Origin of the sequence: Methanimicrococcus hacksteinii (assembly GCF_032714515.1) — an archaeon.
Taxonomy (GTDB): Archaea; Halobacteriota; Methanosarcinia; order Methanosarcinales; family Methanosarcinaceae; genus Methanimicrococcus; species Methanimicrococcus hacksteinii.
This window is the reverse complement of sequence record NZ_JAWDKC010000030.1, coordinates 1-41711: the sequence shown is the minus strand read 5'-3', so window position 1 is coordinate 41711 and position 41711 is coordinate 1. Positions and strand designations below refer to the sequence as shown.

General features: G+C 43.5%; 49 protein-coding genes and 4 tRNA genes. 36 read left to right on the top strand and 17 right to left on the bottom strand.

Features of this window, described 5'->3' with window-relative positions:
- The coding region (locus MmiAt1_RS08675; RefSeq protein ID WP_318786486.1) for a hypothetical protein at positions 1-205 on the bottom strand (205 nt) is incomplete at its 3' end.
- Between the two features lie 158 nt (positions 206-363).
- Between MmiAt1_RS08675 and MmiAt1_RS08670 the strand changes: the two genes are divergently transcribed.
- The 5 genes from MmiAt1_RS08670 (at position 364) to MmiAt1_RS08650 (ending at position 4353) form a co-directional block, all read left to right on the top strand.
- Positions 364-846 carry a metal-dependent transcriptional regulator gene (locus MmiAt1_RS08670; RefSeq protein ID WP_318786485.1) on the top strand — a complete coding sequence of 161 codons (483 nt, stop codon included), beginning with the start codon at positions 364-366 and terminating at the stop codon, positions 844-846.
- A gap of 312 nt (positions 847-1158) precedes the next feature.
- Positions 1159-2112 carry a metal ABC transporter solute-binding protein, Zn/Mn family gene (locus tag MmiAt1_RS08665; RefSeq protein ID WP_318786484.1) on the top strand — a complete coding sequence of 318 codons (954 nt, stop codon included), beginning with the start codon at positions 1159-1161 and terminating at the stop codon, positions 2110-2112.
- Between the two features lie 179 nt (positions 2113-2291).
- Positions 2292-2468, top strand: coding sequence for a hypothetical protein (locus MmiAt1_RS08660; RefSeq protein WP_318786483.1), 177 nt, complete (start codon positions 2292-2294; stop codon positions 2466-2468).
- Positions 2468-3505 (top strand): metal ABC transporter ATP-binding protein, encoded by a 1038-nt coding sequence (locus MmiAt1_RS08655; RefSeq protein WP_318786482.1) that lies wholly within the window; start codon positions 2468-2470, stop codon positions 3503-3505. Before MmiAt1_RS08660 ends, MmiAt1_RS08655 begins: the two co-directional genes overlap by 1 nt.
- Positions 3505-4353, top strand: a complete 849-nt coding sequence (locus MmiAt1_RS08650) for a metal ABC transporter permease (protein WP_318786481.1) — start codon at positions 3505-3507, stop codon at positions 4351-4353. The genes MmiAt1_RS08655 and MmiAt1_RS08650 overlap by 1 nt, the downstream gene beginning before the upstream one ends.
- A 209-nt stretch (positions 4354-4562) precedes the next feature.
- Here MmiAt1_RS08650 and MmiAt1_RS08645 read toward each other — a convergent pair whose 3' ends face one another.
- Positions 4563-4886, bottom strand: coding sequence for a rhodanese-like domain-containing protein (locus MmiAt1_RS08645; RefSeq protein ID WP_318786480.1), 324 nt, complete (start codon positions 4884-4886; stop codon positions 4563-4565).
- A gap of 217 nt (positions 4887-5103) precedes the next feature.
- On the opposite strand from MmiAt1_RS08645, the gene MmiAt1_RS08640 reads away from it, so the two are divergent.
- The 5 genes from MmiAt1_RS08640 (at position 5104) to MmiAt1_RS08620 (ending at position 8869) form a co-directional block, all read left to right on the top strand.
- Complete coding sequence (locus tag MmiAt1_RS08640; RefSeq protein ID WP_318786479.1) at positions 5104-5943, top strand: DUF2238 domain-containing protein; 840 nt, start codon at positions 5104-5106, stop codon at positions 5941-5943.
- Between the two features lie 224 nt (positions 5944-6167).
- Positions 6168-7469 carry a hemolysin family protein gene (locus MmiAt1_RS08635; RefSeq protein WP_318786478.1) on the top strand — a complete coding sequence of 434 codons (1302 nt, stop codon included), beginning with the start codon at positions 6168-6170 and terminating at the stop codon, positions 7467-7469.
- 106 nt (positions 7470-7575) lie between these two features.
- Entirely contained in the window at positions 7576-7998 is a 423-nt protein-coding gene (locus MmiAt1_RS08630) for a hypothetical protein (RefSeq protein ID WP_318786477.1), read from the top strand.
- Between the two features lie 181 nt (positions 7999-8179).
- A complete protein-coding gene (locus MmiAt1_RS08625) occupies positions 8180-8353 on the top strand; it encodes a 4Fe-4S binding protein (RefSeq protein ID WP_318786476.1) in 174 nt (57 codons plus the stop codon).
- Positions 8354-8692: 339 nt separating this feature from the next.
- Positions 8693-8869, top strand: coding sequence for a 4Fe-4S binding protein (locus MmiAt1_RS08620; RefSeq protein ID WP_318786475.1), 177 nt, complete (start codon positions 8693-8695; stop codon positions 8867-8869).
- A 29-nt stretch (positions 8870-8898) separates the two neighbouring features.
- Here MmiAt1_RS08620 and MmiAt1_RS08615 read toward each other — a convergent pair whose 3' ends face one another.
- Complete coding sequence (locus MmiAt1_RS08615) at positions 8899-9090, bottom strand: hypothetical protein (protein WP_318786474.1); 192 nt, start codon at positions 9088-9090, stop codon at positions 8899-8901.
- Between the two features lie 19 nt (positions 9091-9109).
- Between MmiAt1_RS08615 and asd the strand changes: the two genes are divergently transcribed.
- Complete coding sequence (gene asd / locus MmiAt1_RS08610; RefSeq protein WP_318786473.1) at positions 9110-10138, top strand: aspartate-semialdehyde dehydrogenase; 1029 nt, start codon at positions 9110-9112, stop codon at positions 10136-10138.
- A 96-nt stretch (positions 10139-10234) separates the two neighbouring features.
- Here the strand turns inward: asd and MmiAt1_RS08605 are convergent, their stop codons facing one another.
- Positions 10235-10372 (bottom strand): hypothetical protein, encoded by a 138-nt coding sequence (locus MmiAt1_RS08605; protein ID WP_318786472.1) that lies wholly within the window; start codon positions 10370-10372, stop codon positions 10235-10237.
- Between the two features lie 408 nt (positions 10373-10780).
- Between MmiAt1_RS08605 and MmiAt1_RS08600 the strand changes: the two genes are divergently transcribed.
- A complete protein-coding gene (locus MmiAt1_RS08600; protein ID WP_318786471.1) occupies positions 10781-12106 on the top strand; it encodes a cobyrinic acid a,c-diamide synthase CobB in 1326 nt (441 codons plus the stop codon).
- 40 nt (positions 12107-12146) lie between these two features.
- Here MmiAt1_RS08600 and MmiAt1_RS08595 read toward each other — a convergent pair whose 3' ends face one another.
- The 4 genes from MmiAt1_RS08595 to radA form a co-directional block, all read right to left on the bottom strand.
- On the bottom strand, positions 12147-12431 hold the full coding sequence (locus MmiAt1_RS08595; protein ID WP_318786488.1) for a type II toxin-antitoxin system Phd/YefM family antitoxin: 285 nt from the start codon (positions 12429-12431) through the stop codon (positions 12147-12149).
- Between the two features lie 95 nt (positions 12432-12526).
- Positions 12527-13627, bottom strand: coding sequence for a DNA primase regulatory subunit PriL (gene priL, locus MmiAt1_RS08590; RefSeq protein ID WP_318786470.1), 1101 nt, complete (start codon positions 13625-13627; stop codon positions 12527-12529).
- A 93-nt stretch (positions 13628-13720) separates the two neighbouring features.
- Positions 13721-14092 (bottom strand): phage tail tube protein, encoded by a 372-nt coding sequence (locus MmiAt1_RS08585; RefSeq protein WP_318786469.1) that lies wholly within the window; start codon positions 14090-14092, stop codon positions 13721-13723.
- Positions 14093-14185: 93 nt separating this feature from the next.
- Positions 14186-15163 (bottom strand): DNA repair and recombination protein RadA, encoded by a 978-nt coding sequence (gene radA / locus MmiAt1_RS08580; RefSeq protein ID WP_318786468.1) that lies wholly within the window; start codon positions 15161-15163, stop codon positions 14186-14188.
- 631 nt (positions 15164-15794) lie between these two features.
- Here radA and MmiAt1_RS08575 point away from each other — a divergent pair.
- From MmiAt1_RS08575 to MmiAt1_RS08565, 3 genes are all read left to right on the top strand, one after another.
- On the top strand, positions 15795-16283 hold the full coding sequence (locus MmiAt1_RS08575; RefSeq protein WP_318786467.1) for a phosphopantetheine adenylyltransferase: 489 nt from the start codon (positions 15795-15797) through the stop codon (positions 16281-16283).
- Positions 16284-16468: 185 nt separating this feature from the next.
- Positions 16469-16804, top strand: coding sequence for a hypothetical protein (locus tag MmiAt1_RS08570; protein WP_318786466.1), 336 nt, complete (start codon positions 16469-16471; stop codon positions 16802-16804).
- Between the two features lies 1 nt (position 16805).
- On the top strand, positions 16806-17660 hold the full coding sequence (locus MmiAt1_RS08565; RefSeq protein WP_318786465.1) for a TIM barrel protein: 855 nt from the start codon (positions 16806-16808) through the stop codon (positions 17658-17660).
- Positions 17661-17793: 133 nt separating this feature from the next.
- Here the strand turns inward: MmiAt1_RS08565 and MmiAt1_RS08560 are convergent, their stop codons facing one another.
- Positions 17794-17928 (bottom strand): hypothetical protein, encoded by a 135-nt coding sequence (locus tag MmiAt1_RS08560; RefSeq protein ID WP_318786464.1) that lies wholly within the window; start codon positions 17926-17928, stop codon positions 17794-17796.
- A 188-nt stretch (positions 17929-18116) separates the two neighbouring features.
- Between MmiAt1_RS08560 and glyA the strand changes: the two genes are divergently transcribed.
- The 3 genes from glyA (at position 18117) to folP (ending at position 21487) form a co-directional block, all read left to right on the top strand.
- Positions 18117-19352: a serine hydroxymethyltransferase gene (glyA, locus tag MmiAt1_RS08555; protein WP_318786463.1), complete on the top strand. Its 1236-nt coding sequence runs from the start codon at positions 18117-18119 to the stop codon at positions 19350-19352.
- Positions 19353-19628: 276 nt separating this feature from the next.
- Positions 19629-20501, top strand: coding sequence for a tetrahydrofolate dehydrogenase/cyclohydrolase catalytic domain-containing protein (locus tag MmiAt1_RS08550; protein ID WP_318786462.1), 873 nt, complete (start codon positions 19629-19631; stop codon positions 20499-20501).
- Between the two features lie 149 nt (positions 20502-20650).
- Positions 20651-21487 (top strand): dihydropteroate synthase, encoded by an 837-nt coding sequence (gene folP / locus MmiAt1_RS08545; protein ID WP_318786461.1) that lies wholly within the window; start codon positions 20651-20653, stop codon positions 21485-21487.
- Here folP and MmiAt1_RS08540 read toward each other — a convergent pair.
- Entirely contained in the window at positions 21479-21634 is a 156-nt protein-coding gene (locus tag MmiAt1_RS08540) for a hypothetical protein (RefSeq protein WP_318786460.1), read from the bottom strand. The two genes, folP and MmiAt1_RS08540, sit on opposite strands and share 9 nt — an antisense overlap.
- A gap of 438 nt (positions 21635-22072) precedes the next feature.
- Between MmiAt1_RS08540 and MmiAt1_RS08535 the strand changes: the two genes are divergently transcribed.
- The 5 genes from MmiAt1_RS08535 to trxA all read left to right on the top strand — a co-directional run bounded on the left by MmiAt1_RS08535 (position 22073) and on the right by trxA (position 26530).
- Positions 22073-23041, top strand: a complete 969-nt coding sequence (locus MmiAt1_RS08535; protein WP_318786459.1) for a hypothetical protein — start codon at positions 22073-22075, stop codon at positions 23039-23041.
- A 436-nt stretch (positions 23042-23477) separates the two neighbouring features.
- Positions 23478-24089, top strand: coding sequence for a methylenetetrahydrofolate reductase C-terminal domain-containing protein (locus tag MmiAt1_RS08530; RefSeq protein WP_318786458.1), 612 nt, complete (start codon positions 23478-23480; stop codon positions 24087-24089).
- A gap of 47 nt (positions 24090-24136) precedes the next feature.
- Positions 24137-25069 (top strand): methylenetetrahydrofolate reductase, encoded by a 933-nt coding sequence (locus tag MmiAt1_RS08525; protein ID WP_318786457.1) that lies wholly within the window; start codon positions 24137-24139, stop codon positions 25067-25069.
- 297 nt (positions 25070-25366) lie between these two features.
- Positions 25367-26149, top strand: coding sequence for a coenzyme F420-0:L-glutamate ligase (gene cofE / locus MmiAt1_RS08520; protein ID WP_318786456.1), 783 nt, complete (start codon positions 25367-25369; stop codon positions 26147-26149).
- Positions 26150-26209: 60 nt separating this feature from the next.
- Positions 26210-26530: a thioredoxin gene (gene trxA / locus MmiAt1_RS08515; protein WP_318786487.1), complete on the top strand. Its 321-nt coding sequence runs from the start codon at positions 26210-26212 to the stop codon at positions 26528-26530.
- 94 nt (positions 26531-26624) lie between these two features.
- Here the strand turns inward: trxA and MmiAt1_RS08510 are convergent, their stop codons facing one another.
- The 5 genes from MmiAt1_RS08510 to rqcH form a co-directional block, all read right to left on the bottom strand.
- A complete protein-coding gene (locus MmiAt1_RS08510) occupies positions 26625-26852 on the bottom strand; it encodes a hypothetical protein (RefSeq protein WP_318786455.1) in 228 nt (75 codons plus the stop codon).
- Between the two features lie 82 nt (positions 26853-26934).
- Complete coding sequence (locus MmiAt1_RS08505; protein ID WP_318786454.1) at positions 26935-28002, bottom strand: mRNA surveillance protein pelota; 1068 nt, start codon at positions 28000-28002, stop codon at positions 26935-26937.
- A gap of 41 nt (positions 28003-28043) precedes the next feature.
- Positions 28044-28604 (bottom strand): YdeI/OmpD-associated family protein, encoded by a 561-nt coding sequence (locus MmiAt1_RS08500; protein ID WP_318786453.1) that lies wholly within the window; start codon positions 28602-28604, stop codon positions 28044-28046.
- A 66-nt stretch (positions 28605-28670) separates the two neighbouring features.
- Positions 28671-29096: a VOC family protein gene (locus tag MmiAt1_RS08495; RefSeq protein ID WP_318786452.1), complete on the bottom strand. Its 426-nt coding sequence runs from the start codon at positions 29094-29096 to the stop codon at positions 28671-28673.
- 92 nt (positions 29097-29188) lie between these two features.
- Positions 29189-31633, bottom strand: a complete 2445-nt coding sequence (gene rqcH, locus MmiAt1_RS08490; protein ID WP_318786451.1) for a ribosome rescue protein RqcH — start codon at positions 31631-31633, stop codon at positions 29189-29191.
- A 194-nt stretch (positions 31634-31827) separates the two neighbouring features.
- Here rqcH and priS point away from each other — a divergent pair, with 194 nt between their 5' ends.
- From priS to MmiAt1_RS08470, 4 genes are all read left to right on the top strand, one after another.
- Positions 31828-33048, top strand: coding sequence for a DNA primase catalytic subunit PriS (priS, locus tag MmiAt1_RS08485; RefSeq protein WP_318786450.1), 1221 nt, complete (start codon positions 31828-31830; stop codon positions 33046-33048).
- Complete coding sequence (locus MmiAt1_RS08480) at positions 33038-33898, top strand: DNA replication complex subunit Gins51 (RefSeq protein ID WP_318786449.1); 861 nt, start codon at positions 33038-33040, stop codon at positions 33896-33898. Before priS ends, MmiAt1_RS08480 begins: the two co-directional genes overlap by 11 nt.
- A gap of 197 nt (positions 33899-34095) precedes the next feature.
- On the top strand, positions 34096-34374 hold the full coding sequence (locus tag MmiAt1_RS08475; protein WP_318786448.1) for a 50S ribosomal protein L44e: 279 nt from the start codon (positions 34096-34098) through the stop codon (positions 34372-34374).
- Positions 34375-34379: 5 nt separating this feature from the next.
- Complete coding sequence (locus tag MmiAt1_RS08470; RefSeq protein WP_318786447.1) at positions 34380-34568, top strand: 30S ribosomal protein S27e; 189 nt, start codon at positions 34380-34382, stop codon at positions 34566-34568.
- A 108-nt stretch (positions 34569-34676) separates the two neighbouring features.
- Here MmiAt1_RS08470 and MmiAt1_RS08465 read toward each other — a convergent pair whose 3' ends face one another.
- Positions 34677-35312, bottom strand: coding sequence for a phosphatase PAP2 family protein (locus MmiAt1_RS08465; protein WP_318786446.1), 636 nt, complete (start codon positions 35310-35312; stop codon positions 34677-34679).
- 479 nt (positions 35313-35791) lie between these two features.
- Here MmiAt1_RS08465 and MmiAt1_RS08460 point away from each other — a divergent pair, with 479 nt between their 5' ends.
- The 9 genes from MmiAt1_RS08460 (at position 35792) to MmiAt1_RS08420 (ending at position 41129) form a co-directional block, all read left to right on the top strand.
- Positions 35792-36547 carry a DUF655 domain-containing protein gene (locus MmiAt1_RS08460; protein WP_318786445.1) on the top strand — a complete coding sequence of 252 codons (756 nt, stop codon included), beginning with the start codon at positions 35792-35794 and terminating at the stop codon, positions 36545-36547.
- A 204-nt stretch (positions 36548-36751) separates the two neighbouring features.
- Positions 36752-37642 (top strand): 16S rRNA (adenine(1518)-N(6)/adenine(1519)-N(6))-dimethyltransferase RsmA, encoded by an 891-nt coding sequence (gene rsmA, locus MmiAt1_RS08455; RefSeq protein ID WP_318786444.1) that lies wholly within the window; start codon positions 36752-36754, stop codon positions 37640-37642.
- Positions 37639-37962 carry a hypothetical protein gene (locus tag MmiAt1_RS08450; RefSeq protein ID WP_318786443.1) on the top strand — a complete coding sequence of 108 codons (324 nt, stop codon included), beginning with the start codon at positions 37639-37641 and terminating at the stop codon, positions 37960-37962. The genes rsmA and MmiAt1_RS08450 overlap by 4 nt, the downstream gene beginning before the upstream one ends.
- 239 nt (positions 37963-38201) lie before the next feature.
- On the top strand, positions 38202-38945 hold the full coding sequence (locus tag MmiAt1_RS08445; protein ID WP_318786442.1) for a HemK2/MTQ2 family protein methyltransferase: 744 nt from the start codon (positions 38202-38204) through the stop codon (positions 38943-38945).
- Between the two features lie 128 nt (positions 38946-39073).
- Entirely contained in the window at positions 39074-40177 is a 1104-nt protein-coding gene (locus tag MmiAt1_RS08440) for a DUF362 domain-containing protein (RefSeq protein WP_318786441.1), read from the top strand.
- 169 nt (positions 40178-40346) lie between these two features.
- Positions 40347-40419, top strand: a tRNA-Asn gene (locus tag MmiAt1_RS08435).
- Between the two features lie 229 nt (positions 40420-40648).
- Positions 40649-40722: transfer RNA gene (locus tag MmiAt1_RS08430), tRNA-Ile, on the top strand.
- Between the two features lie 175 nt (positions 40723-40897).
- Positions 40898-40970: transfer RNA gene (locus MmiAt1_RS08425), tRNA-Asn, on the top strand.
- 86 nt (positions 40971-41056) lie between these two features.
- Positions 41057-41129, top strand: a tRNA-Asn gene (locus tag MmiAt1_RS08420).
- A 139-nt stretch (positions 41130-41268) separates the two neighbouring features.
- On the opposite strand, the gene MmiAt1_RS08415 is transcribed toward MmiAt1_RS08420, so the two are convergent.
- On the bottom strand, positions 41269-41631 hold the full coding sequence (locus tag MmiAt1_RS08415) for an antibiotic biosynthesis monooxygenase family protein (RefSeq protein WP_318786440.1): 363 nt from the start codon (positions 41629-41631) through the stop codon (positions 41269-41271).
- Positions 41632-41711: the final 80 nt, after the last annotated feature.

Here is a 41711-nt window from a genome sequence, read left to right as displayed (position 1 = left end):
CGTACCAATATGGCAAACAGTAAGATGCGTACCAATATGGCAAACAGTAAGATGCGTACCAATATGGCAAACAGTAAGATGCGTACCAATATGGCAAACAGTAAGATGCGTACCAATATGGCAAACAGTAAGATGCGTACCAATATGGCAAACAGTAAGATGCGTACCAATATGGCAAACAGTAAGATGCGTACCAATATGGCAAACAGTAATAAGATACATGCCAATTGGAAACAAGCAGCAGAACTCACAGCTAAGCTGTTTTACTGTTTTAATCCTATGTTCGATTAAATCACTCTGAAATTTGGTTCAATGCCAAACTTTTCCGACATCTTTATAACTCTAAATCTCCTCTTTCTTTTCATGACAGAAAACACCAAAAACGAAGAAATCACCGGATTGGAGCTCAGCCCGCGCAAGGTTTCTTATTTAAAATTCCTGCTTTCTAAAAATGAGACGGTCCGGACAACCGAAATCTCCGAAGAATTTGACGTTGATCCGTCAACAGTGACAAAACTGATTGCAGAACTTTCCGATGACGGCTACATTGATCACATTCCTTACCGCGGCGTTAAATTAACTGATTCGGGACGCGCGTACGCCGAATTTTGTCTCAAGCGCCATCAAATTCTCGGATTGATGTTCTCTCATTACGGTTTAACACCCGAAGAATCCTGTGACGAAACCGCGCGAATCGAATCATCCGTTTCCAAAAAAGCAATTGACCGCATTTGTTCGTCAATGGGGCATCCGACAATTTCATGCTGCGTCAAACCCGGAGGCGCTCAAATCAATCATGACTCCTGTTTCCATGAGCATCGCCCGAATTTGATTAAAAAACTGTAATTTACAAGTTAAATACGCGTCACAGATCTTGATATTATTTCATTTCAATGATTCTTTGCACGAATATTAAATTTTGGTGTGACGCCAAAAATTCAGATCATCTTTCCAAAATTAAACAACCTTTCCAAAATTACAGTCTTTCCAAAATTATAACAGTCTTTTTCAAAAATTCCAACTTATCTTCATTCAATTTCAAATTTTAATTCATCAATTATATTCAAAAATAAATCAAAAATCAAATCTAAAATCAAATTTTAAAATTTAATTTAAAAATTAATTTAAAAATCAAATTAAAAAATCAAAGAGATTATTATGAAATTCCAAAAATCAAGTTTCATTTTTGTTGCGGCGCTTGCCGTTCTTCTCATTGCAGCCGTTTCATTCTCGGGCTGTCTCGGTGACAGCAGTCATGATGACCACGACGGCCACGACCACGGTGACCCGAACGCATCTTACGACCCGCTGGACAACGAATCTGTCGGTCAAGTTGTCAACGGCAGCAAAATCCTGGTTGCCGCAAGCGTTGTTCCCCAAACCGAGTTTATTGAAAAAGTCGGGGGCGACAATGTGATTGCCATTTCCATGATTCCGCCGGGCGCGGGACACACTTACGATCCGTCGCCCCGCCAGTTGGAAGATTTGTCCAAAGCCGACCTTTACATGCAGCTCGGTTCCGGCGAACCGTTTGAAACGAACAATATGAAAGCATTTGCCGAAATGAATCTCAATATGACGGTCATCAATTCGTCCGCCGGCATCACCTTGATTCAAAGCGGCAGCTCAACCGATCCGCACATCTGGACTTCTCCGAAATGCGCGATTGTCATGGTTGAAAACACATACAAAGGGCTTGCTGCATTGGATTTTGCAAACGCGTCCTATTATCGTGCAAACGCCGACGCTTACATTAAGGAACTCGAAGCGCTGGATGCCGAGCTCACGGCCGAGCTTTCCGATTTGAAAACACGCAACTTCATGGTTTACCATCCCGCCTGGGCTTATTTTGCCCGCGATTACAATTTGACGGAAATTTCCGTGGAAGTCGACGGCAAAGAACCGGCGCCCAAAGACATCGTCAAATTCATTGACATCGCCAAAGAAAACAATATTTCCGTCATTTTCGTTCAGGAACAGGTCAGCATAACCGGTGCAACTGCGATTGCCGAAGGATTCGGCGGCGAAGTTTTCGTGATTGATCCGCTTGCAAAAAATTACGTTGAAAATATGAGATACGTCGGACAGGTTTTGGCCGAGGAAATGTCTTAAATTTGGGAGCAAATTTTTAATCAATTGAATTAAATCCAATCAATTTAAATCACTCAACAATCAATAGTTTTACAATCGTTTTACAATCGTTTTGTAATAATTCTTGTTGGATTATAAATGACAGTTATTCGATTTGAGTAGGACTATTTCATTGAACAGATAAAAATCAGGGAAAAGAAATGACTAAAAAATATCAAAAATGTTCGTTTTGTAATAAAGTGCTGCAAATGGATTTAGCTGCCTTTATAACTTCTGCTCAAACACCGGTATGTCAAGAATGTTTTTTCAATTTAGTCTATCTCATTGCAGAACGTGAAGAAACGATGCTCTCTGATGATTCAAACGAGGAATTTTAATGAGTTCTATATATCCTGATTTATTTTCTGAGAACACTCCTGTTTTAGATGTCGAGCATCTTTGGGTTCGCTATGACACGCATACCGTTCTCGAAGACGTGTCGCTTCGAATCGACGGTCCCGGCGAAATTCTCGGAATTATCGGCCCCAACGGCGGCGGTAAAACGACATTTTTGAAATCGGTTCTTGGTCTCATCCCGATTTCAAAAGGCAGCATTTCCGTCTTCGGCCTGCCGCCGGAAAAAGCGCGGCCGTATATCGGATATGTTCCCCAGTACAGCAAATACGATTATGATTTCCCGATCAGCGTGATGGAAGTCGTCCTGACGGGCCGGCTTAAGCGCGCCGGACTTTTTCACCGTTATTCCAAAGAGGACAAAGAAGCGGCAATGCACGCGCTTGAGACGGTCGGCATGACCGAATACAAAGACGCACAGATCGGACAAATTTCGGGCGGTCAGCGTCAGCGTGTTTTCATCGCCCGCGCGCTTTCAAACGACCCGAAATTCCTGCTCATGGATGAGCCCAATACCGGATTGGACACATTCATGCAGGACGAACTTTACAGAATTTTAGACGAGCTCAAAAAGAAAATGGCAATCATCGTCATCAGTCACGATATCGGCGCCGTTTCCGCGCACATGGACAAAATCGCGTGCCTGAACCGCCGCCTCTATTTCCACGACAATAAAGAAATGTCGCGTGAAGACTTCATTGCCGCTTACGGCTGTTCCATCGACTTGGTTGCGCACGGCATGCCGCACCGCGTTCTCGGAACACATCCTTACGCGCACGGCGCAGACGACAGCGCTTGCGGCTGCGGCTGCACGCCGATTCCGATCTCAGGCATCACAAATCCTGAATCGGATGCCGGTGATTCCGCTGCCGACTCTGCTGCCGCCGACTCTGCTGCTGTCGACTCTGCTGCTGTCGACTCTGTTGCCGCCGATTCAGCTGCCGCCGATTCAGCTGCCGCCGATTCAGCTGCCGCCGATTCAGCTGCCGCCGACTCTGCCGGCACACAGGAGGCCAAATAATGCTGGAAATTCTGGACGCGCTCCAATACACTTTCATTCAGCGCGCGATTTTGGCAACGATTCTGACGTCCATTGCCTGCGGCGTTATCGGTGTTTATGTCGTGACGAAAAAAATTGTTTTCATTGCGGGCGGCATTTCCCACGCTTGCTTCGGCGGCCTCGGTCTCAGCTTCTATCTCGGACTGAATCCGCTTCTCGGGCTTTTGCCGTTCAGCATTTTGTCTGCCGCTGCGCTCGGATTTTTGAGCAAGAAAACAAAAGTTTCCGAAGACTCGGCCATCGGCATTCTGTGGTCTCTCGGCGCCGCTATCGGTATTATTCTGATTTATCTGGCGCCGAAGTACGCGCCCGATTTGATGACTTATTTGTTCGGCAATATTCTGACCGTTCCGGCATCCGATATTTGGCTCATGGTGATCATCGATATTGTTATTTTAATCGTCGTCGTTCTCTTTTTCAAAGAGTTTCTGTCTATGTGCTTTGACGAAGAATATACGCGCGTCGTCGGCGTGTCAGCGGATCTGATTTATTTGCTGCTCCTGTGTCTGCTTGCGCTGGCAACGGTTGCCATGATTAAAGTCGTCGGCATCATCTTAATTATCGCAATGCTTTCCATTCCGGCATCCATCAGCCGCAAGTTTTCGCACAATATGAAGACGATGATGGTTTATTCCAGCATCATTGGGGCTGTTTTAAGCCTGATCGGTTTGGCTTTGTCTTACCAGTTTGATTTGCCGTCGGGAGCGACGATTATTATGGTGATGAGCGTTGTTTACCTGTTTATCGTCGGTGTCGATGAAGTTCAAAAAAGAATTCAAAGAAAAAATATTGATACTGATTTTGATTAATTTCAAAATCCGTTCGTTGAAGTTCAAAAAAGAATTCTAAAAAATGTTGATGCTGATTTGATTCGTTTCAAAATCCGTTCGATAAAATTCAAAAAGTAATTTAAAAAATATTGGTGCTGATTTTGCTTAATTTCAAAATCAGTCTTTGTTTTTACTCCATTTTTTAAAATCGATGCCGTTCACACGCGCCGCCGCCGAATCAATTGCCTTTATCTCTCAACGGGCAAACCGTTTGATTTCCAGCCGGTGATGCCGCCTTCAATCATGTAAACATCTTTAAAGCCCGTATTGACGGCTTTTTGAGCGGCGGATGCCGAACGGTTGCCGGCATGGCAGTAAAAGACAATTGTTTTGTCTTTGTCCAGTTCGTTCAATTTTTGGTCGAAATTCGAACCGCGAATGTCGATATTCAATGAACCGGAAATGTATCCGTCAGAGGATCTCTCCTGCGGGGACCTGACATCTACCAGATTGACATCTTTTTCGGCAAGTATTGATTGAATTTTTTGAGGTGATTCTTTTTTGTAACTCATCGTTTTCCTCCGATTGTTTGTATAATTATAATCGGATTCCATTTATATATTCTTTCTTATTTTATATCTCTCGTTTTTTTGCTCCTTTTTGTTTCATTTTTGTGTTTTTTTTGTTTCATTTTTGTTCCTGTTTCAGTTTTAACGTTTCTTAAGACATTTATATTATGAAAACGGTATTAGTTAAAATCAATTTTTTAAAATCGGGGACGGTGTAAAAATGGGGGATAAAAAAACAAAATCTTCAAAGCAGGAAGAATATGCAAATTGTGTTGTTGAACCGAAAATTTCGAAATATCTTCGGTATTTCGTTTGGTTCGTATTGCTTTTAAGTATCGCCTTAATCGCATTAAACGTTTTTACGGGATTGGAAGACGGGGTTACGCTGGACAACATCTTGCAGGAGAACATCTATTATTTCTTCTTCATCATCATGACTCTGATTTATATGACGCTTCCCGGATTCATTCAAAAAAGAATGGGATTTGTCGTTGATCAGCGCCTTATTGTTGTCATTACGCTTTTCATTTTTGCCGGATCTTTCCTCGGCCAGGCATTCAGTTTCTTTGACCGTTTCACCTGGTGGGATACGATGCTTCACACCATTTCAGGCATCATTTTAGGTTTGATCGCTTTCGCTTTGACATCTGCGCTCAACGATTCAAAGAAAGCGAATTTGGATTTGAATCCGTTTTATGTCGCGCTTTTTTCATTCACGTTCGCCGTTGCGATCGGCGCGCTCTGGGAAATTGCCGAATATTTAATGGATTGGCTTTTCGGAACAACAATGCAGTGCTGGGACGAAAACGCCGCCGCTTATCTGACCGGAAATCCGGCTTATCAAAGCGCGGCAATTATCGATACAATGGAAGACCTGATCGTGGACACAATCGGCGCTTTAATCGTTTCTGTTGTCGGTTATTTCTACCTCTCCCGCGGCAAGCCGTTTATGGAAACCAAAAGAATTCAAACTGGATCTGATGAAAAATACGGTGACTCTGATGCAAAAGACGATTCCGATGCAAAAGACAATCCCGATGCAAACGCCGGTTCTGATTAATACAGCAATTCTGATTAATACAGCAATTCTGATTAATACGGCAATCCTGATACGAATGATGCTTCCGGCGAATTCGTTTCGGATGAAAACGATGCTTCCGGCGAAAAATAATTGCCGGAATTAACAAATCATAAAATTGAAATAAAATTGAATAAAATCCTTCAAAATTAAGAAAGATTTAAAAGCAAGGTTAAACAAAGGACATGTATTCGGTTTGATTCACTATGGCTTATCTTGAACTTATTGTTATTTTTATTTTGATTTTATTAAACGGCCTTCTGTCGATGTCAGAAGTTGCAATTACATCTTCGCGCAAATCCCGGCTCAAAAGCGCGGCAAAAAACGGCAAAGCCGGCGCTCAAACAGCGCTTGATATTGCCGAAAACCCATCCCGGTTTTTGTCCACCGTCCAAATCGGCATTACAGCCATCGGCGTTTTTCTCGGTATTTATTCCGGTGTTTCGCTTTCCGGAGACTTGGCCGACATTCTTGTAAACGTCGGCGTGTCTGAATTTTATGCTCTTCCGCTTGCTGTTTTGATTGTCGTTTTAATTGTCACTTATTTCTTAATCGTTCTCGGAGAGTTGATCCCGAAGAAAATCGGCTATTCTCGGCCCGAATTAATTGCAAGCATTATCTCAAGGCCGATGAATTTGCTTTCAAAAATCTTGTCACCGGTTTCCTGGTTCGTCAACGGTTCGGCCAATCTGGTCGGTAAAATCTTCGGCATTAAACCGTATGAGCCGGCAACAACGGAAGAAGATGTCATTGCCATCGTTCAGGAAGGCATTGACGGCGGCGCAATCGACGAAACCGAACAGGATTTGGTCGAACGCATTTTCAGTCTGGACGACCGCAAAATCAGTTCTTTGATCACGCACAAAAATGACATTATTTCAATCGATGTTTCGGCTTCTCAGCCTGAAGTTCTCAAAACAATTGAAGAAACGCCTTACTCCGTTTATCCCGTAACCGACGGCGGAATTGATAATATTCTCGGCGTTCTGCCCGTCAAAGAGCTTATCGGCGAGATAAATCGTCCGGATTTCAGCATTAAAAATGTCATGAAGTCTGCGAATTTCCTGCCGGAAAACATGACAATTCTTTCCGTTCTTGAAAATTTCCGTGAAGCTCAAAACCAATATGCATTGATTACCGACGAATTCGGCAGCATTTTGGGTTTGGTCACGCTGAGCGACATTTTCGAAGCGCTTGTCGGCGACGCGGCCACACGCCCCGCGCACGAGGAATATGAAATTGTTCAGCGCAATTCGAATTCCTGGCTGATTGACGGCCAGTATCCGTTTTATGATTTCCTGGAATATTTCGACCTTTTGGATTTCCGAAACGAATATTCTTACAACACGCTCAGCGGCATGATTTTGGACAGAATCGGAAAAATCCCGAGTGCCGGCGATAAATTCGATTGGCTTCATTATGAAATCGAAGTGGTTGACATGGATTCGGCGCGTATCGATAAAGTGCTGGTGACTGAAAAAGAATTATCCGAGCCGTCTGTTGAATAACGGCGGTTCATGTCATCTCATTTCATTTCATCTCATTTTAAAGATCGGATGAAAGAAAAAATTGACAAAATAAATTCACAAAATAAATTCACAAATCGGGGATTTTATGACTGATTCCAAATCAATTGTTCTTCCGTTTTCGGAACTTCCTGTCCGCTACCGCCTGCAGAGCGAATCTCGGGAGACGGATGCCGGCGAGCTGAAAACGGCCGAGCCGCTCTTGGAAAAAGCCGTCGCCGTTTTTAATGAAAAACGAACGGAAGATTTTGTGACTTTTATGGCGGAAAACCCGGCGTCGGATTGGGCGCAGACGGACCTTTTTATTGAACTTGAACGTTATTACCGCCAATACATTCCTTTTACAAATGAAAAAGGTGACAGATGCCTTTGGATTAATTTCTTCTGCCGGCCGGTCGGAGACTGGAAAGTGCATCGCGTTCATGTTGAAGGCGGCGGCGTTTGTTTTTTTTCTGTCGGCTTGAATCTGGATACCGGAAAACGATTTGATTTCCTGGTCAATGACAAGTAAAAGCGGCCGTTATTTTTTCTTTTTTCAAAAGATATATATTTCAATTCAGTCATTATCTTGTTTATGAATGCATTTTACAGTGTTCATAAAAACGAATGAAAATTATGAAAAACGAATTTGGATTATACAATTTTGTTATTGATTAAATTAATTTTAATTCTCATATACCGGAGGAAAAATCATGGCAGTGATTATTGACAGAGACGAATGCACAGGCTGCGGCCTTTGTGTTGACGAATGCCCGTCCGAGGCGCTCAGCCTGGATGCGGAAGGAATCTCCACCGTCGATGCGGACGCATGTGTTGAATGCGGCGCCTGTATTGACGTTTGCCCTGTTGCGGCCATTACGCTGTAAGTCTTTTTTTAATTTAAACGCAGACTTTTGTCTGCTTTTTTTGTTTATTTTTACAATATTTTTCAAATTTCAGAAGATTTTACAAAATTTTGCAGGATTTTTACAATTATTGTTTTACTTTCATTTTGATTCATTTTCGTTTGGCGAATCGCACTTTCTTTTCTCTTTCGTTAATGCAAATATTTTTTGTTTATCCGCTGTTTTTTCGTTTCGTCAACAAAAATAAAGCCGCCCGATACATTTTTGTGAAAATCCTTTTATAGTATTTTTTCGTTTTATTCTTACTTTGTTTGAAAAATCTGTTTTTTCGAACAATTCAAGTTATTTGGAGGATTCAAAATGTTACCCGTTGTAAACAGATCTGAATGTACCGGATGCGGTATTTGTGTTGATGACTGCCCGTCAGGTGCCATTACATTGGACGATGCAGGCATTTCCGTTATTGACAAAGATGCATGCACCGACTGCGGCAACTGTATTTCCGCATGCCCGGCTGAAGCAATTGCAGAAAGCTGATTTTAAAGATGATTCATTCTTGAATCACTTTAAATTTCAGTTTTGTTTATTTTTCCGTTTTCTTTTTGATGTTTTTCCCGTTTTCTTTTTGTTGTTTTTCCGTTTTCTTTTTGCTGTTTTTTTCGTTTTTTCGTTCGTTTGTTTTTATTTTCTTTTTGCCAGCGAAACTTTAATAATCCCTTCAATTTTATTGAGTGTTTAAACGATTCGTTTGTAATCATTGAATTGAGGTTTTCAGAAATGGCAAAAATTAAAGTTGGTGTTTTAGGCGCGACCGGCAATGTCGGCCAGCGTTTTATTCAGGCATTGGACAACCATCCGTGGTTTGAAATTTCGGCTCTTGCGGCATCGGAGAGAAGCGCCGGCAAAAAATACGGCGACGTTGCCGACTGGAAAATCGGCACCGAAATTCCGGAATCTGTCGAAGACATTGAAGTTGTCACAATCGATCCGAAAAACATTGACGCAGACATTGTCTTTTCCGCATTGCCCGCGGATTTGGCCATGACGATTGAGCCGGCTTTTGCAAGAGAAGGCTTTGTTGTTGCCAGCAACGCTTCCTCCTTCCGTATGGAAGAAGACATTCCGCTCGCCATTCCCGAAGTTAATCCCGACCATTTGGATTTGATTGACGTTCAAAAGAAGAACCGAAAATGGGACGGCTGCATTATTACCAACCCGAATTGTTCCACCATCATGATGGCGGTCACCTTAAAGCCGCTGCTTCAGTTCGGCATTGAAAATATCAATGTCGCAACCATGCAGGCCATTTCGGGCGCCGGCTACAACGGCATTTACGCGATGTCCATTTACGACAACGTTGTGCCTTACATCGGCGGCGAAGAAGAAAAAATCGAAACCGAAACCTTGAAAATCTTCGGCGAATTCGACGGCGCCAAAGTCAAGAATGCGCCCTTCAAAGTCAGCGCTTCCTGCAACCGCGTGCCGGTCATCGACGGCCACACCGAAGCGGTTTGGGCGACACTCAAAGACAATCCGAAACCCGAGACCGTCCGCGACGCTTTCCTTAAATTCGATCCCGGACTTTCGCACCTCCCGACCGAGCCCAAGCATCCGATTATCGTCCGCGACGAATTGGACCGCCCGCAGCCGAGACTCGACCGCGACATGGGCAAAGGCATGAGCGTGTCTGTCGGCAGAATCAGAGAAGGCATCCGTTATGTCGCGCTCGGCCACAACACCATCCGCGGGGCCGCCGGCGCCAGCGTTTTGAACGCCGAACTGCTCAAAGAAAAAGGATATCTTTAAAGATTTCTTTTTCAATTTCTTTTTTATTCTTTTTCAATTTCTTTTTCTTTTTTTCATTTATTTATCAAAAACGTGGTCCGTTTTTTCATTTTTTCTTCAATTGATACGGCTCGCGCGCGCCGGCGGCAGCAGCAAACGGAAACAGGAAGACAGCAGACCCAAACGGAAACCGGAAGGTAATCTGTACCTCCGTTCGCGCAAGCGAACGGCTGCTCTAAAAAGAAACGGATGCATATGCGGGACCTGATCGAACTTGACAGTGCAATCAGAAGAATGCCGCCTTTCTAACAGAAATCATTGAAATTTCAAATTCAGCCGTTTAAAAACAAATTAGATTGATTTATCAAAATACAATTATATTTTCTCAAATCGGCAAAAATAAAATGACAAATTCATCATTATTAATCTGACCAATTAATTTTGATTCCCGGGAATTATTACTTCTATGCATAATTGTTTTGAATTTTGTCTCAGAAAAGTCAATTATCTTGAAACAGCTTCTTCTTTTCTTTAGGGGAAATACTTATTTGTTCGAATCGCGAATGTTTCTTTCAGTAACGATTACAATTCATTTTAATCCACTTTAATCTAATTCATTTTAAATTTTAAGTCATTTTAAATTTTAAACAAACGGGTGAAAGCATGACCAAAGGATTTTTAATTGCGGCAACGAACAGCGGCGTCGGAAAAACAACCTCTTCCATGGGCCTCATGGCAGCGCTTAAAAAACGCGGTAAAGCCGTCCAAGGATTTAAAACCGGCCCCGACTACATTGATCCTGCTTACCATGCCGTTATTTCCGGCCGCCCGTCATACAATCTGGACACCTATATGATGGGAACCGATGCCGTTGTCGACCAATTTATGCGCGCGTCAAAGGGATCTGACATTTCCATTGTCGAAGGCGTCATGGGACTTTTTGACGGCATGGATTCCACCGAAATTTCGGGCGCCGCCCACGTTGCCAAAACACTGGATATCCCCGTCTTTTTGGTCATCAACACACACGGTATGTCAAGAAGCACCGCCGCAATGCTGAAAGGATTCGCCGAATTCGATCCCGATGTTCATATCGCCGGCGTGATTCTCAATAAGATCGGCAGTCCCAGACATTTGGAACTCATCAAAGGCGCGCTTGATGACAAAATTCCGATTGTCGGCGCACTTCCGAGAAATCCCGACATTGCCGTTCCCGAAAGATATATGGGGCTTCATTTGCCGGAAGAAAAAGATTTGGATTATTCGCAGCTGGCCGAATTTATTGAAGAAAACATGGACATTGATTTGATGCTTCAAATCGCCGCCGACTATGAAAAAGAACGTCCCGAACCCGAAGAAATCAAACCCAAAGAAACAGATGTGACAATCGGCATTGCCCGCGAACCGTCTTTCTGCTTCCATTATCCGGCCATGTTTGACGCGTTCAGAAATGCCGGCGCACATCTTGAATTTTTCAGTCCGACGGCCGGCGAGCTTCCCGAGGCCGACGGTTATTATTTTGCAAGCGGCTACCCCGAATTCCATATTAAAGAACTTTCAGAATCATCAACGACAAAGAAATTAAAAGATTTGGCTGCCGACGGCGTTCCGATGTTCGGCGAAGGCGCCGGTTTGTCCTACCTTTGCGAATCTTACGAAACCGAAGACGGCACCTTCAAAATGGCCGGCATTCTTCCGGCCGAATCCAGAATTACGAAAAGACTTCAAGGTCTCGGTTACGCCGAAGCAAAACCGCTCTCATCCGATTTCGGAACCAAAAACATCCGCGCGCACGAATTCCATTATTCCGTGACAGACCCCTCAAAAGATGCGGAATTTGCTTATGAAATGCTTCGCGGAAAAGGCATTGCGGATAAAAAAGACGGCTTGCACGAATACAATGTGCTGGCAGGATACATGCAAATGCATCCGGGATCTTTCCCGATTGAAGATTTTGTTGAAAAATGCAGAGTGAATAAGAGGAAATAAATTAAAAAAAGAATAGAGAAAATGATATTTAAAACAAAAATCATTCATTTTCAAAACAGGCCGCAAGCTTTTGCAATTCTTCAAGTGTTTTGGGAACAACTTTCCCGTTTTCAATTTGTTGAATGGATTCGTCCAAGTCTCTTAGATATTCTATATTTTTTAATCTTCTCTGTTCTTCCATTATGCCGTTATATTTTTCCATTGGCATAAGTATAGATTTTTTGTTGTTTTTTCGGGTTATTATAATTATTTTAGAATTATTATTGACTTCATCCAAATATGTTTTGAGATTCTTTTTAAAAATAGAATACTTAACAGTTAACAGACTTTCTCCTCCTTTAAAATTTGGATTAATATTCTCAAAAATAAAACATATATGCCGCCTATTTACAATTTATTAATTTCGTTTCTAAAACGAGTTTAAACAGTTGTGTTTTCAACAGTTTCTGTTTCAGTTTTTTCTTTACTTTCTGTTTCTTCGTCCTTTCCGAACTTTTCTTCTTCGGCTTGCCGCTTCGCCGCCAAAAACTTTAAAGCACTGTAATAACCGAGCGGATGGCGAATCTTGGCGCACATGTTATCCCTGCCGGCGCAGTTGCCGTACGTCTGCATTGTCGCGCAGGCGGGCGTTTTATACTGATTGTTTGCAATGTGCTCCACTTGGTAGCGCGTCTTCTCTTCGCTGAAGTCGGGAGAGATGTTGAAAACATTGACGACGTCGTCGACTTGCATGCCGACGTTGAGCAGGAACGACACAAGCGCAAAACGCATGGAGTGCGCCAAGTTGACACCTTCTCTGACGTTTGAAAGCGCTTTGTTGATGCACGGCGGGAACATGGAAAAATCGACTTCGCCCAAATCGGCATCGCCGAGATTTTGACGCTGTTCTTCATATTTGGCTTTCAATTCGGCAACCTGCGATTCACAAGCTTCGCGGATTTCATCGGGAATTTCGGGAACCGGCAAAGATCCTTCGATTCTTTTTCGAATCGCTTCCTGAAGCAGACGGGCGAATTCTTCGCGCTGAATGGTGACATACCCGTGTTCCATATGGCGGTTAATCAATTTCCAGGAAAGATCTTTCATCGACAGCGAATAGCGAATGTAGTCCGAAAAATAAATGCGGATGTGTTCGTCAGACAAAGCGGCGGAAATACCGAAATCACGGCCGATGTCCAAAACGAAATCTGGATCTTTTTCAACCGTTTTTTTCATGATTGAATGCGCGGCGGTTGCCTCAGCCAATGCGTAACGGCGCGTAAAAGCAGGTTCGCTGACGCAGGAAACCAGAATGCGCGCATACGGATAGGACAGCAATTCCGACAAAACTTCTTTGTCGTTTCCGAAAGACGGTTTTGAAACTTCTCCTTCAAAAGCCTGCATGACACGCTCAAAGCCGCGCCTTCTGACGGACTCAAAAGCGATGGAAGTCATCAGCGAGTCGAGCGAAAAATCCAATTCCTCGACATATTCCGATGTTTCCGTTAAAAAAGGAAATAATGCAAGTTCTTCCGGAGACATGATGTACTGTCTTGGTGCTTGGATTATATAAAATATTTTAAGGATTTTTGAAATTTAAAGAAATAACGAATAGTTGAGTAACAATAAAATAACTCATACTATTTCATAATCATCAAATGTAAACTCTATATTTTTTTGTAATAATGATAAAAGGTTTATCGTATCAAAAATGACATTTCGTAAAATATATCTTTCTCCTGATAACTCATCGTCAATCTCAATTTCGAAATAATTTTGAATTTTATCCTCTATTTTACCACTTAGATAGGATTGATTATATTCAAATGTTATAACTCCAGAACAATCAAATCCAATGGATTTATAAGCTGGTTTTTTTTGTCCAATCACATTAATTTGTACAAATCTTTCATATGTTTCTGCTCTTAAATTTATGAGTTCGCCAGCAATAACATGGTGTTTGTTAGCTGTGCAATATATTTTTCCATTAGTTCCGAATATTTCCATCGTTTTTCTCCGTTTTTTATAATGATAGTGGTGATTAAGATGAAAGCGGTAAACCGCTTTCATTAAAAAAAGAAAGTGTGCGTGAATTTTAAATCACGCATCAACAATGCCGTCTCTTGTAACGGACAAGACCGCTTCGCCTTCGGGCAGATTCGGAGAGTCGACCAATTTGACAATTCTCTTGTCGCCTTTGGATTTGCGGATGTATAATCTGAATGTTGCGGTGTGGCCGAGAATGTGTCCGCCGATCGGTTTTGTCGGATCGCCGAAGAATGCGTCGGGTTTGGACATAACCTGATTTGTGACCAAAACGGCTGCGTTGTTTAAGTTTGCAAAGCGCTGAAGGCCGTGCAGATGTTTGTTTAATTTCTGCTGGCGGTCGGCAAGTGTTCCGCGGCCGATGTATTCGGCTCTGAAATGTGCCGTCAATGAATCGACAATCAAAAGACGGACCGGTTTGTCGGAATCTTTGAGTTCGTTTGCAAGATCCATCGCGGAATCGACAAGCAAAATCTGGTGGTTGGAGTTAAAGGCGCGGGCGACGTGAATGTTCTTTAAGAAATCTTCGTAATCCAATTCAATGCCGAGCTCGTTGGCTTTGCCTTCGACCATTTGCTGAATTCTGTCGGGACGGAATGTGTTTTCCGTGTCAATAATGATGACCGAGCCGCCGAGCCCGCCCTGTTCGGGGGAAAGCTGGACGTTGACGGCCAGCTGGTGTCCGACTTGTGTTTTTCCAGATCCGAATTCGCCGTAAATTTCGGTGATGGACTGACTTTCAATGCCGCCGCCCATCATCTCGTTGAATTCAATGCATCCCGTATTGATTTTTCCGATGTGCTGGCGTCTTTCAAAGACCATGTCTCCCGTTTCAAAACCGCCGATGTCGGCTGCCTGCCGGGCGGCGTTGATGATTTTGGCGGCGGTCGCTTCACCGATTTCGGCGGTTGCGCCGAGTTCTGCCGGGGACGCGACGGCGACGGCTTCAATGGAGTTAAAGCCGGCCTCTCTTAATTTTTCAGCGGTTGCCGGACCGACGCCGGGAAGATCTTCTAAAAGCATTTCAGTCATGTTATTTTCTCCTACAGATGCACAGTTTTTGATTTTGATTTTTAATGAATTGTTTTAGTTTTATAAGTATAATTCTGAAAATTGTCAATTCCGATAATTTATTGAATACCTGAATTATGTTTGATTTTAGTGATACGGGTGCATTGTAAGCCTTAAAACACCGATTTTTTATAAATAGCCGAAGTAAGCGAAGTGAAAGTATTCGATTTTCAAACATTTTCAAAATCGGCAAAATGCTCGGGACGATTTATTTTCTTAAAATGACTCAAAATTTGCGCGATTTTGAGTCATTTAATTTTCATTCCTTCTTTGCATACACGGCCGTCTATTTCAATTTTTTTAAATATTTCAGTTTATGATTTATTTATCAAATATAAATTGAAACAACAAAAATTGAAAACAATAAATGAAAACAATGACTGAAAAACGAAAATGAAAAACAATAAAAGAAAGATGAAAACAAATACAGAAAAACGAAAATGAAAAAACAAAAACAAAAAAATGAAGATGAAAAAACAACAGACAAAAATTGAAAACAAAAATAACAAACGAAAAAACGGAAATGGAAAAACAAAAACAGAAAATTGAAAAATGCCAAAAGTTTAATAATCCCGTGCGCTGTTTTTTGTTTATGGTCAGAGTCGTATTAGGCGGAACTTTTGAATCATTGCATGCCGGTCATTCCGAATTGCTCAAAGAGGCGTTTGGAATTTTAAAAGAAAACGGCGGCGGATTTGTTCATATCGGCCTGACATCGGATGAGATGGCTGCTTCCAAAAATCACACGGTTGCCGATTATGCGTCCCGCGAAGCCGAATTAAACTCTTTTATCTCAAAACTTTTGGATCAGTTTTCACTTCCGAAAGACTGTTATTTAATCACGCGGCTGAACGACCCGTTCGGCCCTGCCGTTTCGGGCGATTATGATTATATTGTCGTCTCGCCGGAAACAGTTCCCGGCGCCGAAAAAATTAATGAAATTCGCCGCGGTTCGGGGTTGCCCGAATTGACTGTCAGAGTCGTTGATTTTGTTTTGGCCGAAGATACGGTTCCGATATCAACGACACGGATTTACAACGGCGAAATCGACCGGGAAGGACATCTTCAAAAAAAGAATTGAAAGATTCGAAAACGAAAGTGAAATTTTAAAATGAAATTGAAGATGAAAAATAAAACGAAATTGAAGATGAAAACGAAAGTGAAAAATCAAAATGAAATTAAGATAAAATCAAAAATGAAATATTAATATAGTGTCGAATCCCATTTTTATTTACATCATTATCATAAAAACAGGAGGCGTTTTCTATGGGACGTGTTTTTTCCGAGAAAGACAATCAGATTTTTAACAAATTGGCGCCCGAAGCCGGCGGCAGCACGGACTCGGGGGCAGGGCATTCTTTTCCGTTTATTTTAAGACCGATCTCTCACCGGTTTGCCGAAAGCGCCGAAGACTTCCGGGAACGGCTTTCCCGATTGGACGCCGATGAAGTCGAATATCTGGCGGATTTGGTTTTGTCCAATCAAGAAGAAATCACAAGTTTGGACGAAGAAGACATGGAAAGCTTCCTGGAACTGGTTGAAGAAAAGATTTCATTCAACAAACGCAGAGAAATCACGCACCACCTCGGGATTGTGGGATAAAATGGTCAATACGAAGAAATTAAAATTGCATGACAAACTGCTGTTCGGAACCGCCGGCGTTCCCGTCAGTTCCAAAGGGCGCAGCACCGTTGACGGCATCGCCCGCGTCCGCGAGCTCGGTCTGGACTGTATGGAGCTGGAATTCGTGCAGGGCGTCCGGATGGGCGAAAAAACAGCCGAAGAAGTCAGCGGCGTTGCCGCCAAAGAAAACATTGCCCTCAGCGTTCACGGTCCGTATTACATTAATCTCAACGCGGTTGAAAAAGAGAAGCTGGATGCCAGCGTTCAGCGCATTTACGATTCCGCTCGAATCGGAAATATCTGCTCGGCGACAAACATTGTTTTCCACCCGGCTTTTTATTTGAAAGATGATCACAAGATTGTTTACGATCGCGTTTTTGACCTTCTCAAAGCGCTTGCCGCCCGATTGGAAGACGAAAACATTCCCGTCACGCTTCGTCCCGAAACAACGGGAAAAGCGACGCAGTTCGGCGACATTGACGAACTCCTTTCAATTTCTGCCGGCATTGACGGCGTTTTGCCTTGCATTGATTTTTCACATGTTCATGCCCGCGACGGCAAGCACAATACTTACGGCGAGTTTGTTGAGATCTTTGAAAAAATCGAAAAAACGCTCGGAAAAGAAGGACTTAAAACAATGCACTGCCACATTTCAGGCATTGAATACACGGCCAAAGGCGAAAGAAATCATTTGATATTGGAAGAATCCGATATGAATTACAAGGATTTAATGAAAGTTTTCAAAGAATTCAAAGCGTGCGGAACGATTATTTGCGAAAGCCCGAATATTGAAGAAGACGCGCTTTTGATGAAAAAAACATATGAAGCGATTTGATTTTTTATTTATTTTATTTCATTTTAATTTTTCATTTTTCATTTTCACTTTTATTTTTCATTTTTCCGGTTCTGTTAGCCGACAGAGGTGTGTTCGCACAAACATCTTTTTTGTTTTGAACAGCCGAACGCTCTCACGAACGGGGCGCTGCTGCCTTCCTGTTTTCGTTTGCCGCTGCTACCTCGCCGTTTCCGTTGCCGCCCACGGTCGGCAGCGGCACCGCGCCGCGCGCGAGCCGTCTCATTTTTCTGATCTTTGAAAACCGCATCCCCGTTTTTCAAAAAATTCCGTTCCATTTTATTTTTTGATTTTTATCAAAAAATTCGCTTTTCTTTGCGGTCATTTATTTATATTTTAATCAATTTTTACAAACGAGTTTCATTTTTCCGCGTTGCTTGAAAAGCGGCGGCGGAAATTTCTGTAAATCTATTTTAATTATTGAGAGAATTGATGTTTATGTCTTACATTCAAAAAGAAGACCCCGATATGGCGGCTGTTTTTGAGCGCGAGCTCAACCGCCAGGAAACACGTTTGGACTTGATCGCTTCCGAAAATTATGCAAGCAAAGCCGTCATGGAAGCCATGGGCAGCGTTTTGACCAACAAATACGCCGAAGGCTACCCCGGAAACCGTTACTACGGCGGCTGCGAGTATGTCGATGAAGCTGAAAATCTGGCAATTGAGCGCGCCAAAAAACTTTTCGGCGCAGACCATGTCAATGTCCAGCCCCACTCCGGATCCGGCGCCAACATGGCGGTCTACTTCTCCGTTTTAAAACCGGGAGACACAATTCTTTCCATGAACCTTTCCGAAGGCGGCCATTTGTCCCACGGCAGCCCGGTCAGCTTTTCAGGACAGCTTTACAACATTGTTCCTTACGGCGTTCACCGTGAAACCGAAATGATCGACTACGACGAACTGGAAAAGCTCGCCAAAGACCACAAACCGCAAATGATTGTCTGCGGCGCATCCGCTTATTCCAGAACAATCGACTTCAAAAGATTCAAAGAAATTGCGGACTCTGTCGGCGCTTATTTGCTCGCCGATGTCGCGCACATCGCAGGCCTGATTGTTGCAGACGCGCACCCGAGCCCTGTTCCGTATGCCGACTTCGTGACGACAACAACGCACAAAACACTTCGCGGCCCGCGCGGCGGCATGGTCATGTGCAAAGAAGAATTCGCAAAAGCCATTAACAAATCCGTTTTCCCGGGCATTCAGGGCGGTCCCTTGATGAACACAATCGCGGCCAAAGCGGTTGCTTTTAAAGAAGCCTTATCCGAAGACTTCAAGAAAGACCAGTTCCAAACCGTCAAGAACGCCAAAGTCGTTTCCGACACACTTTCCGAAAACGGTTTCAGAATTGTTTCCGGCGGCACCGACAACCACTTGATGCTCATCGACCTCACGTCTTTTGACATCACCGGAAAAGATGCCGAAGCGGCCTGTGCCAAAGCAGGCATTGTTCTGAACATGAACACCATTCCGTTCGACAAACAAAAAGCATTCATCGCAAGCGGCATCCGCGTCGGAACACCGGCAGCCACGACCCGCGGCATGAAGGAAACCGAAATGGAATTCATCGGCAGCGCCATTTCCCGCACCATCAAAAATGCAGGAAACGATGCCGAGCTTGAGAAAATCAGACTCGAAATCAAAGACCTTTGTGAACGCTTCCCCGTTTACAAATAATTCTTTTATTTCGTTCAATTCTTGAATTTATCATATTATAACATTATACTATTCGGCCGGAACTTTCCGGCCTTTTTTGTATTTTTCGATTTTGGTCTTTTACATTTCTAACGACGGACGCTCATCCAATTCTTACATCAAATATTCAATTTTATCAATAATTCAATTCTTTCATCAAATTCAACATCAAATTCGACATCAAATTTTTACATTAATTCTACATAATTCTACATCAAATAATTCTACATCAAATTCTTACAAAATTAAGGTGATTTTTTGTCCGATATTGACACTTCCAAAATTATTGACGGAAAAGCCGTCGCCGCAAAAGTCGAAGCTGAAGCTTCCGCTGCCGCTCAAAAACTCAAAGACAATGGAATCACGCCGAAACTCGTGACCGTTTTGGTCGGCGACAATCCGGCATCTCAAATGTATGTCCGCATGAAACACAAGGCATGCGAACGCGTCGGGATTGCTGCGGAAGATTGTTTGCCGCCAGCAGACATCTCCGAAACCGAACTTCTGGATCTCATTCACGGTTTAAACGAAGACGACACCGTCTCTTCCATTTTGGTTCAGCTCCCGCTGCCCGCGCACATCAACGCGCAGACGATTATGAACGCGATTTCACCGATGAAAGACCCCGACGGCTTCCATCCGTTTAACATGGGCAATTTGATGATTAACGAAGAAGGTCTTGTGCCGTGCACGCCGAAAGGAATCATCCGCCTCATGGAAGAATACAATGTGGAAATCAAAGGCAAAAACGCTGTTGTCGTCGGCCACAGCAATATTGTCGGAAAGCCGATGGCGGCCATGCTTCTCAATCGGGATGCAACCGTTTCCGTCTGCCACGTTTTTACGAAAGATCTGAAATTATACACAAAAGAAGCCGATATTCTGGTTGTCGGAACCGGTGTTAAGCATTTGATTAAAGAAGACATGGTCAAAGAAGGCGCTGCTGTTTTTGATGCCGGCATTACGACGGATTCAACCGGCACTTACGGCGACGTTGATTTTGAAAATGTCATCCGAAAAGCCTCTCTCATCACACCCGTTCCCGGCGGTGTCGGCCCGATGACGATTGCAATTTTAATGATGCACGTTGTCAAATGCGCGGAAATGATTGCGGAAACGAAAAACAAATAATAGAAATAACAATTCGGCAGATAATGGCAAATAATGGAAATAATAGAAATAACAATTCGGCAGATAATTGACAGACAATTCGGCAGATAATTGACGGATAATTAGCAGTAATCGGCAGATGTTATTTTTGAAATGATTTTGGTGTTTTCATGACTTTTACGGTAAAAATGTGCGGTTTAACTTTCGGCGGAAATCAGCCGCCGCATGTGATGGGTATTTTGAATCTGAGTCCGGAATCATTTTACAAAAATTCTGTCCGCGATTCTTTTTCAATATTGGAAGCGGCGCAAAAAATGGTTGATGACGGCGCGTCTTTGCTGGATGTCGGCGCGCGCTCCACGTCGCCTTGGGCCGAAGTCATCAGCGTGGAAGAAGAGAAAAAACGTTTGTTTGCCGCGCTGGAAGAACTTTCGGGAAACATTTCCGTTCCGATTTCTGTTGACACGATGTATGCCGATGTCGCTGAAGGCGCTTTAAACCGCGGCGCCGAAATTATTAACGATATTTCCGGACTGAAAGCGGATGACCGGATGGGAAGCGTTATCGCCGATCACGACGCCTGTACCGTTTTGATGGCGACGCAAAAAATCCCCGGCGACCCGCTCGGCATGGACGCGGTCATGTCGGCTTTGTCCAATGCCGTTTCGATTGCCGAAAACGCAGGTATCGGATCCGACAAAATTATTCTCGATCCTGCAATCGGACACTGGATTCCCGAAAAGACGGCGGAATATGATTTTGAAGTCATCAATCAATTTGAAAAGTTCAGCGTTTTCAATATGCCGGTTTTAATTGCCGTTTCCCGGAAATCTTTTTTGAATTCGGCCGTTGAAAAACCCGCCGAAGACCGTTTAATCCCGAGTTTGACCGCGGCAGCCATCGCCGCTTACAAAGGCGGCCATATCGTTCGGACACATGATGTTTCAGAAACGGCTGAAGCCATGAAAGTTGTTTGGGCCGTTCGAAATCAATCGGGATCAATTTGACTTCTTTGCTTCCGTCATCGTTTTGATTTGTTCCGCGGCTTTTGCCGCATCTTCTGTTTTTTGCAGTCTTCTGCTTTTTGCCGGCTTGCCATTTTTTGAATATTTTTCGTTTTTTGGATCTTTTCGCTTTTTACCGCTTTCGTTCATTTTTGTTAAATTTCCGTTTTCTTTGTTCATTTTTGCCGAATATTTTTCAGTTCTATTCTATTTTATTTTTGCTAATATTTTATTTTTTAATTATTTTTAATGTCTTTTGTTCTTCTTTTTATTTTTAAAATCAATATTTTTTGCTTATTTTTCGGCAATGTATTTATATTTTAATTCACCTTTCAAGGTTGTTGGGTGAAATCTTACAGATGTTTGGGTTTGTGTCATTTTATAATATGTAAATTCAGTCATTTCATCTTCAGTTTCCCCTTCTCAGTCTTTACCGTTTGAAAATCGGTGTTTTTATATGATTGATTTAAAACAAAGTTTTACAAAGTTTTGACATTTTGATTTTGATATTTTGTCTGACTGCGTTTTAAAAAACAGAGGTTTGATTTTATGAGAAAAATATTTTCATTGATACTTGTTTTATTGTTTATGCTCGCTATGGTTGCGCCGGCGGCAGCGCACTCGGTCATTGTTTTGCCGGGCGCAAGCCAGGCTCAATCCGTAAACGCCACGGCAAATAATTTCTATTACAACGTCGGCGACACCGCCAACCTTTATCTTTACATCATCCATCCGTCCGAATCCAATTTTGCCGAAATTGCCGAAACATTCAACATGACTCAGCAGGTCATTTATCCGAACGGCACGATTGCGCCCGTGGGACTGACCCGTTCTTCCGGAAATGTTTCTTACGATCTCGGAAACGACACATTTGTCACCGCAAATTGGTATTCTTCCAACATCAAACTTGATCAGGAAGGCGTTTATTACATTTACAGCGCTCAGAAAGGCTATGATGACAGCGGCGCGCAAACCCGAGAAAGAGGATCCGTTACAGTCCTTTACGCAGGAAACAGCTCAACCGGCTGGGATAATCTTAAAAAATCCGGCCTTCAGACCGGCGCTCCTGTTCTTCTTTATCCCGCGACAGACGCACGCGGCGTTCAGGCAGGCACATCTGTGAATTTCACTTTTGCCGGAAACATGAGTTTCTTCGCGCAGGAAGTCGAAGATGCAAAAGACGTTCTTGACCCGCTTCCCGTCGAAGCGGCAATCTATACCACCCCCTCGCAAATGAAAGCAAACGGCGCAGGAATTCATACCCTTCTCCACGTTAAATCCAATTCGAATCCGACATTTTCCGCAGGCGTAACCGCCGCAGGTGTCTGGACTTTCATGGGCGTTAACCAAGAAGGCGAAATCGGTGACGACAACTATCAGGCCGTTTATGTTATGCCTGTTCTTGCGGCAAGTTCCGGCGGCAATGACAACGGTAATGGCAGCGGCAATGACAGCGGCAGCACAGAAGACGGCGACAGCAGCATTCCGGGCGTCGGCGTTATCGGTTTGATTGCCTGCATCGGCATTGCCGGCGCTTTGTTCATGAGACGCAAATAAATTGAATTTTTGATTTGAAGATTGAAGAAGATGAAAAATCATTTTCTTCTCTTTTTCTTTTTTTGTTTTGTCTTTGTTTTCTTTTTTTGTTTTTGTCTTTTGTTCCTGCCGCCGTGCCGCGCGCGAGGTCCGCGGATTTACTAAAATTCAAAAGCATAGGGTCGTTTTTAAAATTCAAAAATTCGGGATTGTTTTTAATCTTCAAAAAATCCAAGTCGTTTTTGGTTTTATTCATTTAATTTCCTGTTTGAAATTTTATACCCTTGTGTATATTTTATTTGTTTTTTTGTTTGACTTTCTTTTAACTTTATATAGAAATAAAGCATATATCATGATATTCTGAATTTTCGGTTTATCGGATTCTGTCATGCCTCATATGACATGTTTCTTGCCGTAATTTTCAAAAACAATTTCAATTAAACCATTTCGATAGATTATGATTATTACGAAAACGAAGCCGTTTGAAGAAATCCTTCCTTTTGTTGAAGGACGCAAAAATATCTTCATCGTCGGCTGCAACGTCTGCGCTGCAAAAATGAAAACCGGCGGCGAACCCGAAGTCTTGGAGCTTGCCGACCGTTTGGCAACGGCCGGTCACCCGATTCTTGGGTGGGTCATGCCGACTGCAGCCTGCAGCGTCCGTTCGTTCGATCATTTGGTCGAGAAAAACGAAAAAATCAAAGACGCCGATTGCATTCTGGTTATGGGATGCGGCAGCGGCACATCTGTTGTTTCTTCCGTAACTGATGTTCCCGTGACGGGGACAAATGATACGATGTCACTCGGCGGTTGCTTAGGGGTCAATCCGTCCGAAAATCTTTGCGTCATGTGCGGGGAATGCAACATCGGAGATTTCAGCGGCATCTGCCCGACCTCGCGCTGCCCGAAATCACAAATGAACGGCCCGTGCGGCGGCTCTAAAAACGGCAAATGCGAAGTTATGCGCGAAAACGACTGCGTTTGGTATTTAATTGAAAAGAAAATGGATTCGATTCATCTGATGCCGATGCTTCAGGATATTCAAATGCCGAAAAATCATAAAGTGTGACGGCTGTTTTTGTTTGTGTGTTTGTATTAAAATTATAAAGGGATAGAATGGCGTCAAAAGCAATTCCGAAAACAATCATTTCCAAAAACGAGGTTCATATGGGTTCGAAAAGCACATTTAAGGAAAAATTAAAAACACCTCAATTTTTGGTGACCGGCGAAGTTTCACCGCCCAAAGGGGTTGATTTTTCACCGGCAATTGAAAATATGAAAATGATTCAAGGATTTGTCGACGCGATTAATGTCACGGACAATCAATGCGCAACGCTTCATATGTCTTCGCTGGCATTTGCCCGCCTCATGATTGAAAACGGGTATTCCGAACCGGTGATGCAGCTGACATGCCGCGACCGGAACAGAATCGGTCTGCAGGCAGATCTGCTGGGGGCTGCGGCGCTCGGCATTCCGAATCTTCTTGTGATGAGCGGCGACCATCCGAAATGCGGCGACCACCCGACGGCAAAAGCCGTTTACGATTTAGATTCCGTTCAGCTTTTAAAAACAATCAGTCAGCTCAAAAAAGGATATGATTTTTCGGGCAACTCCCTTTCCGGAACGCCCGATTTCTGCGTCGGCGTCGTCTCAAACGCCGATCCGAACGAGCGCCTGCAAATTATGAAACTTGAGAAAAAATTATCCTTTGATGTTGATTTTATTCAAACGCAGGCGATTTTTGACATTGAAAAATTTAAGGAATTTTTAGAAAAAGTCGACACGGATGTTCCGATCATTGCCGGTATTATTCCGATTCGCTCGGTTCAGATGGCGCGCTATATGGACAACAACATCCCCGGCATTTCCATTCCTTCCGAAATCCACGAACGGGTTGCTGCATCCGCTGATCCTGTCGCAGAAGGCATGACAATTGCCGCTGAATTAATCGAACAATTAAAGCCGGTTTGCCGCGGCGTTCATATGATGCCGGTCGGCGCGCATACTTATACCGAAAAGATTCTGAAGCAGGCAAACATTCTTGAATGATTTTTTTGTTTTTGTTTCTTTTTTTCTGTTTTTGTTTTTTTATTTCTTTTTGTTTTTTTCTGTTTTTTATTCCTTTTTCACTTTTTGTTTTTGTCTTTGTCATAATTTATTTCCCGGGGCCGATTTTGATTTGTTTCCGAATTTGCGCGGCGTGCGCAGAGGCAGGCGGCAATTGCATTTATTTTGAAAAACAAGGTTTGATTTTTCCGTAATTCTTTTAATGAATGGTGTTTTTCATTGTCTTATACTGAATCTATTATTGAATTATATTGAATTTTAAAATTTCAGGGTTTTTTCATGTCAGAATCTCAAAAGCAGCCGCTTGAAATTTTCGGCCTCAAAAGCGATTTAATCCATCCGGGAGACGACATCTTTTCCAAAATCAAAGCGGCTTTTCAGAATGCTTCTGTTCTGCCGCAGGAACACGATATTCTCGCTGTTGCCGAATCCGCGCTGGCGACGGCGGAAAATCGTGTCATTTGTTTGTCTGATATTCGGCCGGGGCTGCAGGCTTTGGAGTACGAAAAATTGTATCAGATTGACGCCCGCGAAGCCGAACTTGTCATCCGTGAGGCGGATGCTGTTTTCGGCGGTGTTTTCGGTGTTTTGCTGACGCTCAAAGACGGTTTGCTCTGTCCGAACGCCGGCATTGACAATTCCAATGCGCCCGATGACTGCGTGATTTTTTACCCCGAAAATCCGACAAAAAGCGCGCAGAAGATTATGAATTTTGTTTTCGAAGAATTCGGCGTTCACATCGGCGTCATCATTGCCGACAGCCGAACACAGCCGCTTCGTCTCGGATGCACGGGCGTTGCAATCGGCGCCGCCGGCTTTTTGGCAACCGTTGACAAGCGCGGCGACACAGACCTGTTCGGACGCCCGCTGACCGTCACGCGCGTTGCCGTTGCCGACAATTTGGCGTCTGCGGCCGAAGCCGTGATGGGCGAAAGCAACGAAAGCACGCCCTTTGCGCTCATCCGAAACGCCAATGCCGTTTTCGATCCGGATGCCGCGGGCATTGTGACCATTCCGCCCGATGAATGCATGTATTGGAGCGTGCTGAAAAAAAGTGAATAATTGTCATAATTCTCATTTTCATTTCGGACACAAAGATTATTTAGAAGCGAGGCATAATTTATTTTCGCAAGTTTATTAAAAACAAACATAAAAAACAAAATACAGGTGAGAAAAATGAGTTTGGAAATCATTGATTTTACGGCAGCATGGTGCGGTCCCTGCAGAATGCAGAAACCGATTATTGAAGAATTAGAAACTTTGTACAAAGACAAAGTTAAATTCAGCGTTGTCGACGTCGACGAAAACCAGGAATTGGCGCGCCAATATTCCATTCACGCAATCCCGACGATTGCCATTTTAAAAGACGGTGAAATGGTCAGCAGTTTTGTCGGCCTGACCTCCAAAGATAAACTCGAAACAGAGATTCAGAAATATCTCTGATTCCGATTTTTCTTTTTTTTCATTTCTTTTCTTTTTTTAATTTTCTTCTATTTTCTTTCTTTTCTCTTTCATTCTTTCTTCCAAAAAACGGGTGTCATTTTTGTCGTTTTAAAAAATTGAGGCAGCTCGCGCGCGGCGGCACATGCGAAACGGTAAAACAGCAGCGGTAAGCGGAAACGGTAAGGTCGCAGTGGCAAGCGGAAACGGTAAGGTAGCAGTGGCAAGCGGAAATGGTAAGGTAGCAATGGCAAGCGGAAACGGTAAGGTAATCTGTGCCCACGCTCGCGTAGCGAGCGGATGTGATAAAAATGAGATGATGCACACAGTACAAACGCCTGCCACAATGCAACGCAAACACCTGCCACAATGCAGTGCAAAGAAAAAAAGTGTAATGCCAATGGCAATTATTGAGCCAATTTATATCTTAAAATCGCAGCAATCCCGCCGAGCGAATTTAATTTTTGTCCCGGCTCAAATTCCGTACTGAAAACAATGATTTTTCCTTGTCCGGCTTCAACGTCTTTCATCATTTTTTCAATCGACAAATCATTTGCGCTTTCTGCCGTTTCTCTTTCTTCGCGCAATTTTTCATCGGCGACCAACAGCGTTTCAACCGCGCCGTAATCAATCGCCGTTTTCACTTCCGCCGGCCCGTAAGCCGCTTTGCCGTCAATTGCAATTTCTTTCAAAAGGTCATCCATCATTGAAGCTTCTCTGGAAAGACGTGATTCCTGCATGATTTTATCAATCGATCCTTTCTTCAAAACTTCCAAAAAGCCCGGAATTCCGATCATCGAGCTGTCTTCAACAACTGTTTTGGATGCGATTTCCGGATAAGCCTTTTTGAAATAATTCATAAAATCATCTTTCGTAAAGCCCGGGCCGCAAACAATAATCGCGGCGCTTTCATCGTAAACGAAATTCAATTGGTCGGCGACTTCCTTGAAGAAAACATCGCGAAGACCGTTTTCTCTTTTCCCGGATGATTGACGAATATGGGAATACGGCTCAATCCCGTAGTGGCGAACAAGACCGATGTCGGCGTCACCCTCTTCAATTCCCGCGATAATAACGGACGGCCGCTTGCCGGCAATTTCCGCTTCCTTAATACGTTCCAGCTGATCGTTTTTCCATTCATCTTTGATGATTGACAAATTCATGCCTTCTTCAATGTTGAGCGTGTGATGCATTCCGGCATCCATTCCCTGCTCAATCACACCCTGAATGCGCAGACGGTTTGCGAATTTGTGAAACTCCACTTTTTCAACGCGAATGCCGAGGCGGACGGTGACTTTTTCCAATTTTTCCGGACGAATCTTATCACCCGCGCCTTCCGGCTTTCTTTTCGTGAGCGCAAAAATCAAATCGTTCGGATCGATAATGTATTTCAAGTGCCAAAGATCTTCCAGCGTCTCCGCTAAAAGTGAAATTTCGCCGCTTCTGCCTTTCAAATCTTTTTTGAGCACTTTCATTTTATCGTCCGTTATACTTTTTTAAATTCATTTTTTACTTTTTACATAGGTTTTAAGTTTTTATTCAGGCGTTCAACCATCCACGATAAGCGTTTGTTCCGCCCTGCATCTGTTTTTGCATCAAAATAGGCTCGAGTATACGTCTTTTTAACAGAAGGGGACATCGCCTGAAAATTTGTATAAGCCGGTTCATATTTCTTAAGCAAATTCGATAAAATCTCGGTTTGTTCTTCTGAAATTGCCGGTGATTTCGGAGCGTTCCACTGTCCGTTTTTCTTCGCTTCTGCAATTTTTTCACTCCCCGCTTTCGTCATAATACCCTGTTCTTCAAGTTTTGCCGCCAACGTTCGATTCTTATCCGACCATTTACTGTTTGCTGTGCGGCGCGCAAAATACTTCTTGTATTTTGTGTCATCAAGACTTTGCATTTGCCCATCAATCCAGCCGAAACACAAAGCTTCTTCCAAAGCTTCTCCCGCAGTCAATGTCAACGGTCCGCCCTTTTTCCCAAAAAGAAGCCAAACGCCTTCACTGTTCGTTCCGTTTTCTTGAAGCCATTCGCGAAATATCGCTCTGTTCGAAAATTCCAGAATTTCACTCATCATTTCACTTCTTTTAAAGCAAACATTTCCGCTTCAAATTTCTTTGAATATATTTTTTTGAATATGTTACTTGTTTTCTGCCGCTTTGATTCGATCTTCAAAACTGACTTCGCGAACAATTTCATGCAATTGCCAAACAATCCCAAACGCATCTGAAAACATCGCCGTTTTAACGCCGTGCGTTTCAATTTCCGTAATCGGCGAAATTTCGGTACAATCGGTATTCATCGCTTTTTCAAACGTCTCCGAAATGTCGGGAACAAGAACATTTATCCAAAACGGCTTCGGGTCTTCGGGTTTTGCGGCAATCATGCCGTAATCGGGATTTTCATCCAGGAAATGGAATCGTGTGCCGTAAATCTTGAAAACGGCTTCATTTAATCCTTTTTCGAAACTTGTGTTTTCGATTCTTTCAACATCAAAGATTTTTTCATATAATTCCAACGCTTTGATGCTATCTGTTACGATAATATCGAATTCTACGCCAATCATAATTTATCTCCCTTCTTTTATATTCTTTTTATTTGTTTAAGCTTGCTGCCGCGCGCGAGCTGCAGCCTTTTTCATAACTTTGAAAAATCCGATTATTCATTTTCAATTTTTGGATTTTGTTTCACACCCTCAGGACCTTTCCGAATATCCGACTCTCCCGGCGGCATCACCATCGCAATCAAATCGGGAGACGCGATTTGTTTCAAAAACTTCTGGTCCTTGATTAAATCCGTATACGCGCGATAAATTTTCTTTGACAAATCGTTCTGATTGAATTTTCCGGGGACAATTTCGCAAACGTAAGAACCGTTTTTCGTGACGGCCGAAATCGGGCCGCCGATTGCTCTGGTTTCGGGTTTGAATTCCAAGCCGACGGCAAGTTCGAGCGGCACGTCTTCAAAGTAGCGGCGCTCGCCTCTGATGATGAAGGATCCTTTCGGGACATATTCGCCGGTTTCCGGCGTTTTTGAAACCTGGTCGCCTTTAATCATGTAACAGTCGCCGGATGCGCCGCCGCTTTTCCAAAGCGTTGAGTGGGAAACGGCAAACGTTGCGGCTTCATAAAGCGTGTTTTCGGGAACCTCTTTTCCTTCACTTTTGACAACCGTCAGCGGCGCGCCGGGATATTGGGTGTGGAAAACGTAGTCGCGCTTTTCCATATATTTCTTGAAAATTTCTTCGTTGGAATCGGAATCACGGCCGCCGACAACCAAAAAGCCGTCAGAAGAGATGAACCATTTGAAGCGGTCATACCAGTGTTTCTTTCGTTTGAGCACGAATTCCGTTCCTTTGGATTTGTCTTCCTTCTTTTCCTTTTCTTTCTTTTCAATAATTGCCTGCGTGTCGGCAAGCGCTTTTATCGCGCCTTCTTTCTTTTTCTCAAACTTTTTGGCCTGGTCGTAATAGACGTTCGCGTTCTGAGGAATTGTTTTCCGGATGTCAAGGACGGCTTTGTACTCTTTTAAATCCACCGTCACAGACGCCTCAGCCGGCTGAATCGAAAGGATTGCTTTCGCGGCTTCGTTCGAATTTTCCTTTTTCGCGTTTTCAATAATTTTCTTAATTTCATCCCATGAATAACCTTTGTCGCGCGACGCGTTTAAAACATTCAGGATTGACTCGACGAAAGCGTAATTGGAATAAATCGACTCGGCAATTTTTGTGTTCTTTTCGATTTCGCGGTCGAATTTCTCAATCGTGTCCGTTTGCTGTTTCAAACGGCGCTCGTAAATGCCGAGCTTTTTGTCCTGCTTGACTTCTTCTTTTTTCGTTTCAACCACTTTCAGCGCGGCTTTGCCGAAAGCTTCGTCCAGCGCTTCCGAAAATGTTTTGAATGCGATGAAAGGCATGTCTTTGTATTGCGCCAAGTCTAAAGCGACAACATCCGCGATTTCCATGTTCGGGGGGAGGACGAATTCAGGCGTTTCTGGTTGTGTGCCTGTGTCTGCTGCTGCGCTGCCGGTCTCATCTGCGCTGCTTGCATTTGTATTTGCGCTGTCTGTGCTTGTGCCGGCAGAGTCAGGCGTTGTTACCGCATGCATCTGCTCTTTCTCATCACATCCGTTCGCTACGCGAACGGGGGCACTGCTACCTTCCGTTTCCGTGCTGTTGCCTGCTGCTGCCGCCGCATTACTCTCCACTACTACTGCCGCTGCCGCATTGCTGTCCGCTGCTGCCGCCGCCGCATTGCTGTCATCTGCCGCTGTTGCTGCGCTGCCGCCGGCTGCCGCGCCGCCCGCCTCAGCCAAAGCCGCATTCGGATTTTCTGAGTTTTCTTTCGAATCCGACTTCCCTTTTTCTTTCTTTTCTTTCAAAATCAAACGCGGGCTGAAATTGCTGTTTCGAATCGGGTCGAGCATTTCATTGATTGTGTCGTAAATAATTTGAATTTCGCCGTCCGTTAATTCGGCGGCCGGTTTTGTTTTATCGATGTCGCATCTTTTGAAAACTTCTTCGGAATAAAGGCCGCCGAGGTTGAACTGATTTGCAAGTGTTCGAATCGCGTCTCTGTCCGATGCCGACAGAATTTCTTTCATCTCGGGGATTGTTGTTTTCATCGGATTGATTTGGTTTTTCGGAAGTTCGTAAATTTCGCCGGACCGGATTCTTCGTTCTTTGAACGTGACGGGCTTCATCGGCAGAATGATTTTTCCTTCTTTGTCGGTCAAAATGATATTGCCTTTTGAAAAGAGTTCGGCAATCAGGATGCTTTCTTCGCCGCCGCGCATTAAGCCGATTTTAACGATTCTGTCAAATTCGTGCTGCTCGATTGAAATGATTCTTGCGCCCATGATATACTTTCGAAGAAGCATCGGGAAGCTTTGCGCCACTTTCGGTGATTCTTTCAGATACCTGCTCATGTGCAGACGCTTGCCGCTTTCAATAATTAAATTCACGCGGCCTTGGCCTCTGACAAATAAATTTAAACGGATTTCATTTTCGTCCGGCTGATATATTTTTTCGACTTTCGCGTCAAGCAATGTCGTTTCGCCGGCCGTTAATTCCGCAACAATCGCCGCCACATCGGCGCTCGTCATTTCCTGTTTCATTAAAAGATATATAATAACAAAATGTCTATAAATATTATCAACATTCAGAGTTTGAAATCTTGAGATTCAGGGAATCAAAGTAAATCTTAAAGCATTTTCAAAACATCAAATTCGAACCAACACATTCAAACCAACACAATTCAAACCAGTAATTTTTTAATTTTCAGGCGGTACGACACACTATGGACGAGCTGACAAAGCGTTTCTTAAAAGCGAAATTTCAATCGCACTACAAGAATTTAGACCTTCAGATGCCGCCGTCATTTACATCCCGCGAATGGGGTTTCATTTCTTTTGATCCGATGCCCGATGTCGTGATGAAGCGCCACAAATATTTCGGATCTTTCAACGAAGTTTCCGAATATCTCATCGGCATGGCGCCGGCACACGTCTATTATTCCGTCGCCTATTACGATATGCCGGGCGCGCCGCGTATGGACCAGAAGGGCTGGAAGGGTGCTGATCTGATTTTCGATTTGGACGCCGACCACCTGCCGGGCGCGAAGATGACGTATTCGGATATGCTGGATCACGTCAAAGCAGAATCGCTCAAACTCGCCGATTTTCTGATCGATGACTTCGGATTTTCCGAAAACAATATTGAACTCGTTTTTTCGGGCGGGCGCGGTTATCACTTCCACATTTATGACGATAAAATTTCTCAGCTCGACAGCGCCGAGCGCCGTGAAGTTGTGAATTATATCAGCGGGCGCGATTTGGATTTCAAGTTTTTCTTCAAAGAAGTCGCCATGGTCGGCGATACCGGCTCGGGCTCTAAAGAATTCATGGGCCGGCGCGGTAAAATCCCGACGAAATGGGTTTTGGAAGGACACGAAAACGGCTGGGGAAAACGCATTGCAAATTATGTGACGGATTATCTGAGAACAGAATCTCAAAAAGAGAAAAAAGAAATGTTTAAAGATTTGAAAGAAAATAAAATTGCGGGCGACACAACGCTGAAAAAACTGGCGGAATATGCCGCCGACGAATCCGTTCTTGACGACATTTTAGAAAAAGGCCGTCTGGATTTTGATGTGAAAGGGTTTAAAAACATTATTGAGTATATTGTTCAAAAAACTGTGGCAGAATTCGGTGTCGATGCCGGCGCAAGTGTTGACGAGCCGGTGACGGGCGATATTAAAAGGCTGATTCGATTCCCGGGGTCGCTTCACGGCGGTTCCGGATTTGAAGTTCAGACTTTGTCGCTGGAACAGCTGCCCGGTTACGATCCGCTGACGGATTCGCTGGCTTTTGGTGATAAGCCGACGAAGGTTCGAATTCAGCGTCCGTTCTCATTCTCATTGAACGGGCAGGAATTTTCCGTCGTTGAGGGAAACATCGAACTTCCCGAATACGCCGCTGTATACTTGATGTGCAGGGGAGTTGCAAATTATGGATATTGATAAAACGCTCGAAGAGGTCAAGCAAACGGTTCGCCGGGAAAAAACCCGCGATTTAAAACCGATTTCGTCCGACTTTTATTCAACCGCGGCAACCGCTGCCAAAGAACTGGAAGCGGAGATGATGAAAATCGGCCGTCCCCGTTCTGTTGAATACAAAATGCTTGAAGACGAACTCTCCGGCCTTGTGACGGACACAGAAACCGTTTTCATGAAACGCGCAGGAAAAGTCGTTGAGCGCGCAACTTCAGGCGCTTTTACAAATTCTAAAAATATTCTTTTGAAAAAAGATCTGGATAAACTGCTCCCGGAAGAGCAGGAGCTTTACGAAGATGTTCTTCAGGCCATCTTAAAAGCACGCGCCGCACTTCTCGCGGATTTGGCGGACGGCGAAGATGCCGATAAACCCGTTTTTAAAACGGAATCCAAAGGCCAAATGCCGATTCAAAAACAGAGTCAAAAGAGTGAATCAAAATCGGGTCAAAAATCCGAATCAAACTCGGGTTTTGACGGTTCCGGCTCCGGCAATTCCGGTTCCGGCCCCGGCAGTTCCGGTTCCAATCTCGGCAGTTCCGATTCCAACCTCGGCGGTTCCGGCTCCGATTCTGTTTCAAATTCATCTCCTGGCGCATCTGCCCCGTCGGCGGAAACTTCCGCAAATCTTATAAATGAGAATTACGTTCTTGTCCGAATATTAAAGGATTTACCTGAATTTATGGGCGAAGATAAACGTACTTATCAGCTGCGTGCGCAGGATGTGGTCGAATTGCCGGCTGCAAATGCAAATCTGCTGATTAAGCGCGGCGTCGCCTTAGGTATGACCGGCAGTTCCGAAGGCAATCCGGAGTCCTGATGTTGCAAGTCAAATGATTTGCATCTTCTTGTCTTGACTCGGATGTGCGTCTCGATATTGATTGTGAGAACCGGCGTATTGTTTTAACAAAAGCGCGCGGCCGACAGTATCCATTCCGACAACGGATCCTTTTATACTTTATTTGATTTCGCGGGGCCTATCCCGTGAATGTTAACAGGAATCGCAGGTGAAACATCATGAAGATGCCGAAAACCATTAAAACTTATTGCCCGTTCTGCAAAAAGCACACGGAAGTTGATTTGGAGAGAGTCAAAAAAGGCAAAGCCTCCTCTCTTACAATGATTGCCAGACAAAAGAAAAGACAAACCGGTATCGGTAACTCCGGTAAATTCTCTAAAGTTCCCGGCGGCGACAAACCGACCAAGAAAGTTGCGCTTAAATACAGATGCACAGAATGCAAAAAAGCGCACCAGAGAAAAGGCTTTAGAGCAAAGAAATTCGAATTTGTGGAGTGAGTCAAATGGCAGATTATACAAACAAACCCAAAAGCAGATTCTTGCGCGTCAAATGCAATGACTGCGAAAACGAACAAATCATTTTCGGCAGTGCAAGCAGAAAGGTCGTCTGCAACGTTTGCGGAAGAACCTTATCCGAATGCACCGGCGGTAAATCAAACATTACCACCCACATTCTTGAAGTCCTCGAATAATTCGAGACTTCTTTTTTCATTCTTTTTTTATTTTTCATTTTAATTTTTTGAAACAGCGAACGCTTTGTTTCATTCATTTCTTAAAACAGGAAATCGGACCGCCGGTTTTTAGATTTCTTCAAATTCGTTGCTTTCGCGCGCGCGCCGCCGCTCCTGCTCTTGTTCCCGCTCTTGCTCCCGCTCTTGCTCTCGCCTTCGTTCCTGCTCTTGTGCCCGCTCAAACACATAAATGACAAGCACAGCAGACAGGATGCCGACAGCAGCGCCTGCAATCACATCCGACGGGTAGTGGACCAGCAAATAAATCCGTGACAGTCCGGCAATGCAGGCCAAAAGAAAAACAGGAAACGCCCACTTTCTGAAATAATAGGCGGCAACAGTTGCCGCTGCAAATGCCGTTGTCGTATGTCCCGACGGGAACGAGCCGAGCGGCCGGGTTGACACGAGCATGTCTGCCGCCGTTAATCCGAGTTCGACGTACGGGCGCGGGCGCTCAATGATTTCTTTTAAAATGCCGGTAATTCCGCTGCTGACCAATACGGTTACAATCAGCACGAATACCAGGGGGCGCGTTTCTTTTCTGAGCGCGAAAATGATTGTCAGAACGACTGCGCCGGCACGGAATGTGCCGAGGTATGAAAAAAGAACGGCAATGAAATCTAATAACGGATTTCCGCCGGTTTGATAAATCTGTAATATGACCCCAAAGTCAAATGTCTGCAGCAATTCAATGATCGAATTCATTTCTCTTTCGTTTCCCGCTCATTTTCTGTTTCGTTTCCGTCTCATTTTTCGTTTCGTTTCGTCTCATTTTCTGTTTTATTTTCTGTTTTGTTTCGGATTTTTAATATTTCATTTTTTGTTTTGCTTCTGTTTTGCGGGGGAACTGTTCGGATTTGAGATTTTTATTTATATGTGAAGAGGTATAAATAGAACCATCACATCTTGAATTATATTATCAAAGAAAAAAACTGAAACTGTAATCCTGAATTGAGTTTCGGTGAGGGAAATATGTTTTTAATCCGTTTTTAATACAAAATAAAAAACACAAGGTGTTAATTATATAATCGTTTAACTATAATATTTAGAACCGCAATTAAATTAAATTATTGATGTAACAGGCTGATACGGTTTAATTGATTTTTATCATTATTAAGCACGGTCAGCGTCGTTTGTCGGCCGGATTTGTTTATCGGCCGCAGCAATAACGGAGAGTGTATATTATGACAGATGAAGTCCCGAACAGACCGAGAGCAGACCCCACGTTTGAACACAGACGCCACGGAGACCGCAAACACGACAGCGGACGCGAAGACCGTGAGGAATGGGTTTGGGTTTTGGATTATCTCCCGTACGGCAGGGAAACGGATAACCGTCCGGTTTACCAGAAAAAACCGCTCATTCACGCACTCGGCGACAATAAACTTATTTTGATGGAATTGATTCCGGTCGAAGACAAAATCCCGCCGGTTCATATTAAAACGCATATCGGCAACAGGGATGAAGAGTATGTCGAGCGCGTCAAATCCCGTATTCCTTACGACGATTTGTCTCACGGCGCCGTCCTGGAACTTCCGCTCGTGCTGGAAGATTATGTCAAAGAAAACGAAGACCGTTTCATCCAGTTTTTCAGCAAAGCCGAGCCGCTTTCCATGCGCCAGAACAGTTTGGAACTGCTTCCCGGCGTCGGCAAAAAACTGATGCTTGACGTTTTGGAAGAATCCAAAAAAGGACCGTACGAAGGCTTTGAAGACTTAAAGGCCCGCGTTCCCGCACTTCACAATCCCGAAAAGCTGATTGTTCAGCGCATTATCGAAGAGATGAAAGGCGGTCAAAAATACTATGTCTTTGCGGCGCCCCCGTCCCGTTCAATGCTGAATCCGGAAGAAGGCGGAAGCGGCAGCGGCAGCGGCAATAACGGCGGCCGCCAAGGTCATCGCGGAAGCGGCGGCGGCGGTTACGGCAGAAGAAGAGAATAATTAAGATTCTAAAAAAAGTAATTTCAAAAATTCTGAAACAAGTGCGGATTTTCATCCGCATTTCTTTTATTTTATTGCTTCTTCTTTTGCATATTCATTTATTTCATATTCATTTATTTCATTCATTTATTTCATATTCATTTATTTCATTCATTTATTTCATATTCATTTAATTCTCATTCATTTTAAACAACGGTACAAATCATGGTTCGTCAAATTCTCAAAGAATATCATGTTAAAGGCGGCAAAATGGATCAGCATTTTTTGGTTGATGCCGCCGCTTTGGATGAAATTGTTGAATCCGCTCAGCTGGAACCTTCCGACATCGTTTTGGAAATCGGCGGCGGCATCGGAAATCTCAGCGAACGGATTGCGCCGCGCGTTTCAAAGCTGATTATTATTGAATTGGATCCTCAGATGATTCATGTTTTGAAATCTCGCCTTTCTGTTTATGAAAATATTGTCATCATTCCCGGAAACGTGATGGATATCGATTTTTCCGAATTGAATTTTAACAAAATCGTTGCCAATTTGCCTTATTCCATTTCTTCGGATGTCACGCTGAAATTTCTGCAGCATGATTTTGACCTTGCCGTTCTGATGTATCAATACGAATTTGCGCAGCGCCTGACGGCTGCGCCCGGCGGCAAAGAATACGGGCGCCTTTCCGTTCATGTTCAGCATAAAACGGAGGCTTCCTTTGTGCTGAAAGTGCCGAAGGAATCTTTTGAGCCCGCGCCGAAAGTGGATTCCGCTGTCATTCGGCTGGTTCCGAGGACCGCTTCATATGCCGTCGCGGACGAAGATTTCTTTTTTTCAGTGACAAAAGCATTGTTTTCACAGCGCCGGAAAAAAATTAAAAACACGCTTCTCGGAAGCCCGCTGAACTCGGAAATTGCCGGCCTGAAAGGCGTTTTAAACAATTTGGAAGCCCTTTTGATTGAATCGGACGCGCCCGTTTCGGAAGCGCTTCTAAACAAAACAGTCGGCGGCCTCTTGTCCATGCGTGCCGAGGAATTGTCTCCGGCCGACATTGCTTATTTCTCGAATTTGCTTTATTCCAAGTCCGGAAAGAATTCGGAGGGACAGGCATGACCCGTCATATTGACGACGTTTCGGAAGAAACCCGAACTCGGATTTACGCACTTATTAAAGATCTTGAAATGATTGTTGCGGAACGAAAAGATTTAGAAGCCGCGGAAACGGAATTAAAAGAAATGCTGATTTCCGAATTAGCGGAAAACGAGCTCGATTACGTTGAGACTGACCATTCAAAAATCCGTTATACGGCCCCGTCCGTTTCGATGAAATTAGACTCCAAAAAATTACGGCAGGATTTGCCTGACCTTTATGAACAGTATCTGTGTGAATCCGAAAGGAAAGGATTCATTGCGGTTACAATTAAAAGCGAATAAATAACTGAAAAATAAATAATATAATTAAAAAGTGAATAATTAAAAAGTGAATAATTAAAAAAGTGGATAATTAAAAAAATGATAATTAAAAAATGATAATTTAAAAATGATAATTAAAAAATGATAATTAAAAAATGATAATTAAAAAATGGATAATTAAAAAGTGAATAATTGAAACGCGAATAATTGAAAGTGAATATGATTGAAAAGTGAATCAATAATTGTTACAGGTGTCTGATATGGCTGATGAAACCGTTGATGAGAACGATCCCGTCGTTGTCACAAAAATCGAATACAAGGGAACGAAAGTTTCTGTTTTGGAAGATGTTTACGAGCCTGCCGAGGATACTTTTTTGATGGCGGACTGCGCGGTAAAAGAGTTTTCCGATTATGAAAAAAATTCCGGAAATGCTCGGCACGCCGAACAATTCGAACTTGACGATCCTTTTTCCGCGCTTGAAGTCGGCTGCGGTTCGGGTTTTGTTTCTGCTTTTCTTTTGAATCATTTTTCTGATTTGGATTTGATTGCGGTTGACATCAATCCGAATGCCGTCAAATGCGCGCAGATGAACGGTGTCCGCGCGTTTGAATCCGATATGTTTGACATTTTTGAAAAATCGCGTCATCTTCGGTCGATTGACACGCCGATTGAAGATGTTTCTCCTTCAAAACCGCCGCTCGGTTTTGATCTCATCTTGTTCAACCCGCCTTATTTGCCGACGTCGGAAGATGAAAAAGTGAGCGGCATGCTTAATTATGCGTTTGACGGCGGCGTAACAGGCCGCGACAGCATCGACCGTTTTTTAAAAGAAGTCGGCGATTATCTGAAATCGGACGGATTCTTTTTGCTTTTGATTTCATCCATTACCGGATTGGATGAAACAGTCACAGAAATGAAAAAGAACGGATTTTCGGCAGAAGTTGTTGGTACAAAAAAATGTTCTTTTGAAGAACTGATTGTTTTGAAAGGAAAACGGCTTTAAGTTTTCCTGTTCTTACTCTTTTTAATTTATCTTCATCTTTATTTATCTTCATCTTTATTTATCTTTAATTTCTTTATTTGTCTTTATTTATTTTCAATTTCAAAAACGCAATTCATGAGAGGGTTATCATGGCTTCAAATGTTTACTTTACAAATTTCAGAGCGCGGCGCACATCCGACAACAAAGTTTCCAAAATCAAACGGCTGTTTCACGCCGCAGGTTTTGGTGAACTGCTTTCCGAAGGCGATTTAACTGCCGTCAAACTCCATTTCGGCGAGCGCGGAAACGATGGATACATCAATCCGGTTTTTGTCCGCGCGGTGACGGACTGCATCAAGGAAGCGGGGGCATCTCCGTTTGTCACGGACACGAATACGCTTTACATCGGCTACCGCAGAAACGCGGTCGACCATATTGAAACCGCGCTTCTCCACGGTTTTAATTTTGCTTCTCTGAACGTTCCGGTTATCATCGCCGACGGACTGAAAGGCGACAACGAAATTTCCGTTCCTGTCCATTTGAAAGAATTCGAAGAAGTCAAAATCGCGGCCGACATCGTCAATGCCGATTCGATGGTCGTTCTGACGCACTTTAAAGGACACGTGATGTCAGGCTTCGGCGGCGCCGTTAAGAATTTGGCGATGGGATGCGCTTCCGTTCGCGGCAAATGGGAGCAGCATGAAGCGGCGCAGCCGGAAGTGGACACAGACAAATGCACGTCCTGCGGCGCCTGCATTGCGGCGTGTCCGGCAGATTCCATTGAGATGACGGATGAAGGCGCGCACATCATCGGCGCGACCTGCCTCAGCTGCGGCCACTGCATGATTTGTCCCGAAGACGCGATCTTTCATGACTGGGACCGCGTTCCCGCCTTCATTGACAGAATGGTTGAATACGCGTACGGCGCCGTTAAAGATAAGCCGGGAAAAGTGTGCTACATGACTTTTGTGATGGGCGTCACACCCGACTGCGATTGCGCTTCTTGGAGCGACTCGCCGATTGTGCCCGACATCGGTATTTTGGCGTCAGACGATCCGATTGCCTTGGATCAGGCGTGTTTTGATTTGGTCAACCAAAGCCGCGGATTTGAAAACAGCAAGTTAAGACACAATCACAATCCCGGCGAAGACAAATTCAAAGGCGTTTGGAAAGATGTCGACGGGCGCCGCCAAATGGAATACGGCGAAGAAGTCGGCCTCGGCGTTCGGGAATATGAGTTGATTGAAATTTGAAAGAAATAATCGAAATTTGAAATGATGATTTTAATTCAGAGTGACGATTAAAATTTTTAAAGCGGATAATTCGGTTGATTGAAACCTGAAAAACGGTTTCAATCCGTTCTTTTTTCACAATGTTTAAATATCATTGCGGGCTTTGAATATTTCGCTTCAAAGAACGTGAGCCGCCTTAACTCAGATGGTAGAGTGTCTGGCTGTTAACCAGAATGTCACAGGTTCGAGCCCTGTAGGCGGCGCTTCCTTGATTTCGACAACATCGCAGGTCCGGCTGTTATCCGGCATGTCACAGGCTCGAGTCCTGCAGGCAACGCTTGTTGTTTTGAAATATTTTCATTTATTCTACATTATTTTTTATTTTATATGAATCGGTTCGGTTTCAAATCATTTTTAAAAAATTTTGCGGATTATTCGAAAATATTTAAACAAAAAACGTATTCGTCAGATTGATTCTTGCTTTTTCAGTAAGGGCCTGTAACTTAGTTGGTTAGAGTGCTCGGCTCATAACCGAGTTGTCACTGGTTCAAATCCTGTCAGGCCCACTCAAAAAACTTATATATTTCATAACGGAATGTATGAATTATAACTGTTAGTAATATATTACTCATATACGGTTCACAGTTCGACGGAAACAATTTGTCGTTTCAAAGTTCTCTTCGAATGAGAACAAAATAAGAACTCATAAAAAAATCAAAAAAAAGTCATAAAAACTTATATGCCGCCTTAACTCAGATGGTAGAGTGTCTGGCTGTTAACCAGAATGTCACAGGTTCGAGCCCTGTAGGCGGCGCTTTTTAACACAATGCTTCATTTGTCGCGCTGCATTTGAGTGTCATAAAATTTATATATATTCGCGCAGTTTTTCCAAACCTTAATGCCGCCTTAACTCAGATGGTAGAGTGTCTGGCTGTTAACCAGAATGTCACAGGTTCGAGCCCTGTAGGCGGCGCTTGTTTTTCTTTTTTGTGTTTTTAATTTCTGTTAATTTTTATTTTTATGTTTTTCATTTTTTTATGTTTTTCATTTTTTTATGTTTTTCATTTTTTTATTATTTTTCCGATTCATTTACTTGTTTTGTTCTGATTCGTTTACTCGTTTTGCTTTTGACAATTTGTTATGCATGTGCTGTCCGCCGGCGCTTCCTGCCGATCTGTTTCTGTATAAGAGCGAAGTGCGGACGCAATGGTAATCGTATAACTTTCAAACAGGACATCATGTCCTTGCTGCTGTCTCTGCCTGTGTTCGGGCAGATTGCGCCATTCATTTACCGCTTCTTCATTTTCCCATACTGAGAGGCTTAACAGTTTCCTTTCTTCGGCAAGACTTTGAAAGCGTTCGGCGCGGATGAATCCTTTTGCTTCGGCCAGCTTTTCTTTTAATTTGGCCGCAGCAGCAAGGTAGTCATCCGTGCAGCCTTCTTTAATCGTCACTTCAAAAATGACAAGTATCATCACATTTCCGCCTTTTTAATTTTTTTTTTTTTTTTTTTTTTTTTTTTTTTTTTTTTTTTTTTTGTTTTTTTGGTTTCTTT

Coding starts and splice junctions, on each gene's coding strand:
- MmiAt1_RS08670 (WP_318786485.1), top strand. CDS start 364: ATGACAGAAAACACCAAAAACGAAGAAATCACCGGATTGGAGCTCAGC.
- MmiAt1_RS08665 (WP_318786484.1), top strand. CDS start 1,159: ATGAAATTCCAAAAATCAAGTTTCATTTTTGTTGCGGCGCTTGCCGTT.
- MmiAt1_RS08660 (WP_318786483.1), top strand. CDS start 2,292: ATGACTAAAAAATATCAAAAATGTTCGTTTTGTAATAAAGTGCTGCAA.
- MmiAt1_RS08655 (WP_318786482.1), top strand. CDS start 2,468: ATGAGTTCTATATATCCTGATTTATTTTCTGAGAACACTCCTGTTTTA.
- MmiAt1_RS08650 (WP_318786481.1), top strand. CDS start 3,505: ATGCTGGAAATTCTGGACGCGCTCCAATACACTTTCATTCAGCGCGCG.
- MmiAt1_RS08645 (WP_318786480.1), bottom strand. CDS start 4,886: ATGAGTTACAAAAAAGAATCACCTCAAAAAATTCAATCAATACTTGCC.
- MmiAt1_RS08640 (WP_318786479.1), top strand. CDS start 5,104: ATGGGGGATAAAAAAACAAAATCTTCAAAGCAGGAAGAATATGCAAAT.
- MmiAt1_RS08635 (WP_318786478.1), top strand. CDS start 6,168: ATGGCTTATCTTGAACTTATTGTTATTTTTATTTTGATTTTATTAAAC.
- MmiAt1_RS08630 (WP_318786477.1), top strand. CDS start 7,576: ATGACTGATTCCAAATCAATTGTTCTTCCGTTTTCGGAACTTCCTGTC.
- MmiAt1_RS08625 (WP_318786476.1), top strand. CDS start 8,180: ATGGCAGTGATTATTGACAGAGACGAATGCACAGGCTGCGGCCTTTGT.
- MmiAt1_RS08620 (WP_318786475.1), top strand. CDS start 8,693: ATGTTACCCGTTGTAAACAGATCTGAATGTACCGGATGCGGTATTTGT.
- MmiAt1_RS08615 (WP_318786474.1), bottom strand. CDS start 9,090: ATGATTACAAACGAATCGTTTAAACACTCAATAAAATTGAAGGGATTA.
- asd (WP_318786473.1), top strand. CDS start 9,110: ATGGCAAAAATTAAAGTTGGTGTTTTAGGCGCGACCGGCAATGTCGGC.
- MmiAt1_RS08605 (WP_318786472.1), bottom strand. CDS start 10,372: ATGCATCCGTTTCTTTTTAGAGCAGCCGTTCGCTTGCGCGAACGGAGG.
- MmiAt1_RS08600 (WP_318786471.1), top strand. CDS start 10,781: ATGACCAAAGGATTTTTAATTGCGGCAACGAACAGCGGCGTCGGAAAA.
- priL (WP_318786470.1), bottom strand. CDS start 13,627: ATGTCTCCGGAAGAACTTGCATTATTTCCTTTTTTAACGGAAACATCG.
- MmiAt1_RS08585 (WP_318786469.1), bottom strand. CDS start 14,092: ATGGAAATATTCGGAACTAATGGAAAAATATATTGCACAGCTAACAAA.
- radA (WP_318786468.1), bottom strand. CDS start 15,163: ATGACTGAAATGCTTTTAGAAGATCTTCCCGGCGTCGGTCCGGCAACC.
- MmiAt1_RS08575 (WP_318786467.1), top strand. CDS start 15,795: ATGGTCAGAGTCGTATTAGGCGGAACTTTTGAATCATTGCATGCCGGT.
- MmiAt1_RS08570 (WP_318786466.1), top strand. CDS start 16,469: ATGGGACGTGTTTTTTCCGAGAAAGACAATCAGATTTTTAACAAATTG.
- MmiAt1_RS08565 (WP_318786465.1), top strand. CDS start 16,806: ATGGTCAATACGAAGAAATTAAAATTGCATGACAAACTGCTGTTCGGA.
- MmiAt1_RS08560 (WP_318786464.1), bottom strand. CDS start 17,928: ATGCGGTTTTCAAAGATCAGAAAAATGAGACGGCTCGCGCGCGGCGCG.
- glyA (WP_318786463.1), top strand. CDS start 18,117: ATGTCTTACATTCAAAAAGAAGACCCCGATATGGCGGCTGTTTTTGAG.
- folP (WP_318786461.1), top strand. CDS start 20,651: ATGACTTTTACGGTAAAAATGTGCGGTTTAACTTTCGGCGGAAATCAG.
- MmiAt1_RS08540 (WP_318786460.1), bottom strand. CDS start 21,634: ATGAACGAAAGCGGTAAAAAGCGAAAAGATCCAAAAAACGAAAAATAT.
- MmiAt1_RS08535 (WP_318786459.1), top strand. CDS start 22,073: ATGCTCGCTATGGTTGCGCCGGCGGCAGCGCACTCGGTCATTGTTTTG.
- MmiAt1_RS08530 (WP_318786458.1), top strand. CDS start 23,478: ATGATTATTACGAAAACGAAGCCGTTTGAAGAAATCCTTCCTTTTGTT.
- MmiAt1_RS08525 (WP_318786457.1), top strand. CDS start 24,137: ATGGCGTCAAAAGCAATTCCGAAAACAATCATTTCCAAAAACGAGGTT.
- cofE (WP_318786456.1), top strand. CDS start 25,367: ATGTCAGAATCTCAAAAGCAGCCGCTTGAAATTTTCGGCCTCAAAAGC.
- MmiAt1_RS08505 (WP_318786454.1), bottom strand. CDS start 28,002: ATGAAAGTGCTCAAAAAAGATTTGAAAGGCAGAAGCGGCGAAATTTCA.
- MmiAt1_RS08500 (WP_318786453.1), bottom strand. CDS start 28,604: ATGAGTGAAATTCTGGAATTTTCGAACAGAGCGATATTTCGCGAATGG.
- MmiAt1_RS08495 (WP_318786452.1), bottom strand. CDS start 29,096: ATGATTGGCGTAGAATTCGATATTATCGTAACAGATAGCATCAAAGCG.
- rqcH (WP_318786451.1), bottom strand. CDS start 31,633: ATGACGAGCGCCGATGTGGCGGCGATTGTTGCGGAATTAACGGCCGGC.
- priS (WP_318786450.1), top strand. CDS start 31,828: ATGGACGAGCTGACAAAGCGTTTCTTAAAAGCGAAATTTCAATCGCAC.
- MmiAt1_RS08480 (WP_318786449.1), top strand. CDS start 33,038: ATGGATATTGATAAAACGCTCGAAGAGGTCAAGCAAACGGTTCGCCGG.
- MmiAt1_RS08475 (WP_318786448.1), top strand. CDS start 34,096: ATGAAGATGCCGAAAACCATTAAAACTTATTGCCCGTTCTGCAAAAAG.
- MmiAt1_RS08470 (WP_318786447.1), top strand. CDS start 34,380: ATGGCAGATTATACAAACAAACCCAAAAGCAGATTCTTGCGCGTCAAA.
- MmiAt1_RS08465 (WP_318786446.1), bottom strand. CDS start 35,312: ATGAATTCGATCATTGAATTGCTGCAGACATTTGACTTTGGGGTCATA.
- MmiAt1_RS08460 (WP_318786445.1), top strand. CDS start 35,792: ATGACAGATGAAGTCCCGAACAGACCGAGAGCAGACCCCACGTTTGAA.
- rsmA (WP_318786444.1), top strand. CDS start 36,752: ATGGTTCGTCAAATTCTCAAAGAATATCATGTTAAAGGCGGCAAAATG.
- MmiAt1_RS08450 (WP_318786443.1), top strand. CDS start 37,639: ATGACCCGTCATATTGACGACGTTTCGGAAGAAACCCGAACTCGGATT.
- MmiAt1_RS08445 (WP_318786442.1), top strand. CDS start 38,202: ATGGCTGATGAAACCGTTGATGAGAACGATCCCGTCGTTGTCACAAAA.
- MmiAt1_RS08440 (WP_318786441.1), top strand. CDS start 39,074: ATGGCTTCAAATGTTTACTTTACAAATTTCAGAGCGCGGCGCACATCC.
- MmiAt1_RS08415 (WP_318786440.1), bottom strand. CDS start 41,631: ATGATACTTGTCATTTTTGAAGTGACGATTAAAGAAGGCTGCACGGAT.